The organism is Pseudoalteromonas sp. C2R02 (genome assembly GCF_018860845.1).
Lineage (GTDB): Bacteria > Pseudomonadota > Gammaproteobacteria > Enterobacterales > Alteromonadaceae > Pseudoalteromonas.
Window position 1 is genome coordinate 1 of record NZ_JAHKQC010000033.1, and the last position, 57,671, is coordinate 57,671.

The window sequence follows — 57,671 nt, forward strand, 5'->3', positions numbered from 1 at the left end:
ACTCCGACCCCTTTTTATTTCTTATGATAATGAACTGAAATATATAGTTTTTTTATTTTAAGTATGTCAGGTTAGGTGTTTTTCAAACTGAATTGAGGGTAATTAACTCCGACCCCTTTTTAAGGTTATGATTAATGCGCTGATAAATAATGTAATGAGGGCTATCCAATATGGAGTATTGCCATGCTTTGAATAAAAAGTAGTGCCAGATATCTTGTTAAATTGTGTTTTAAGCACATTAGTTTCGAATTGCTTTGATGACTCTTGTTTATGGCTTAAAGGGTCGTATACAGCTGTTATGCCATTGTTGGTAACACGTAATAGTGGCAAGCCTAATTCTTGTGAGCGCATACGTGCAATTTGCATATGCTGATGAGGGCCGTGAGAATCACCAAACCAAGCATCATTACTCACTGTTAATAATACATCTGTATTATCTTGTTGATTGGCTCTTAGGTAGTTTGAAAATACAATTTCAAAACAGTTTGCTGGCAATACATTTAAACCATTAGCTAATAAGTTTTTTTGAATTGGCTCACCTGGGGTAAAAGATGACATCGCTAAGTTAAATAATGGTGCGAGTGGCCTTAAAAAATCTTCAAATGGAACAAACTCACCGATAGGCAATAGTTTATGTTTGGTATAGCGGTTTTTATGTAAATATTCATACTGGCCAGCTGTGCTATCAGCTTCCTTTTTACCTACAACGATTAGGTTATTAAATACGGTTTTGGTATCTCTTTGATAATCAACAATGCCTGTGATCAAAGCTGCATTATTAAATATTGCTGCATTATCAAGATTAGATAAAAATCGGTAAGCATAAGTTTCTATTTCTGGAATGGCCGCCTCTGGCCAAACAACTAGATCTACATCCCAATTTTTGCGCGTAAGATCTTGATACTTTTGCATCGTAGGCCAAGCTTGATCTGGGTTCCATTTGAGGCTTTGTTGAATATTTCCTTGAACTAGCAGAACTTTTATATCTTCTTCTTGATGTTCGAGTTGGTTGATTAAAGGTGCTGTAAAATATAAACCAGATAAAACACAGCTTGTGGCAGCGAGTGCTTGCCAGTGCTTCTTGTCTATTAATAACAGTAAACTAAATGAAATGATTAAAACAATAATGCTTAAACCAAATTCACCAATAATAGGTGAGAGTGTATTGAGTGGGCTATCAGTTAAAATATATCCTAATGATAACCATGGGAAACCAGTGAGCATAGTTGCTCTGAGTGCTTCCATTATAATGAATAAAGGTAATAAGCAGCCAAACCATAAATAATCATTTTTTACGTTTGTTTGAATATTTTTAATGTTTCTTTGAAGAAGTTTTGCACTCAGCCCAAATGCCAAAGCAGGATAAATCGCTAAGTAAGCACATAAAATCAACATGAGTATTAATGAAACAATTAAAGGCAAACCACCAAAATCAGCTATGGCTACATGAACCCAACTGATCCCTGCACCAAACCAACCTAAACCAAATAAAAAGCCTTGTTTGGCTGAATCTTTAGCTGTTGAGGTTTCAGTTGGTTTTGCATTAAAAAGTAGGGTAGCGATACAAATAAAAGCCAATGGCCATAAATTATAAGGGGCATAACTTAATGTCATAAGCACACCTGATAAAAATGACAGTGTGCTTTTAACCATTTGCTTTTTATTGAAGGTGATCAAGAGGTCGCTTCAACTTCCAATTTTTTTGGTACCGTGATCTGTAACTGACCTATACGTCTATTATCAGAATTTGCTATTTTAAATTGGATACCATTAACATCAATGGTTTCGCCTTTTCCTGGCATATGGCCAAATGCGTGTAATACAATGCCGCCTATGGTATCGGCTTCATCGGTATTAAATTCAACACCAAAGTATTCATTAAACTCATCAAGAGGCGTTAAAGCTTGGACCAAATAAACATGTTTAGCTAGTTGCTTAATATCTTCTATTTCTTCTTCATCGTGCTCATCTTCGATTTCGCCAACGATAATTTCTAAAATATCTTCAATGGTAACTAAGCCAGAAACGCCGCCATATTCATCAACCACAATGGCCATATGATAGCGTTTTTGTCTAAATTCATCTAATAAGGTATCAAGTCTTTTGCTTTCTGGAACTACGATAGCAGGGCGTAAATGATCCGTTAAAGGCGGTAACTCGTCATGATCTTTTAATATTAAAGGCAATAAATCTTTTGCTAATAAAATGCCTTCAATATGGTCTTTATCTTCAGATATAACCGGGAAGCGTGAATGTGATGCTTCAACCATAAGCGGTAATAAATCAGCTAGTGGTTTTTCTACATCTAGAGTGATCATCTGTGAACGCGGTATCATGATGTCACGAACTTTAAGTTCAGAAACACCTAATACACCTTTGATCATTTTTTGAGTGTCAGAATCAATAAGTTCACGATGCTGGGCATCTTCTATTACTTCTACTAATTCTTTTTTACTTTGGGGTTCTCCTTGAAACATTTGGGCAATTGCCCCTAACCATGTTTTGCTTGAAGAACCCTGGTTACTCGGCGAGTTGTCGTCGCTCATACGCTTTTATTTAGCTCCGTAGTATTAAAATTAATCACTTTTTTATAGTGAAAGTGAATTAAACATCATCTCTATAAGGGTCGTCAATAGCTAGACCCGATAAGATTTGTTTTTCTAAGCTTTCCATTTCATTCGCTTCATCTTTATCTATATGGTCAAAACCTAATAAATGCAAGCATCCATGAACAACCATATGGGCAAAATGATTATGAAATGTTTTTTCTTGTTCAATTGATTCTTTTTTTACTATCTCTGGGCAAATGACTAAATCACCTATTAAAGGTAAATCTATGCCAGGAGGCGCTTCAAATTCAAATGATAAAACATTTGTTGGTTTGTCTTTTCCACGATACTCAGAATTTAATTGCTGGCTTTCTTGGGCGTCTGAAATACGTATTGTCATTTCAGCATCAGGCTTTAAGTTTTTAAGTGCTGTATTTGCCCAAAGCGAAAATTGCGCTTCACTTGGTAAATCATCAAATTCGCAAGCAATTTGTAAATCCAGATCAATCATTTTGAACTTCTTGTGTTTGTTTAATTAAATATTGCTCTTTTTTAGCTAAAGCACGTTTACGCTCAACTTCATCATGTGCTTCATAAGCCATAACGATACGGCCAACAACTGGATGACGTACAACATCTTTGGCTTCAAAAAAGTTAAAGCTTATTTCATCAACTTCAGATAGTACTTCAATTGAATGACGTAAACCTGAGCGCGCTCCGCGAGGTAAATCAACTTGCGTAATATCACCTGTAATAACTGCTTTAGAATTAAAACCAATACGTGTTAAGAACATTTTCATTTGTTCAACAGTGGTATTTTGGCTTTCATCTAAAATAATAAACGCATCATTTAAAGTACGACCGCGCATATAAGCAAGCGGTGCTATTTCTATGACCTTCTTTTCGATTAAACGTTCGACTTTTTCAAAGCCTAACATTTCAAAAAGCGCATCATATAATGGACGTAAATATGGGTCTATTTTTTGCGTTAAATCGCCAGGTAAAAAACCTAATTTTTCACCGGCTTCAACAGCCGGGCGCGTTAACAAAATACGACGAATTTCTTGGCGTTCTAATGCATCAACAGCAGCTGCAACAGCTAAATACGTTTTACCAGTACCTGCTGGACCAATACCAAAACAAATATCATGATTAACAATATTAGAAATATATAAGTTTTGATTTGGATTACGCGGTTTAATAACGCCTTTTCTTGTTTTTATATAGGCATCGCTAATGTAATCACTTTTAGCTTGGTCTTGCTCTAAACAGTTCGCTTCTTGTATGCATAAATGTATGAGTTCTGGTTCAATCTCTTTAACAATACCTTGGATTGGCGCAGTTTCAACATAAAGGTTCTTTAATAAATCTAAACCTGCTTGAACATTTTTATGTTTGCCTGTTATGCGAAAATGATTTTCGCGGTGGGCAATTTCAAGGCCTAAACGACGTTCTATTTGCTTTATATTGTCGTCAAAAGGGCCTAAAAGTGAGCTGAGTCTTTGATTGTCGGAAGGTTCTAAATATATTTCGGAAGTTTTTAATTTGTTGCTCAAAATGCAATCCTTTAAGAAAATGCCTGCATTTGCAGACATTTCTAAATTGAGTGGTTAATTATGGTGTAAAAGTAGCTACACCAATTTCATTAACTTCTTCTGTTGCGGGTGCTTTATTTAAAATATCAGCTGGCGCAACATCTTTACGTAAATCCATTTCAGCTTCTGTACGTAATAATTCACCACGTAAAGAATTTGGTAAAGCTTCTGTAATGCGCACATCTACAAATTGACCAATTGTAGAGTGTGGGCCTTCAAAGTTAACTACACGGTTGTTTTCAGTACGACCGCGTAATTCCATTGGATTCTTTTTAGAAGGGCCTTCAACCAAAATACGTTGTTCAGTATCAAACATTTTACGGCTGATATCTTGCGCCATTTGCGTAATACGGTTTTGTAATAAATATAAACGCTCTTTCTTTTCTTTTTCTGTTACGTCATCTGGTAAATCTGCAGCAGGTGTACCTGGGCGGGCACTGTAAATAAAGCTAAAGCTCATATCGTAACCAATATCGCTAATTAGTTTCATAGTTGCTTCAAAGTCAGCTTGTGTTTCACCAGGGAAACCAATAATGAAATCTGAAGACATACATAAATTAGGGCGAACTTTACGTAGTGCTCTAATTGTTGATTTATATTCAATAGCAGTATGGCTTCGCTTCATTAGTGCTAAAATTCTGTCTGACCCACTTTGAACTGGTAAATGTAAGTGATCAACTAATTCTGGTACATCTTTATATGCTTCAATAATATCTGGTGTAAACTCTACCGGATGCGAAGTGGTATAACGAATTCTGTCTATACCATCAATTGCAGCAACGTAACGTAAAAGGTCAGAGAAATAACAAATTTCACCATTGTGCGTATCACCACGGTAAGCATTTACATTTTGACCAAGTAGGTTAACTTCACGCACGCCTTGCTCAGCAAGTTGGGCAACTTCTAATAACACGTCATCTAATGGGCGGCTGACTTCTTCGCCACGCGTATAAGGTACAACACAGAAAGTACAGTATTTAGAACAGCCTTCCATGATAGAAACAAATGCACTAGGGCCTTCGGCGACAGGTTCTGGCAAACGGTCGAATTTTTCAACTTCAGGAAATGAAATATCAATAACAGAACCCGCGTTCGTTTGAACTTGTTTAATCATTTCAGGTAAGCGGTGCAATGTTTGTGGACCAAAAATCACATCAACAAATGGAGCGCGTTTACGAATGGTATCGCCTTCTTGAGAAGCAACACAGCCACCAACACCAATAACAAGATCAGGTTTGTCGTCTTTTAATAATTTCCAACGACCAAGCTGGTGAAATACTTTTTCTTGTGCTTTTTCACGAATAGAACAAGTATTAAGTAGAATTACATCGGCTTCAGTTGCTTCATCAGTCAATGAATAACCGTTTGTTGCATCTAATAATTCAGCCATTTTCTGAGAGTCATATTCATTCATCTGACAACCCCAGGTTTTGATATGTAGCTTCTTACCCATAGTGTTTCACTTGCCTCTTGCTTTGGTGATTATAGTTGCAATTTGTTGCAACTTTTAACGCCCTTATTGGTATGATTTTCAGATCAGGAATAAGAGCAGGGCGCGTATTTTATAATACCAATTCAATATTAGCTAGTTTCGTATTCTAAATATGAAGCGTATAATATAAGTAATTGCATTTTTAATTAAAAAGTTATGAAAAATCAGATTGTTATTGTTGGTGGTGGCATGGTGGGTGCTGCTACAGCTGTAAAACTTGCAAAGCAAGGGCATAAAATTACTTTAATTGAGCATCATGCAGTTTTATTGAATGCTGATAATAGTGATGAAATTCCAGATATTAGGGTGTCGGCATTAAATCGTTTTTCTGAAAAATTATTAGATGAATTAGGTGCAATGCCTACTTTACGTAAAGGCAGAACAGCACCATACTCTCGTTTATCTGTATGTGAATCTTTAGAGTCTAATTTAGAATTTAAAGCCAGTGACATAGGCGAAACCCACTTAGGTCATATTCTTGAAAATAATTTAATACAAGCATCACTTTGGCAACAATTTTCTGGGTTAGATATCAAAGTAATAGATGATGCAGGTAAATTAAAAAATATCATTCAGGGTAAAACAACTGAAGATAAAATAACCATAGCGTTTGAAAATATCACATTAGAAGCAGACTTAATTGTTGCTGCTGATGGGGGTCAGTCACAGTGTCGAAAATTAGCGGGTATCGGTTCTACAGGTTGGCAATACCAACAAAGCTGTATGGGACTGTTAATTAAATTAGATGCACCACAGCAAGATATTACTTGGCAGCAATTTCAACCAACAGGACCTGTCGCTTTTTTGCCTTTACAAGCGCCTTATGCAAGTTTAATTTGGTATAACCATGCACAAACCTTGGCCGAATTTAATAAATTAACTGAGCAGCAACTTAAAGATAAAGTGCTTGCAACCTTCCCTGAGTTACCAGGTGACTTTGAAATAGTAAAACAAGCGGTATTTCCATTAACGCGCTCTCATGCGAATAATTATTATAAAGGTCGCTTAGTATTGGTTGGGGACTCTGCTCATACAATTAACCCATTGGCAGGTCAGGGCGTTAATTTAGGTTTTAAAGATGTTTCCGCTTTGGCTGATGTACTTGATAATGTAGATGATGTCGGCTGTACTAAATTATTAGCTCAATATGAAAACAAGCGTAGAAATGCCAATTTATTAATGATGAGCGTAATGGATGGCTGTTATGGTGTTTTTTCTAATGATATTAAACCATTAAAAATGTTACGCCAATTAGGTTTAAAAGTCGCAAAAAATTCAGGTCCATTAAAAAATCAAATATTGAAATATGCCATAGGTGGCACTTAATATAAATTGCACAGATTATATTGATTAGCTAAACTCAAGCACTTATGTTTTTTAACGACCATTAAAATGGAACAAAAATGAAAAAGATTGAAGCCATAATTAAACCTTTTAAATTAGATGATGTACGTGAAGCACTATCTGAAATTGGTATTTCAGGTATGACGGTATGTGAAGTAAAAGGTTTTGGTCGTCAAAAAGGACATACAGAATTATATCGCGGCGCAGAATATATGGTCGACTTTTTACCAAAAGTTAAATTAGATATCGTATTAGCAGATGAAGATGTAGACCGTGCAATTGATATGATAATCAAAACTGCGCAAACCGGTAAAATAGGTGACGGTAAAATATTTGTCACAGAAATCGAACGTGTCGTAAGAATACGTACAGGCGAAGAAGACGAAGAAGCAATTTAATTTATTTGTATTTTATACAAATTATAAAAAAGCCTAATGTAATTACATTAGGCTTTTTTATGTGCTGAGATTTTTTGTAGGCGGATTTATTCGCGCAGGTGGTCTTACAATTTTTCGGAATTTTTAATACAACCACATATTATGTGGTTGTATTAAAATAACTTAATTATAACGGTTGAATTAAGCGTCTACTGAACGAAGTAATGCATTTATGCCCACTTTATCACGTGTTTGCTTATCTACTTTTTTAACTATGATTGCAGCGTATAGGCTGTGAGTTCCATCTTTTGATGGAATTGAACCTGGCACAACAACTGCGCCAGCTGGTACTCTGCCGTAATGTGTTTCACCTGTTTCACGGTCGTAAATACGTGTACTTTGGCTGATATAAACGCCCATTGAAATGACAGCACCTTGCTCTACTACAACACCTTCTACAATTTCAGAACGTGCGCCGATAAAACAGTCATCTTCGATGATAGTTGGATTCGCTTGTAATGGCTCTAATACGCCGCCTATACCAACACCGCCAGATAAATGTACGTTTTTACCTATTTGTGCACATGAACCAACTGTCGCCCATGTATCAACCATAGTACCTTCATCTACATATGCACCAATGTTTACATATGAAGGCATCAATACAACATTCTTACCAACAAAACTGCCTTTACGTGCTACTGCATTTGGTACTACACGCATACCTTCTTGTTTAAATTGCTCAGGCGTATAATCGGTGAATTTAAGCGGCACTTTATCCCAGTATTGATTTACACCATCGTTTAATGCTTGGTTGTCATTTATTCTAAAAGATAATAAAACCGCTTTTTTAAGCCATTGGTGAACGACCCATTCACCAGAAATCTTCTCTGCAACACGCGCTTTGCCAGAATCTAACTGTGAAAGGGCGTCTAATATAGCGTCTTTAATATCGCTTGCTACTGTATCTGGTGTAATGTTATCGCGGTTATCCCACGCACTTTCAATTATGCTTTTTAAATCTGACATTATCTGTCCTTTATTCAGTTTCTTTATTTAAATTTTCTGATAGTACTTGGCTTACTTTCGCTTGCATATCAGCATCTAATGCTTGGTAATGCTCATCTGAAACCACAAAAAAATCTTCGGCGCGTTCGCCTACGGTTGTGATCCTAGCTGCATGAATATGTAATTTTGTTTTTTGAAATACATTGGCTATTTTTGTCAATAAACCAGGTATATCGACACCTTGTATTTCTATTAATGTTCTATCTTTACGCCCATGAGGTCTAATGATAACTTGAGGTTTAATATTAAACCCTTTAAAACGCTTAGAGCGACTCTTTTTAATTCTAATCTTTTTATGGGGGTCACTGAGAGAATGTTCAATACCTCGTCTAATAGAGTTTAGTCTACTTGCTGATTCAATCGCTTTGCCATCTTGTTCTAAAATAACAAAGCTTTCGATGGCATAACCATCTTTAGTCATCATAACTTGTGCGTAATGAATATGGGTTTTTTTATTACTTAATGCACTGACTATGCGCGCAAATAAATTTATTTGATCTGGGCTGTATACAAATACTTGTGTACCGCCATGCATGGCTTTTTCTGATATTACAACCATAGGTTGCGATAAGTCTTTTGATTTAAGAAAGTTTTCGCCATGCCAAGCAATTTGCTGCGCACTAAAACGACTGAAATAATCTGGTTTAAATCGATTCCATAAAAAATCGATTTGTGCTTCATTATAATCAAGACTAATTAACTTTTGTCTTGTTTGCTGCTTTTTATCCCTTATTTGATCACGTAAATCCATCGGGTTTTCAAGTCCCAAACGTAATGCGCGTTGCGTTGATAAAAATAATTCACGTAAAAGGGTATTCTTCCAACTATTCCAAAGGTTATCGTTTGTTGCACGAATATCTGCAAGGGTTAAGCAATAGAGGTAGTTTAAGCGTTTTTCATTTTTGACGCGTTTTGCAAACTCACTGATCACATCAGGATCTGAAATATCTTTACGTTGTGCAGTGATCGACATTAATAAATGATTTTCAACTAGCCAAGCTATGAATTTACCTTCAAAGTCTGATAACTGATGTAGTTTAGCAAATTCAATGGTATCTAATGCACCAAGTTCGGAGTGATCGCCGCCTCTGCCTTTGGCAATATCATGAAATATACCTGCTAAATACAGCAGCTCTGGTTTTTCCATTCGGATCACAATTTCACGACATAAAGGGAATTCTTGTATACTTTCGCTTTGAAAGTAGCGATAAATATTTTGAATCACTTTATGAGTATGTTCATCAACTGTATAAGCGTGAAATAAATCAAATTGCATTTGACCAAAGATATTGCGCCATTGTGGTAAATAAGCGGCTAAAATACCGTGTTTATGCATTAAGGTAAATGCACGACCCATACCGTTGGGGTGACGGAGCAATCTTAAAAAAGCTGACCGACAGCCTTCATAATCTTGTAAATCACCTAATAGCCTACGACGAACTTGTCGTAAAGTTCTCAAGGTACTTGGATATATATGGGTGATTTCAGGATTATCGGCGACATGCTCAAATAGCTCAAATATTTTTTCTCGATTAAAAAATACTGATGCATCTTTAACTTTTATTTGATGATCTATGCGAATAAAATCATCATTCAGTTGTGTTATTTTATGGGAGTTTCTATCAGGTAAAATATTGTCATCAAAATATCTTAATAACATCTGATTTAACTCTCTAACACGACTCATTATCCTAAATAATCGCTTCATCATTCGCTCAACCGAAGCTTTACCATCGGTACCAAACCCTAACAATTCAGCTGCTAAAGGTTGATGGTCAAATAGCAATCTATTTTCTTGGCGACCAGCAGCTAAATGTAGGGCAAATCGTATATTCCATAAATTTAGTAAACACTCTAATAATTCTTGATGTTCTTCATGCGTTAAATAACCGTCAGTAATCAAATCTCTAAGTAAAGTCGATTTGAAGTGCTTTTTTGCGACCCAAATAATGGTTTGAATATCGCGAAGACCGCCAGGGTTTTCTTTTAGGTTAGGCTCTAGATTATAAGTTGTGCCATGGCATTTTTTATGTCGTAAGTCTTGTTCTTCCACTTTAGCTAAAAAGAAGGCTTCAGAGCTCCAAGTTTGGGTTTTAACCAGTGAATTTTGTAGTATTTTAAATTCATCATCATCGCCAATGACTAATCTGCTTTCTAATAAGCTAGTCGCAAAACACACATCCTTTGCTTTGTATTCAATCGTTTGCGCTAAGGTGCGAACACTATGGCCAATATCGAGGTTTAAATCCCACAACATAGTGACAAACTCACCGATTTTTTCACATTCTTGTTTTGTCGGTTCGTTATGCGCTAATAATAAAAAGTCGATATCTGAGTAAGGGTGCAGCTCTCCACGACCATAACCTCCAACAGCAATCAGGTTAAAGTTATTATTTTCATTAAGGTTAAAGTGTTGGAATAACTGAGATAATAACTGATCAATAAAATCAGCACGTGCATTTATTAGTTTTTCAACAGGTTGGAAAGCAAACTCACCTTTTAGCCAAGTATAAAAATTGGATATAGTGTCTTTATAATCTTCAAGTATTGTGCATTGTGCTAATTGTTTTAGTTGTTCTTTAGGTACAGCCATAAATTTTATATCCGTATCTCTTTAAAATGCAGGATCTACAACGATTTTTAAAGCATTGATTGTACACAATGGATTGGTCTTATCAAATTTAATCTAAGATTTAAGATTGAAATTAACTCAACAGTAAGGGGGATTTTAATGTGGAAGATTTATTGATAAAGGGTGAGAAAAAATGACTTAGAAACTAAGCCATTTTTACAAATTAGAAATTAATGCTCAATCACACGATCAATTTCATCATCATTTCTGAGTGTTAATATCTCAACACCATTGTCAGTCACTAGTAGGGTATGCTCCCACTGAGCAGATAAACTTCTGTCTTTAGTTACCACAGTCCAGTTATCTTTAAGTACTTTACATTGGCGTTTACCTGCATTAACCATAGGTTCAATGGTAAAACACATGCCTGCTTTTAATACTTCGCCAGTGCCTGATTTGCCATAATGCATCACTTGAGGCTCTTCATGGAAACCTGCGCCGATACCGTGACCACAATATTCTCGAACAATTGAATATTTAAAGCTTTCAGCATATTTTTGAATTGCTGCGCCAATATCACCTAAGCGCGCACCCGGTTTTACCATTTTAATTGCCAGATATAAGCTTTCTTGTGCAACTTCAGATAAGCGTTTACCTTGGATGTTAGGCGTACCGATATAAAACATTTTAGAAGTATCGCCGTGGTAACCATCTTTAATAACGGTAATATCAATATTAATGATGTCACCATCTTTTAATGGTTTATCATTTGGAATGCCATGACAAATTACGTGATTTACCGAAGTACATATCGACTTAGGAAAACCATGGTAGTTTAAAGGTGCAGGAATCGCTTCTTGCACATCAACGATATAGTTGTGGCATATTGTATCTAATTCTTGTGTAGTAACACCTTCTTTAACATGCGGTACTATCATTTCTAATACATCAGCAGCCAAACGGCCAGCAATACGCATTTTTTCTATTTCAGCAGGTGTTTTTATGACTGCGCTCATTTATGCTCCGAAGCAAATTATTGTTCAAAAATTGAATAACAAAATCAAGAAAGATTGGAATTATACATCAGTTCATGGTATAAAGCGCGCGTCCTTTTTACAATTAAAATCTAAAATTTAAGTTTTCACTCTGAAAACTACTATAAATTGGTTGGTTTTGTTGTATTTAAGAGACACTAAACCGATATATTTATAATTAATATATTAACTAAAATCACACACACGTCGACACATACACTTGGGTGCACGTTTATTTTTATTAAATAAAAGTGTTAGTGATATGGGATGTGTGGAGGCCTAACCCAAAATTAAATTAAGGAATTAAAAATGGCAAACGTTTCAATGCGCGATATGCTTCAAGCTGGTGTTCACTTTGGTCACCAAGCACGTTACTGGAATCCAAAAATGAAGCCTTTCATTTTCGGCGCTCGTAACAAAGTTCATATCATCAACTTAGAACAAACTGTACCTATGTTCAACGATGCACTTTCTTTCATCGGTAAGACTGCATCAAACAAAGGTAAAATCCTTTTTGTTGGTACTAAGCGCGCAGCAAGCGAAGCGGTTAAAGAAGCTGCACTTCGCTCTGACCAGTTCTACGTAAATCACCGTTGGTTAGGTGGTATGCTTACAAACTGGAAAACAGTTCGTCAGTCTATCAAGCGTTTAAAAGACCTTGAAACAATGAGCCAAGATGGTACTTTTGAAAAGCTTTCTAAGAAAGAAGTATTAATGCTTACTCGTCAAATGGAAAAGCTAGACAAGAGCCTTGGTGGTATCAAAGATATGGGCGGTTTACCGGACGCTATCTTTGTAATCGATGCTGATCACGAGCACATCGCTATTCGCGAAGCAAACAATCTAGGTATCCCAGTAGTATCTATCGTTGATACTAACTCTAACCCAGATGGCGTTGATTTCATCGTTCCTGGTAACGATGATGCAATCCGTGCTATCCAGTTATACACTGGTGCAATGGCTGACGCTGTTGTTGAAGGCCGTGAAAGCAACATTGCTGTTCAAGCTGAAAAAGACGACTTCGTAGAAGTTGAATAAGTATTAAGTAACTACTTTTTACTTCAATAGGGGCCGAATTTATAATGTAAATTATGATTGGCCCCTGTTTATTTAATTTTATTGTTTTAAGGAATTTTCTAATGGCTGTAACTGCTGCCCAAGTTAAAGAATTACGCGAGCGCACTGGCGCTGGCATGATGGATTGTAAAAAAGCGTTAACTGAAACTGCTGGTGACATCGAGTTAGCGATTGAAAACATGCGTAAAAGTGGCGCTGCTAAAGCTGCTAAAAAAGCAGGTAACATCGCTGCTGAAGGTACTATCCTTATCAAGAAAGGCGAAGGTTTCGCTGCACTTCTTGAAGTTAACTGTCAAACTGACTTCGTAGCTAAAGATGAAAGCTTCTTAGCTTTTGCTAACTCAGTATTAGACGTTGCTGCAGCTGGTAAAGTAACAATCGAAGCACTTCAAGCACAGTTTGAAGAAGCACGTGTTGCTCTAGTTGCTAAAATTGGTGAAAACATCAATGTTCGTCGTGTTCAATACATCGACGGTGCAACACTTTCTACTTACCGTCACGGTGAGCGTATTGGTGTTGTTGTTGCTGGTGAAGCTGACGAAGAAACACTTAAGCACGTTGCTATGCACGTTGCTGCATCAAACCCAGAGTTTGTTAACCCTGAAGATGTACCAGCTGACGTAGTTGAGAAAGAAAAAGCAGTTCAAATCGATATCGCTATGAACGAAGGCAAACCAGCTGAAATCGCTGAAAAAATGGTTGTAGGCCGTATGAAGAAATTTACTGGTGAGATCTCTCTTACTGGTCAAGCTTTCATCATGGAACCTAAGAAAACTGTTGGTGCTATTCTTAAAGAAAAAGGCGCAACTGTATCTAACTTCGTACGTTTAGAAGTTGGCGCTGGTATCGAAAAGAAAGAAGAAGATTTTGCTGCTGAAGTTGCTGCTCAAATAGCTGCTGCTAAAGCTTAAATCTCTTAATTTGTCTATGAGCAGGGCGTTTTTGCTTTGCTTCATCAGATAAAATTATTTAGAATAACCGCGTTGTCATTATATTAATGAACGCGGTTATTTTTTGCCCGTTTTTATCCCTATTTCTAGTCAGGTAACTTATGAATACAAATCGAAAACCAATTTTTAGACGAGTTTTATTAAAACTTAGTGGTGAAGCTTTAATGGGCGATGAAGGTTTTGGTATTGATCCAAAAGTTCTCGACCGTATGGCGCAAGAGATTAAAGAATTAGTAGAATTAGGAATAGAAGTTGGCTTAGTGATTGGTGGTGGTAACTTCCTTCGTGGTGGTACATTAGCTGAAACGGGTATGAACCGTGTAGTTGGCGATCATATGGGCATGTTAGCTACCGTAATGAATGGCCTAGCAATGCGTGATGCATTACACCGTGCATTTGTAAATGCGCGTTTAATGTCAGCAATTCCATTAAATGGTGTATGTGAAGCTTATAACTGGTCTGAAGCAATCAGTTTATTAAAAACAGGCCGCGTTGTAATTTTTGCAGCCGGTACCGGAAACCCATTCTTCACTACAGATTCAGCTGCATGTCTACGTGGCATTGAAATTGAAGCTGATACTGTGATTAAAGCGACTAAAGTAGATGGCGTATATAATGATGATCCAGCAAAAAACCCAGATGCTACGTTATTTAGTCACTTAAGCTATGATGAAATCATTGAAAAAGAACTAAAGGTAATGGATTTAGCGGCATTTACTTTGGCGCGAGATCATAAAATGCCAATCAGTGTATTTAACATGAATAAGCCTGGCGCATTAAAAAGTGTGATCATGGGTGAAGATGAAGGTACACTTATTTCATCTCAAAGTTCGGTTGATACCACAGAATAAATAAAGTCCAGAATAGATATTTTGGTTGTTAAAAAAAATATAGGAATAATACTGTGATTAATGAAATTAAAAATGATGCTAAAACACGTATGCAAAAAAGTGTTGATGCACTAGCAAATCAATTAGTTAAAATCCGTACAGGGCGTGCACATCCAAGCCTTTTAGACAGCATTATGGTTCCATACTATGGCGCTAATACGCCGCTTAAACAGCTTGCTAATATCGTTGCTGAAGATGCACGTACACTTGCAATCACTGTTTTTGATAAAGAATTAACTAAAGCTGTTGATAAAGCGATTATGACTTCAGATTTAGGCTTAAACCCTATGTCTGCAGGTACTGTAATTCGTGTACCATTACCGCCATTAACTGAAGAACGTCGTAAAGATTTCATTAAGATGGTACGTGGTGAAGTTGAAAGTGGCCGTGTTGCTATCAGAAATATTCGTCGTGATGCAAACAGTGATTTCAAAGCTTTATTAAAAGATAAAGAAATTTCTGAAGATGAGCAACATCAAGCTGAAGATGAAATCCAAAAGCTAACTAACTTATTCATTAAAGAAATGGATGAGCAATTAGCAGCCAAAGAAAAAGAATTAATGGAATTTTAATTCCTGCTCTGCAGTAAAATGTTAGAGATTAAACGCCGGCTAGGGTATACTAGTCGGCGTTTTTTTATGGAATATAAACAGTTAATGGTTCTAGAATGAGTGAAATAACACAACAAACTTTACCTAAGCATATAGCTATTATCATGGATGGAAATGGTCGATGGGCGCAAGCTCAGGGTAAACCGCGTGTTTTTGGCCATAAAAAAGGGGTAGATGCGGTTAGAAACGCAGTTACTTTTTGTCAGAAATTAGAAATTTCATCTCTTACTTTATTTGCTTTTAGTAGTGAAAATTGGCAACGACCGGAACAAGAGGTTAATACGCTAATGGAGCTATTTATGTTTGTGCTTACCAAGGAAGTTAAAAAACTCCATAAAAATAATGTGAAATTAAGAATTATGGGGGAGTTATCCCGTTTTTCTGACAAGCTTCAAAAGCGTGTAATCGAAGCTGAAGCACTTACAAAAAACAATACAGGTTTATGTCTTAATATTGCTGCTAATTACGGTGGTCGTTGGGATATTACTCAAGCAACACAGAAAGTTGCTACTTTAGTATCTGAAGGGAAAATCAAAAATGAAGATATTAATGAGGACCTGATTTCCCAACATATTATGATGGCAGATCAACCCGATTTAGATTTATTGATCAGAACGGGTGGCGATCTTCGTATTAGTAACTTTTTGCTTTGGCAAGCTGCCTATGCAGAATTATATTTTACTGATATTTTATGGCCTGACTTTAATGATGAAGCATTTGCGGATTCAATTGCGTGTTATGTGTCTCGAGAGCGACGTTTCGGTTGTACCGGCGAACAAATAAAACAATTACTCGCTTAAATTCTCATACACTTTTTTACGCAAAAATTTAAATTTATAAGGTAAAACAGTTTGCTCAAACATAGAATAATGACTTCTCTTGTATTAGCGCCAGCGGCTTTAGCGCTTGTATTTTATACACCATTGATGGTTTTTAGTTATATTGCTGCTTTGATAGTCTTAGTTGGCGCGTGGGAATGGTCTGGTTTTATGGGCCTTAAAAAAATAATACACAGATCCCTGTATGTTGTTTTGATTGGGGTCATCTTGTCTGCATTACATTTACATTGGCCTATTCAAACGTTATGGCAAGATAATAAACTATTATCTGATGCCAATTATTTATTTACAGTTTCTGTTGCTTGGTGGTTAGTCGCTACAGCTTTAGTTTGGCAATATCCTTCAATGTCAAAATCATGGAATAAAGGCATTTTGATGCGTGCAATCGCAGGTTTTTTAACGCTTATTCCTTTGTGGTTAGCGTTAAATGCATTGAGAAGCGCATCTTATAATGAGTCTACTTTACATGGCTCTATTTTAATTATGATTGTACTTGGCATCGTATGGAGTGCAGATGTTGGCGCTTATTTTTCTGGTAAAAACTTTGGCAAACATAAGTTAATGCCCAACGTAAGCCCAAATAAAACCATTGAAGGTTTAGCTGGCGGCGTTATTGCTAGCACGTTATTCATTTTGATTTTTTGTTATTTTGCTGACGTAGCAAAAGAAAAATGGTTTTTATATGCCTGTGTGACAGTCTTTATTGCAATTTTCTCTGCAGTGGGCGATTTATTAGAAAGCATGTTTAAACGTGAAGCGGGATTAAAAGATAGTGGTCGTTGCTTGCCTGGTCATGGTGGTATTTTAGACCGTATTGATAGCTTAACTGCAGCTGCACCTATATTCGTAGCCTTTTATGCATGGACAATCAGTTCATGATTTTGAATGCATCAGATGTAAACGAGACCCCTCAACAGGTTTGTATTTTAGGATCTACCGGTTCTATTGGTCTGAGTACATTAGACGTGATCCGTCAAAATACTCAATTCACTGTTTTTGCATTAACTGCAGGTCAAAATGATGCACAAATGCTAGCCCAGTGTATTGAGTTTAAACCTCAATTTGCAGTGATGCATGATGAACACAGTGCTGTGCGCTTAAAAGCAGCCTTGAGTAGCCACAACGCTAAAACACAAGTCTTATCAGGCACACAAGCTATGTGTGACTTGGTTAAAGCTGATGACGTAGATGTTGTAATGTCTGCCATTGTTGGTGCTGCAGGCTTATTACCTACTTTATCTGCGGTTGAAGCTGGAAAAAAAGTTCTATTAGCAAATAAAGAATCTTTAGTCATGTCAGGCCAATTATTTATTGATAAAGTTAAAAAGCACGGCGCAGCTTTATTACCAATTGATAGTGAACATAACGCTATATTTCAATGTTTACCTACGCAAATGCAGCAAGATGCAAATAATGGCAACTTATTAGAGCAAGGCATTAGTAAGATTTTACTCACCGGCTCAGGTGGCCCTTTCTTAAAACGCGATTTAAATACTTTAGCGCAAGTTACTGTTGATGAAGCGGTTGCACATCCTAATTGGAGTATGGGCAGAAAAATATCTGTTGATTCTGCCACTATGATGAATAAAGGTTTAGAGTTTATTGAGGCTAAATGGCTTTTTAATGCTCAAGTGGATGATATTGAAGTTGTAATTCATCCACAAAGTATTATTCATTCAATGGTGCAATACCGTGATGGCTCAGTATTGGCGCAAATGGGGAACCCTGATATGCGTACACCCATTGCACATGCACTTGCTTATCCAAATCGTATAGATTCCGGTGTAAAACCATTAGATTTCACTGCAATGTCTGATTTTACATTTACTGCACCTGACTTTTCTCGTTACCCTAATTTAAAATTGGCGATGGATGCCTGTCGTTTAGGGCAAGGTGCAACAACAGCAATTAACGCAGCGAATGAAGTGGCTGTAAATGCATTTTTATCAAATAAAGTAGGCTTTACTGATATCTATAAAATTAATGCAGAAGTGTTAAATAAAATGCCAAATGGGCAAACGATTACTTTAGATGATATTTTAAATGTAGATAAAGTGGCACGTGCTTATGCCTGTGAAATAATTAATAAGGCGCTAAATTAATGTTTGATTTTATTTGGAACTTAGCTTCATTTATCTTGGCATTAGGTATTTTAGTAACTGTACATGAGTATGGTCATTTTTGGGTTGCTCGAAAAGCAGGTGTTAAAGTACTAAGGTTCTCAATCGGTTTTGGCAAACCATTAATCACTTGGTATGACAAACTAGGCACTGAATATGTTATCGCAGCCATCCCTTTAGGTGGTTATGTGAAAATGCTTGATGAGCGTGTTGACGAAGTACCTGCGGATGAAAAGCACCTGTCATTTAATAGTAAGTCAGTGCAATCTCGAATTGCTATTGTAGCGGCTGGACCATTAGCTAACTTTGCATTTGCAATCGTGCTTTTATGGGCCATGTATATGCTAGGTGTGCAAACAGTTAAGCCAGTAATCGGTAGCATAGAAACAAGTAGTCGCGCCCAAATTGCAGGCATTAAAGCAGACCAAACGCTTATTTCAATTGGCAATGAAACAGTATTTGACTGGAGAGAAACCACTTTTGCATTGATGCAAAATATGGGGGAATCTAAAGTTAAAGTGGTGGTTCAAGATCCGATTGACGGCCAAGTTGTTAAAAACTTAAACCTTGAAGGTTGGACCTTAGGTAATGATGTTAAATCGCCATTACATTCAGTGGGTATTACACCATTTAGACCACAAATCACCACAGAGTTAGCGCATATAGCCGAAGATTCAGCCGCTAAAAAATATGGCTTACAAGTTGGCGATAAAATTTATTTAGTTGATGGCGAAAAAATCTCGAGTTGGGCTCAGTTAGTCGGTATTATCCAAGCTTCAGCAGATAAATCTTTGTTAATGACTATTAGCCGTGGTGATGAAAAATTAAATATAAATGTCGTACCTGATAATAAGCCAACTAAAGATGGATTTAGCCAAGGCTATTTAGGTGTGGTACCTTTAGCATCAAAGTGGCCAGATGGTTATATAACAACAAGAAAATATGGCCCAATTGATGGTTTTTTTCAAGGTGTTGATAAAACTTGGCAAATGATATCTTTAAGTTTTGAGATGATTGGAAATCTGTTAACAGGGCAGATTTCAGTTAATAATTTAAGTGGACCAATTGGCATAGCACAAGGCGCTGGTGCCAGTGTAAGCTATGGTTTAGTTGCTTTTTTGAGCTTCTTAGCATTAATTAGTGTTAATTTGGGTGTTTTTAACTTATTGCCCTTGCCAATTCTTGATGGCGGGCATTTAATGTATTACATAATTGAACTTATCAGAAAAAAACCAGTCTCTGAAAGGACACAAGAATTTGGTTTTAGAATTGGTGCATTAGTTTTATTATTGTTGACTGGCTTTGCGCTATTCAATGATTTTATGCGGTTGTAAAGGGTAAAAGATAATAAAATGGCTATAAAAAAATATTTGGCTGCAACAAGTTTAATAGGAGCAAGTTTTGCTTCATTAGGCCAAACCGCTTTTATCGTAGAAGATTTAAAAGTTGAAGGGCTGCAAAGGGTTGCGCTTGGTGCTGCATTAACACATATCCCTATCAATGTGGGTGATAACCTAGATGACTATACAATATCAAAAACGATAAAGTCATTATATGGTTCAGGTCACTTTGATAATATTAAAGCTTATAGAGATGGACAAACACTTATTTTTAAAGTGAAAGAGCGTCCTACAATTAGCTTTATCGAATTTGATGGTAATAAAGATATTAAAGATGAGCAGCTTAACGAGTCTCTTGAAGGTCAAGATATTCGTCAAGGTGAACCGCTAGATAAAACGGTTATTGATAATATCGAAAAAGGTTTAGTTGAGTTTTTCCATAGTATTGGTAAATACAATGCGACGGTTGATATCAGCGTTACTAACTTACCGCGTAACCGTGTTAAGTTAAAACTTAAATTTGATGAAGGTGATGCTGCATCGGTTCGTCAAATTAATTTAGTGGGTAATAACCTTTTTTCTGATGAAGAATTATTACAGCAAGTAGAGTCACAACAAGATTTATCTTGGTGGGACTTCATGGGCAGTGATAGATATCAAAAACAAACGATACAAGGCGATTTAGAAAAAGTACGTAGTTACTACTTAGATCGTGGTTATTTACAATTTAATATCGACTCTACTCAAGTATCAGTGAGCCCAGATAAAGAATCAGTTTATGTATCTGTTAACTTAACTGAAGGCGAAAAATTTAAAGTAAGTGGCTTTGACTTTATAGGCGACTTATTAGGCCGTGAAGAACTAATCCGTTCGGTTATCCCGCTTAAAGCCGGTGAGCTTTATAATGGCTCAGTAGTTACTTCATCTGAAGAGTTTATCAAAAGTTATTTAGCACGTTTTGGTTATGCAAATGCTGAAGTAAGAACAATTCCTGAAGTTGACGAAGAGAATAAAGAAGTAAAGTTAACGTTATCAGTTAATCCTGGTAAACGAGTTTACGTTCGTCGTATCAATGTTTCAGGTAATGCAAACACTGCCGACCAAGTTATCCGTCGTGAAATGACACAGCTTGAAGGTGGTTGGTTATCAAACCAATCATTAGAGCGTTCAAAAATTCAAATCCAACGCTTAATGTATATGGAAAGTGTTGAGTTTGATGTTGCACCAGTACCTGGTAAAGATGATCAAGTTGATGTTGACTTTTCAGTAAAAGAGCAATCAGCAGGTAGCTTTAATGCGGGTCTTGCATATGGTTCATACTATGGTCTGCAATTTAATATTGGCATTAGTGAATCAAACTTCTTAGGTTCAGGTAACCAAGTTGCGTTTAACATCAATACATCAACAGGTTCTGAAGCTGTTAGCTTATCCCATACAGACCCTTATTTTACGCCAGACGGTGTGAGTTTAGGTAACCGTATTTTCTACCGTAACTATGATGCAAGTAAATTTAGTCTTGTAGAATATAAGAGCACTTCATACGGTGTTGGTAGTAACTTGGGCTTTCCGATTAATGCGATTAATCGGATTAACTTTGGTGTGACCTTAAGTAAAGAAGAACTTTCTCAGTTATCTGAATACGAACAAACACGTATCATGCGTGAAACTTTCTTAGACCCAGAAGATCCAGATGCAGGTTTTGATTTTACAAAACTTGAATTAAGTGTGGGTTGGTCAAGAATGACGTTAAACCGTGGTTTATTCCCTACAGCGGGTTCTAAACAAACGTTAACGCTTAAAGGTACAACACCGGGATCTGATTTAACTTACTTTAAAGTTAATTATGATTCTAAGTTCTACTGGCCAATCAGTAATGATCACAAGTGGTCATTTATGACTCGTGCAGCATTTGGTTACGGTAATGGTTATGGCACAACCAATGGTTATGACCAAATCTTACCAGTTCAAGAGTTCTTTAGAATTACAGAATCAGAATTACGTGGTTTTGATAGAAATACTATCTTACCAAGAGCGGTTGTTCGTGGACCTAGCCCATTACTAGGTACACCATCTCCAGATGGTAACGTAAGTAATATTGGTGGCGATCCAGAGTTTGACCAAATTAGCATGGCTGGTCGTATTGGTGGTAATGCCAAAGCACTTGCTGGTTTAGAATTAATTGTACCAACACCATTTTTAGATGATGACAACACCAGCTCTGTAAGAACTAGCTTCTTTGTTGATGCTGCCAATGTTTGGGATACGGAGTTTGATGTAGACCGCTTCTCTAATTTATCACCAGATGAAAGGGCTAAACTTGACGATTACTCAGATCCTTCAAGGTTCCGTGTAGCAACAGGTATGTCAGTTCAATGGATATCTCCTATGGGGCCAATGGTTATTAGTTTCGCTTATCCACTTAAAAAAGAAGAAGACGACGATACTAAATCTATTAGCTTTAACATAAGTAATACTTTTTAACAGAATTTTTAAAGGAATTTATTGTGAACAAAATAATTAAATCAAGCATATTCGCAACTATGATGTTAAGCGCTTCATCAGCTGTTATGGCACATAATGTTGCAGTAATCGATATGCAGCAAATTTTCAGTCAGTTACCTCAAATGAGCACGATTGAGCAAACGCTACAAACTGAATTTGCAGAACGTCGTCAAGAAATTGAAAAGTTACAAGGCGATATTCGTTTTGAAGCTGAAAAATTTAAGCGTGAAAGCGCAACGATGAGCAAAGCGCAAAAAGATGCTTTGACTGAAAAGTTACAAAATATGCAAAAAGACTTTGCTGCTAAAGCACGTCCTTTAGAGCAAGAAATTAAATTACGTCAAAATCAAGAATTAGCTAAAGTTCAAGCGCTTGTTTTACAAGCAGTAGAGTCAGAAGCAAAAGCAAGCAAAATCGACGAAGTAAAAAATAAAGCTGCGTTAGTTTATTTTGATGCTAAAAAGATTAAAGACATTTCTTCTAAAATTATTGAAAGAGTAAGCAAACTTAAATAATGCAAGATTTCACACTAGCCTACTTGGCTGAATATTTAGGCGCAGAACTCGTTTGTGCTCATAATGAAAAAGACACTAAAGCTGTGGGTGAGTTAGTAATAACACGCATCGCAACTTTAGAGTCTGCTCAAAGTGGACAGATTAGTTTTTTAGCGAATAAAAAATACCGAAAACAACTTGATATAACTCAAGCAAGTGCAGTTATTTTAACTGATGCTGATACTCAGTACTTTGAAGGTACTAAGCTTGTGTTAGTAAATCCGTATTTAGCATATGCCAAACTTGCACAACTAATGGATACCACGCCACAGTCGGCTAATGGTGTGCATGCTTCAGCGGTGATACATCCAGATGCAGTTGTAAGCTCAAGTGCTTCAGTTGCCGCTAATGCAGTAATCGAAGCGGGTGCTATAATTGGCGATGACTGTCAAATTGGGCCAGGTTGTTTTATTGGTGAAAGAGCTAAAATTGGCGCTAATTGTAAAATTTGGGCTAATGCAACTATTTATCATGAAGTAGAGCTAGGTGATAACTGTATTATTCATTCAAATACGGTTTTAGGTTCTGATGGCTTTGGCTTTGCGAATGAGCAAGGCAAGTGGGTTAAAATCCCTCAGCTAGGTTCTGTCATTATAGGTTCCGATGTAGAAATTGGTTCAAGCACAACAGTTGATCGTGGTGCGTTAGGTAATACTGAAATACATTCTAATGTGATAATCGATAACCAATGTCAAATTGCACACAATGTTGTGATTGGACAAGGTACCGCTATGGCGGCATGTTCGGTTATTGCAGGGAGTACTAAGGTCGGCCAGTATTGTCAAATTGCAGGTTTATGTGGCATCAATGGTCATATTGAAATTTGTGATAGTGTGATACTAACAGGCATGGCTATGGTAACTTCGTCAATCACTGAACCAGGGGTTTACTCTTCGGGTATACCACATGGTAAAAATAGAGATTGGCGTAAACAAATGACGCATTTACGTCATATTGGTGATATGAATAAAAAAATTAAAGAGCTAGAAAAAATCACAGCTACTTTAGTTAAAGTTGAATAAAAGGAATCGTATTTTGGCTAATGAATTAAATGGCTTTGATATTCAAGAAATAATGGCTTTATTGCCACATCGTTACCCAATGTTATTGGTTGATAAAGTGGTAGATTATGAAGCTGGTAAATACTTACATGCAATCAAAAATGTAACTGCTAACGAGCCTATTTTTACTGGTCACTTCCCAGGTCAGCCTATTTTCCCAGGCGTGATGATTTTAGAAGCGATGGCTCAAGCAACTGGTTTATTAGGTTTTAAAACGACTGAAGGTCGTGCTGATAATGAACTATACTTATTTGCTGCAATTGATAATGCAAGATTTAAGCAACCAGTTTACCCTGGTGATACGATGCATTTGCATGTGGATTTTATAAAAGAACGTCGTAATTTATGGAAGTTTTATGGTGAAGCAAAAGTAGACGGCAAGGTTGTTTGTACTGCTGAATTAATGTGTGCTAGAAGAGAGTTATAAGCGTGATCCATTCCTCTGCGATTATTGAGCCTGGTGCTCAAATTGGTAAAAATGTAAAAGTAGGTCCTTGGAGCTACATAGGTAATGATGTTGTGATTGGTGATGATTGTATCATTGAGTCACATGTTGTTATTAAGGGCCCATCTGTAATTGGTTCTGGCAATCATATATTTCAATTTGCGTCAGTAGGTGAAGCCTGCCAAGACAAAAAATATGATAATGAACCAACAAAGCTAATTATTGGCGATAATAATATTATTCGTGAATGTGCAACGATTCATCGTGGTACAATACAAGATGAAGGTATAACAAAAATAGGTAGTAATAACTTATTTATGGCTTATACCCATGTAGCTCATGATTGTGTTATTGGTGATAATTGTATATTTGCTAATAATGCAAGTGCAGCGGGTCATGTGCATATTGGTGACTGGGTGATCCTAGCGGGTAATTCAGGTATACATCAGTTTTGTCATGTTGGTTCACATGCTTTTGTTGGCATGTATTCAGGCATCAATAAAGATGTACCACCATTTGTTACAACGATTGGCACACCAGCTAAAACTGTTTCAATTAATTCTGAAGGCATGAAACGCAGAGGTTTTGAGTCAGATGAAATCATGGCAACACGCCGTGCCTATAAAACAGTTTATAGAAAAGGCTTAATGGTTGATGAAGCGATTGAGCAAATGGCTGATGATATTGCAAAATACCCTGCTGTGAAAATGTTTGCTGACTTTATTAAAAATTCAGGCAGAGGCATTACACGATAGTATCTTTTTACTATCCACATAAAGCCCACTTCGTGGCAATTTTCTAGCTTGATGTTGTGAGGGCCATCCTCACAACAAGCCACGAAATGATTCATTTCAGACCATTATATAAGAACTCAAAACAGTGACAAAACCATTACGTATCGGCATTATTGCCGGAGAACATTCAGGCGATATTTTAGGCGCAGGTTTAATTAAAGCCATTAAAGCAATAAACCCCAATGTACAGTTCGAAGGTATTGCTGGTCCAAGAATGAAAGCCCTTGGATGCCATTCTCATTTTGCGATGGAAGAGTTAGCTGTAATGGGGATTTTTGAAGTCCTACCAAAACTAAAGCGCTTACTTAAAATAAAAAAAGAAATTGTTCAGCATTTTACTGATAATCCACCGGATGTATTTATTGGCATAGATGCACCTGACTTTAATTTAAGAGTTGAAAAACCTTTAAAAGAAGCGGGTATCAAAACAGTTCAGTATGTGAGTCCTTCAGTTTGGGCATGGCGTAAAAAACGTATATTTAAAATTGCAGATGCAACAAACTTAGTATTAGCTTTATTACCATTCGAAAAATCATTTTATGATGAACACCAAGTACCTTGCCAATTTGTAGGTCATACACTGGCTGATGAGTTGCCACTAGAAGTTGATCAAAGCAGAGCGAGAGACAAACTCGGTTTATCTCATACAGACAAAGTATTGGCTTTATTACCTGGTAGCCGAGGATCTGAAGTCAAAGTACTTAGCGAGCCGTACATTGAAGCTGTACAATTATTAAAGCAAAAAATACCAGAGCTAAAAGTTGTAGTGCCATTTGTAAATGATAAAAGAAAAGCCGAATTCTCTGAATTTGCTAATAATCTGGCGCCAGAGCTTGATTTTATTATGCTAGATGGACAATCTCGTGAAGCAATGCAATCTGCTGATGCCATATTATTAGCTTCCGGCACAGCGACTTTAGAGGCGATGTTCTTTAAAAAGCCTATGGTCGTAGGTTATAGACTCAAACCACTGACATATCATTTATTAAATACCTTTTTTACATTTGATATTAAGCATTTTTCATTACCTAATTTATTAGCTAATAAAGCGTTGGTTCCTGAATTATTTCAAAAAGATTTAACTGCACAGAACCTAGTTGAAAAATTAACGCCTTATTTAATGGAAGATCAGAGCGAGTTAAAAGAAACATTCATGACCATGCATAAAGCGTTACGACTAGATGCAAGTAATGAGGCAGCAAAAGCAGTGCTAAATTTAATTAATAACGGTGATCTCTAATGGAAATAATACGTCCTAATACACAATTAATTGCAGGCGTAGATGAAGTCGGTAGAGGACCTTTAGTAGGTGACGTTGTTACTGCCGCTGTTATTTTAGATCCCAATAAACCGATTGCAGGCTTAGCTGATTCAAAAAAACTAACTGATAAAAAGCGCCAAGCATTAGCGATTGAAATTAAAGAAAAAGCATTATGTTATTGCATTGAACGTGCAAATATTCAAGAGATTGATGAGCTTAATATCTTACATGCTACTATGCTAGCAATGAAACGCGCAGTTGAGGGTTTAGCGATACCAGCTGAATTTGTATTTATTGATGGTAATCGCTTGCCTGATATTAGTATTCCAGCACAAGCGATTGTTAAAGGTGATAGCTTAGTTGCAGAGATAAGTGCGGCATCTATTTTAGCTAAAGTGGCCCGTGATAATGAAATGATTGAGCTTGATAAAGAATTTCCACAATATGGCTTTGCAGGCCATAAAGGCTACCCAACGAAAGCGCACTTAGCTGCACTTGAAGAATACGGTATTACTGAGCATCATAGAAAAAGCTTTAAACCCGTTAAAAAAATAATAGAAATGCAGGCTAAATAGGATCATTATTCGATTATGACTCAACCCAATTTTGTTCATTTACGTGTCCATAGTGATTTTTCATTAGTTGATGGGTTAGGTAAAACAAAACCTATTGTAGCTAAAGCTGCTGAAATGAATATGCCGGCTTTGGCTATTACAGATCAAATGAACTTATGTGGTTTAGTTCGTTTTTATGGTGCAGCACATGGTGCTGGCATAAAACCCCTTGTAGGTGCTGATTTCTGGTTACAATCACCGGAATTTGATGATGAAGTTTGTAGAATAACCGTTTTAGCGAAAAATAATGTTGGTTATAAAAATTTAACGGTTCTGATTTCTGAGGCTTTTTTACGAGGTCATGTTCAAAATCGTGCCATGATCGACAGAGAATGGTTGGTTGAACATAAAGAAGGCTTAATTTTATTATCAGGGGCTAAAGATGGTGACTTAGGTAAAGCGCTACTTAAAAATCAAGTTGAGAGTATTGAGTCTATCACTGATTTTTATCAAACCCATTTCCCAGATCATTATTATATAGAGCTAGTTAGAACCTCAAGAGCACAAGAAGAAGAGTATTTACATAAAGCTGTTCATCATGCTAATCAAACAGGCTTGCCAGTTGTAGCGACAAATGAAGTTGTATTTATTGAACCATCAAAATTTGATGCTCATGAAGTGCGCGTTGCTATTCACGATGGTTTTACCATAGATGATAAACGTAGGCCAAAACGATTCTCCCAACAGCAATACTTCAAAACAGCTGAAGAAATGGCTGAACTATTTTCTGATATTCCAGAAGCACTCGAAAATACAGTAGAAATTGCAAAGCGCTGTAATGTAACAATTCAGTTAGGCACGTACTTTTTACCGGATTATCCAACGGGAAGTCTTTCAATTGAAGACTTTTTAGTTCGTGTATCAATAGATGGTTTAGAAGAACGTTTAGCGACGCTTTTTCCTGATGAAGAAGATAGAAAAGAAAAACGCGGTATATATGACGATAGACTAAAAGTTGAGCTTGATGTTGTAAATAAAATGGGATTCCCAGGTTACTTCCTGATCGTAATGGAGTTCATCCAGTGGAGTAAGGATAATAATATTCCTGTAGGTCCTGGTCGTGGTTCAGGTGCCGGTTCATTAGTGGCCTATGCACTAAAAATTACCGATCTAGACCCATTAGAGTTTGACTTACTTTTCGAGCGATTCCTGAACCCTGAACGTGTTTCTATGCCGGATTTTGATATCGATTTCTGTATGGATAGACGTGATGAAGTAATTGATCATGTTGCTGCGCTTTATGGTAGAGATGCTGTATCTCAGATCATCACCTTTGGTACTATGGCGGCAAAAGCGGTAATACGAGATGTAGGTCGCGTATTAGGTCACCCTTATGGTTTTGTTGACCGGATCTCAAAATTAGTACCAGGCGACCCTGGTATGACTTTAACAAAAGCATTTGAAGTAGAGCCAAGATTACCAGAAGCATACGATGGCGATGATGAAGTAAAAGAGCTTATCGACATGTGTCGTATTCTTGAAGGGTGTAACAGAAATGCCGGTAAACATGCCGGTGGTGTTGTTATATCGCCTACAACAATTACAGACTTTGCAGCACTGTATTGTGATGACGAAGGTAAGTTCCCAGTTACACAATTTGATAAAAATGATGTAGAAACAGCTGGTTTGGTAAAATTCGATTTCTTAGGCCTAAGAACACTGACAATTCTGCAGTGGGCCCTGGATATGACCAATGAAAGATTAGCTCGAGAAAATAAAGAGTTAGTTGATATTGCAACGATCCCATTGGATGATCAAAAAAGCATAGATTTATTACTAAGGGCTGAAACAACCGCGGTATTCCAATTGGAATCTCGTGGTATGAAAGACTTAGTACGTAGGCTTCAGCCAGATTGTTTTGAAGATATGATCGCCTTGGTAGCACTATTTAGGCCAGGACCATTGCAATCAGGCATGGTAGATAACTTCATTGAGCGTAAGCATGGCCGTGAAGCGGTTTCTTACCCTGATGAAACTTGGCAACATGAGTCATTACAGCCAATTCTTGAGCCTACTTACGGTATCATCTTATATCAAGAACAAGTAATGCAAATTGCACAGGTATTATCTGGATATTCTCTAGGTGGCGCCGATATGTTACGTCGTGCTATGGGTAAGAAAAAACCTGAAGAGATGGCAAAGCAGCGTGCAACGTTTGAAGAAGGCGCGGTTAATAATGGTGTAGATGGCGAACTGGCCATGAAGATATTCGATTTGGTAGAAAAGTTTGCCGGATACGGATTTAACAAATCTCACTCAGCTGCATATGCACTTGTTTCTTATCAAACACTTTGGATGAAAACCCATCATCCTGCAGAATTTATGGCCGCAGTAATGTCGGCCGATATGGATAATACAGATAAAATAGTCACACTGGTAGATGAGTGTGAAAATATGGACATGCCTTTATTACCACCTGATGTAAATTGTGGTTTATATAAATTCACTGTTAATTTACAAGGTCAAATTGTATATGGTTTAGGTGCCATAAAAGGCGTAGGTGAAGGCCCTGTAGATACAATTTTAGAAGCCAGATCCAGAATCGGTCAATTCAAAGATTTATTTGATTTTTGTGCTAATATCGACCAAAAACGACTGAATAAACGTGTTATTGAAAAATTAATCATGGCAGGTGCTTTAGATAGCTTAGGTCCTAAATTACCTAAATCTAAAGATAAAAGTGCAATACAAGGTGCACGTGCAACTTTAATTGCCAGTTTACCTGATGCAATAAAGTCTGCGACGCAACACAATAAAGCTCAGGCTTTAGGACAAGATGACTTATTTGGTTTATTAGCAACTGAACCTGAAGATGTTGCGCAAGCATTTGTACATGTCCCACGCTTTTCTGATAATGAATGGTTAGAAGGTGAAAAAGAAACTTTAGGCCTTTATTTAACAGGCCACCCAATTAATCAATATAGAAAAGAGTTAAAACACTATATTAGCGGTAGATTAGTTGATTTGCAGCCAACTGAACGTGATGTGATGACAACTACGGCTGGTTTAGTGATAAGCACTCGAGTTTTGATTAATAAAAAAGGAAAACGTTGGGGCTTAATCACATTAGATGATAAAAGTGCGCGTATGGATGTACGTTTTTTTCCCGAACAGTTTGAAACTTACGAAGAATTGTTACAAAATAACAATATCTTGGTGATATCTGGACAGGTCAGCTTTGATAACTTCTCCGGAGGCCTTACAATGACGGCTCGGGAAGTGTGCAAGATAGAACAGGTGCGTGAAAAGCGCATTAGAAATATAAAAATGAAAGTTAAAATGCAGGATATTGATGGTAAGTTCTTCGATAAATTGCAAAATGTACTTGAACCTTATAAATATGGCACCTGTCCTATCATTATAGAATATGAACGGCCGGATATAATTTCGGAGCTTTCATTAGGAACGCAATGGTGTGTGACGCCAAGTGACGACTTATTACATAGGTTAGGTCAATTGGCGGCGCAAGATATAGATTTAGAATTTAACTAGTTAGGTCTTTTAGAGCATGAGTCTCAATTATCTGGATTTCGAACTTCCAATTGCAGAATTGGAAGCAAAAATTGAAGAATTACGTAGTATTGGTAACGTTGGTGAGTTAGATCTAAGTCTTGAAGACGAAGTAGGTCGCTTAAAAGACAAAAGTACAGAGCTAACTCAAAAAATATTTTCTGAGTTAGGCGCGTGGCAAGTGCAGCAATTAGCACGTCACCCGTTACGTCCTTATACACGTGATTATATTAATCATATATTTACTGAGTTTGATGAATTGTGTGGTGATCGTGCTTTTGCAAATGATCCTGCAATTATCGGTGGTATTGCACGTTTAGATGGCGAACCAGTTATGGTTATTGGTCATCAAAAAGGTCGTGATACAGCTGAAAAAATTAAACGCAACTTTGGTATGCCAAAGCCTGAAGGTTACCGTAAAGCATTACGCTTAATGGAAATGGCTGAACGTTTTAATATGCCAATTATCACTTTTATTGATACGCCAGGTGCATACCCAGGTGTTGGCGCTGAAGAGCGCGGTCAAAGTGAAGCAATTGCGAAAAACCTTAAAGTAATGGCTGGCCTTAAAGTGCCAACTATTTGTACTGTTATTGGTGAAGGTGGTTCTGGTGGTGCATTAGCAATTGGTGTGGGTGATCGTGTAAACATGCTGCAATATAGCACTTACTCGGTAATTTCTCCTGAAGGTTGTGCGTCAATTCTTTGGAAAAGCGCTGAAAAAGCATCTTTAGCTGCAGAAGCTATGGGTGTAACGGCAGATCGTGTTAAAGAATTAGACCTAATCAACAATATTATTGATGAACCTATGGGTGGCGCACATCGCAACCATGAAGGCATGGCTAAAAACTTAAAGGCACAATTAAAACGTGATTTATCTGATCTTAAAGCGCTTTCTACTGATGAAATGCTTGAGCAAAGATATGATCGTTTAATGTCATTCGGTTATTGCTAATGAATAGACTGCTTAGGGCAGTCTTTTTATGAAAGCTTCTAAAATATATAAAATATTCAGCAATGTTGTTTTTAAAAAGCTGAAAACTATAAAGCCACATTCAAACTCTTTGACTGTGGCTTTGTCTGGTGGAGTAGACTCAGTTGTTTTGCTTCATTTAGCCAATACCTTTCAAAAAGACAATCCCGATATATCCGTAAGTGCGATTCATGTTGATCATGGCCTAAGTAATAATGCTAAAGATTGGCAGCTATTTTGCGCTCAAGTGTGTGAAAAACTAAATATACCACTGAAAATTGCCCAAGTTGAAGTTAAAAAAAAGACCAGGCAAAGTTTAGAAGCCGTTGCCAGAGAACAAAGATATCTCGCTTTATTTGAGCTATCAGACGCCAGCAGTGTTATTTTATTAGGACAACATCAAGACGATCAGGTTGAGACTTTTTTATTGCAATTAAAAAGAGGTTCGGGTTTAGCGGGTTTAAGTGCCATGGCAAGCTTAAGCACACAACAAGGGCGTTATTTATTAAGACCATTATTGAATATTTCCCGAGCCCAGATAGAAAGCTTTGCAACCGATTTTGCTATTAAACATATTAATGATGAATCAAATGATGATAAAAGCTTTGACCGTAATTACTTACGTCATGATATTGTGCCTCAATTAAATGAGCGATTTAGAGGTTTTAATTCGTGTGTATCGCGCAGTGTCGAGTTATTACAGCAGCAGCAAAGTTTAATAGATGAAATATCACAATCAGATTTAGAACAAGCTTATTACGCATCTCAAGCAAAAGGTGATAATGCATTACCTGTATGCTTTTTATCTTCGCTGTCTTTTGCAAGGCAAGCAAATTTAGTGAGGTTTTGGCTTGGTAAACATAATTTATTAATGCCATCAAAAGTCATTTTAGAGCAAATTTTAAATCAAGCCGTCAATGCTAAAATTGATGCCAAAATTAATATCGTACTAGGTAATCACTCAATACAAAGGTTTCGTAATGAGCTTTATATTGTTGCTGAATGTGAACCCACTTTAGATGTGTACGACTGTGATTCAGATACCATTTTACTAGGTAATGGTAATTCATTGGCTAAATACCAAGGGAAAGGCATTAGAGATATTAAACCTGATGAAAAATTGAGTGTGCGTTTTTCTAACTTGAAAGTACGAATTAAACCGAGCAATAAACCGGGTAGCAATACCGTTAAGCATTGGTTAAAAGATGCAAAAGTACCGCCTTGGCAGCGTGCTGTTGTGCCGCAGATTTATTATAATGATGTGTTAGTACAAGTCGTTGGCTATTTTATTAATGATGACTATGCACAAGAACAAGGTGTATTCTGGCAATTAAAAGAAGATATTTTAAATGAGAACAAGTGATCAAGTCGGAAAGTCAATCATTTCAAAAGCTTATATAGGATTAATAATATCGTTAATTATTATTTGTATTTTATGTTTTTCAAGTGAAGTATTTTTATTTGCCATTATAAATGGTGTGATTGCAGGCAAACTGACATCTCTATTTTTATTATTTTATTGGCGAGGTAAGGGTGGCAGCTTTTTTGTCATGGCTTTGTTGAGCCCACTAGTTGCTATAATAATGACAAGTCTGCCTAATTTTATTTCTTTATTTCAATTAGTCAGCGCTTATTTTATCGGTGCTTCAGCATTGTTAATGCTTTATGGTTTAACTGAGAAAAAATAAAATCTTATATGAAATAAAGGACAAGCTCCTTTATTTCATAATTTCAAAGCAATCTCGACCATTATTTTTAGCCTTATATAACGCTTTATCAGCACGTTCAAACACAGACACTTGGTCATCACTGACCTTAGCTAAAGTGAAACCTATGCTAGTTGTTACTTGATGTTTTGCTAAAAGCGCATCTTGATGAACTAGTATCTGCATTCTATTTGCAATAATATTGCACGCATTTTCTTGGTTATCATCGACTAAAATAGCAAATTCATCACCTCCAAATCGAAATACGGTATCAATGCCACGAATACTTTGAAGTAACAGCTTTGAAAATTGTACTAAAACGCGATCGCCAAATAAATGCCCATGGGTATCATTTACTTGTTTGAAGTTATCTAAATCTAATAGCATTAAACCAAAATGTCTATGATGTCGGCGACAGCGGTCTAATTTTTTACTTAAGTAGTCATTAAAATGACTGCGATTGCTTAAGCCTGTTAATATGTCTTTTGTTGCTAACTTTTTAACACGGTAAAACATAAGCGCATTTCTAAGAGGGTAAACAAGTACACAATGCAGCCTATGGAGTTTCTCTTTAAGGAAAATACTAATCGGCTTTTTAGTAAAATAAACTAATTGCCCCAATCTCTCATTTTCAATTTCTAAATCAAAAGAAACAGTTTGGCCTAAATTTTTACTCCCTGTCATTTCGACAACGCCATCAATACTATGAAACTGTAGGCCCGCTATCTGTAATAACTTTGCCGCTTCGAATGAAAAAATATTGATAAGTTTATCCAGCTCTAAGGTTTTTTGAAGTTGAGCGACTAAACTATGAACATTCTCATCATTTGTAGAGCGGTAAGAATTAGCCGTAGGAGGCAAATACTGTCCTCTAGTTGAAGAAGCGTGTGTTAAAACATGTACATTTTCCACTTGTATTCTCCGTTAATGGAATTGCGATAAGGGTTTAATTAATACAAAATTATGAAGCAGGTATTGTGCCAAAAATCACAATAATTAAATATTTTGATAGAAATAATATGATAACTAGAATTAAAACAATTACTTGCTATATTTGATAAATAAAACCGATATTTAGATTAATAAAAATATAAGGGATTTAATAATTGCAGAGTGTTTTTACTGAAATTTTTAGTTTATTAGTTATTGCGGCATTGCTCGTATGGGTATTCAAACGAATTAATTTACCACCTATCTTAGCCTATCTAGCGACGGGTATTTTTGCAGGCCCCCATGCTTTGGGTTGGATCACAGATTATCAAGAAATTCATTTAGTTGCAGAGTTTGGTATCGTATTTTTATTGTTTTCGTTAGGCTTAGAGTTTTCAATCCCTAAGCTTGTTGCTATGCGGCATATTGTATTTGGCTTAGGCTCGGCACAAGTCGGGATCTCTACTTTTTTAATTATGTTAGTTGCGATAATTTTTGGCACTAATTGGCTCAGTGCATTCAGTATCGCCAGTTTATTGGCACTTTCATCAACAGCGATAGTTGTTAAGCAATTAAGTGAGTCTGGCGAATTACATACTCGCAGAGGGCAATTAGCAATTGGCATATTGTTATTTCAAGATATCGCTGTAGTGCCTTTATTAATCGCATTACCTTTATTAGCAGGTGAAGGAGAGCAATTATTAGTTGTTGCACTTTTAATTGCGCTTGCTAAAGGCGCATTAGTGTGTGGACTGTTGTGGGCAATTGGTAAATGGATTTTACCGCGGGTATTTAATGCGGTTGCTCAAGTGAGAACTGATGAGTTATTTGTTTTAACGACTTTATTAGTGACATTATTTGCCAGCGCATTGACACACTTCTTTGGCTTATCTATGGCATTAGGTGCATTTTTAGCCGGCATTATGCTTGGAGAAAGTCAATATCGGCATCAGTTAGAAGCGGATATCAGACCGTTTCGTGATATTTTAATGGGATTATTTTTTGTAACTGTAGGTATGCAACTTGATATGGCATTCGTATTTATGAATGCTAATTGGGTGATTTTAGGTTTAGTAGGGCTCATTTTAATTAAGTGTTTAGTGATTAAAGTGCTTGCTCGCATGATGGGCGAAAGTCAAAAGGATGCGTGGTCGACTGGGCTAATGTTATGCCAAATGGGTGAGTTTGGTTTTGTTTTAATTGCACTGGCTTTACAGAATCAAATAATAGCCTCGTCATATGCGTCTTTATTAATTGCTGTAGGTGTATTATCAATGGCAATTACCCCTAATTTAATTGATAACAATCAAAAAATAGCTAAGGTTTTGTCGAGTAAAGAAAAGGACAAAAATAAACATGATGAAAAGCCGACCTTTAAATCTGAATTAGAACAGCATGTTGTAATTTGTGGTTTTGGTCGAGTAGGGCAAACAGTTGCGCGTTTTTTAAAAACAGAAGCAATCCCCTATATTGCATTAGATTTAGATCCTGTTCGTATAAGGGAAGCGCAAGCAGCCGGAGAAAACGTACATTTTGGTCATGTTAAACATAAAGAAGTGTTAAATGCCGCAGGGGTAAAAAATAGCCGGTTAGTTATCATCACCTTTGCTGATTATGATAAGTCGACTGCAATTGTAAGTGTACTAAAAAGTATAAGTGAGACTGTTAAAATATTAGTAAGGATGAAAGATGATAGTCGTTTAGCCGAATTAAAAGATGCCGGTGTTACTGAGGTAGTACCTGAGTCTTTAGAGGGCAGCTTAATGCTGGTTTCTCATGTATTGTTTATGTCAGGAGTTCCCGTTAAACGTATTCTACGTAGGGTGCAACAAGAGCGTAAAAATAGGTACGGCATACTACATGGCTATTTTCCAGGAGAAAATTCAGATTTACCACCTAGCTCAATAGAAAGGTTAGAACATTTACATGCAGTCGCACTCTCAGATGATGCTTTTGCTATTAATAAAAGTCTAGAAGAGTTAGCGCTAGATAAAAAACGCGTTGATATAATGGGTTTACGCCGAGAAGGTAAAGAAATTTCAAAGCCAGCACTTGATATGGTTTTACAAAGCCAAGATATTTTAGTGATAAGGGGCAAACCAAGAAAAGTAGAAAGAGTCGAAAGATATTTACTTGAAGGGGATTAACATTGCTAGCCTAATCACACTTTATATCTAAAAACTCTAAAATTTCATCAATTTGATTTAATCCATCTTCATATCCGATCTCAATTAAATGTCGAGTATAAGATTTTTCAAATAATAAATAACTGGTTAAGCTTGATTCAGAATGCGCTTTCACCCCAATTAATCTCAAAATCATTTTGATAGCAAAAGGCATTCTATCGTAATGTTCACACGCAATTGCATTAAAGTTTTTAGAGGGATTAATTACAAAAGTTTCTACTCGCTTTAGTTCTTGATGTTTATCTCTTGCGGGCAATAATGAAACAGTACGATTAACGCGTTCAAGTCTTTCGATATCTGAATGTAAAGTATCAGAAAATATCGTATCTAATAAGTGACCTGCAATACTAGAAATACCCGGGTAGTGGGGTTGAAATCCTAAGTATTTATTATCTGTAGGTTGATCGACACCTATGATAAATATTTTATTGGCACCCAAATGAATGGGTGGACTTAATGGTGAAAGTTGATGAATAGAGCCATCACCAAAGTAAGCTTGATTTATTTTAATACTTGGAAAAACCATCGGAATAGCACTTGATGCCATTAAGTGTTCAATATTAATTTGAGATTGCTCTCCACAACGTTTAGCTCTTTTCCACGGTACTGTATCTTTAGCTTGGTAAAAGGCTACAGATTCACCACTGGTATAACTTGAGGCCGTGACAGAAAGCGCTCTTAAATAACCATTAGCAATATTTTTATCTATTCTTTTTAGCTCCATTACACTTTTTAAATATGCTCTTAAAGGTTGGTTATCAAGCAGACTTGCTGGTGAATGATTTAAATGATCAGACTGAAAACTACCTAGGATATTTGAAAATAAATGGCCAAAAACATGGCGTAAGTCACTATGATAAACTTGATTTGTGCTAAAGTTTTTCCATACCCACTCTAGTTTTTTTACGCCTAGGTGAAAACAAGAAGCATAACTTGCAACAGCCGTTGCATTGATTGCACCTGCTGATGTTCCGTTTATAATACCAAAAGGGGATGGGCAGTTACGTGGTAACTTTGTTGCTATAGCTTTGAGCACGCCAACTTGATAAGCTGCTCGTGCGCCACCTCCGGTCAATAACAAGGCCGTTTTATTTGCTGGCACAATATTATGCTTAGTTGCTTTTTTTATCATATAGGCATAATCAGCTTTTGTTAGGGGATTTTCTTTAATTTAGAAGATATTGAATTAAAAAGAAATTGTTTATTTGTATATGAGTGAAATATGACAGAAAAAAATGTAGAACAAGGCTCTAACGTAACCAAAAAACGAATTTACATGTTTGCATTATTAATCATGTTAATCGTAATTATTGGTGCGAGCTTTAAATTATTTACATCGTTAAATTCAAAAGACGTTACAGAACCTGTAGCCGTTGCGCTGCCAGCTGCGGAAGTTGAAGAAAGAAAAATAGTTGAACATGTAGAAGAGCAGCAGCAAGAGCAAAGTAATCAAGGTTTGACTGAACAAATTGAGCCTGAATTAACACAAACACCAGACTTGCATTTAGTTGAAGTTGAACCTGTAAAAACATTGCCGCAATTAAATGATAGTGACTTGAGTGTTAAAACTCAGTTATCTCAATACTTTGCTAAACAAACTCTAAAACTGGTTGTACAAGATGACATGATCAGACGTTTTGTAGTTTATGTTGATAATATTGGTAAAGGTAAAATTGCTAAAAAACACAGCCCTATTATTGAGCCACAAGCGAGTTTTACTGTTGTAGAAGGTGATATTTTAACTATCGCGCCACAAAGTTATGACCGTTATACGCCTTTTGTTGAGCTATTTACCAGTATGACACCACAACAAGCAGTGAACTTTTATAGAGAATATAAACCATTATTTGATGAAGCATATGAAGAGATAGGTTATCAAGAACGAGATTTTGACGATGCGGTTTTTGATGCGATAGATATGGTATTAACAACACCGATAGTAACAGGTAATGTACCATTATTAAGTGAAAGCGTAGTATATAAATATGCTTATTCAGAGTGGGAGCAACTTCCTGAGGCGCAAAAGCAATTATTAAGAATGGGCGCTAAAAATGTTAAAAAAGTAAAAAGTGCTTTAAAAGGCATTAAAACGTTTTTAGAAACTTCAGAATAATAATTCTCCAATAGTTCAAATTCAGCTGAGTTTTATACTCAGCTGACTCATTTTTGTATGTTTACCATGCAAACAAACATATTTTTAAAGTTTTAACTTGATATACCCGCTATAAATAGTGATAATCACTCCGCGTCTAACAAGACCCTCTATGGTAGTCTTATTGGTCCTCTCGCAACAATAGTTCGTGAACCTGGTCAGGCCCGGAAGGGAGCAGCCACAGCGGATGATTTGTGTGCCGGGATGTGGCTGGTAAGACTGCCACCCAATATTCCCCTTCTATGTAGTTTTCACCATGATTTTTCACAAAACATAAATGTAATTTCATTTTTTACTTTGTTTTAAATGCTTTTTTCCTACATTGCTAGCATTAACCCCATAACACTTTGGGCTGTCTTGAACGTTCTAAATAAGTAGAATAGTCTTCATTTTGACAGGCTACTATGCCGCCATAGCTGACATCAACTCTAAGTAGTTTACAATGAATTTTGAGAATTTAAGTTTTATCTAAATTTTTATTTAGTCGTGTTTGTGGGTTAATAATTTGAAATTTAAATTTTTTAATGAAACTCAATAGTGGCGACTTTTTAATGTTGGTACGTGGTGAATATTGACGAAAGTTGCAAGTACTTTGTTCTCTGCCAGATAGCCACTTTCTAAATTTAAGGAGAGTAACTACAAATACTATCATTTATGATCTTTATCAGGTAAATTTCTTAAAACAATCGATTAATAATTAATATATGTTCTTTTTCCTACTAATTTCATTTCAAAGTGCATTATAAATAATGGTTCTGTGGCTGAAGGATGATTTAGCGTCCAGAAAAATAATGGTCCAGCGGGCGGTACTCTTTTCCAGTGTTACCTTATTCGTTTTATTTGTATTTCAACCTTTTGGTACCAATAACCATACAATTCCCTTCAAGTTTCTTCGACTCTCGGGTTATGCATTGGTAACATTTTGCGCTCTGTTGTTATCTGGGGCATTAGAGATAGGCTCAACTCGTCTAAAAATCAACAATCGATTCCGCTTGATGATTATTCCTTGTATTTATATCGGCATAACTTCGGTGTTTAATCATAGCTATTTTGTCGTTGCTATCTATGGGGGGTGGTATTGGGAAAATCAATTGTTATTTTTTTTCTATACTTTGGCTATAGGTTTGTTTCCGATCATTTTTATTTTTCTTGTTAATCTTCATGCAAAAAATACGACTTTGCGACCACAAGTCACTGAAGCTGAAAACACAACAAATATTAAAAATGAAACTTTAGCTAATAGTGAACTCGTATCACCTCAATTATTAACCTTAACGGGAGATAATAAAGGCGATAACTTGCAAATAGCTTTATCTCAGCTCTTATTTATAAAGTCTGCTGATAATTACTGTGAGTTTACCATTATGAAAGACAACAACATCAGCCACACATTATTACGCAGTTCACTCACAAGTATAATAAAACAACTACCAGAAAAATCATTGGTACACCGTTGTCATCGCTCTTATGCGGTAAACCTTGCATTAGTTGAACTTAGTACGGGCAATGCTGGTGGTTTGAAATTAACCATGAAATCCCTGGGTGTTACCGTACCTGTCTCTCGAGCTTATGTAGAAACTATAAAAGAAGCCTTGTCATTAGCCCCTGAAGCTTGTTAATCACCCCAAATTATTGTTATCAATACCTTTTTAAGTCGAACCTCCCTAATTTATAGATCTTAAATTCAACATTAGTCAGGCTTAACTCGAAATTTAAAAGTTTAGTTAAGAAGGTACATATGAATAATAAATTTAATACACTGATAATGATAACCACCTTTATATTCTGTCACTATGTTATGAAGTACTTTTGGGGAGATGGATGGAGTGAATATTTATCAGTATTGGATCAGAAGTCTCACCTTTTATTAACGCCAGCCAGCTATTTATTTAAATACAGTCCCTTGGTGTTGGTAGCAAGTTTATTATTTAAAGAGGTTACTTTTAAAGAAATTTTGGGGCTAAAAACAGAAGGGTTTAAGCATTATTTTTTGGCGGCTGTAGTTTGTTGCTTACCAATGACATTAGGTTACGCCTACTTAAGTAGTGGATTAAATTTTTCTCTTTCGGGAATAATTGTTGGCTCGGTATACGCGGGCGTATTTGAAGAAATTCTTTTCAGGGCGGTCTTATTTGGGGTTTTATTTCGATACTGCCGCTTAGGATTTATACCATCAGCATTAATTAGTTCAATTATCTTTGGCTTGGGACATATATATCAAGGGCATGATCCGCTTTCCGCCTTTGCAGCTTTCGCTATAACCTCAGTAGCAGGTACTTGGTTTGCATGGCTGTTTTGTGAAGCAGGTTATCGTATTTGGTTTCCTGTGTGGATGCATATTTTTATGAATGCAGCTTACGGAATATTCGGTATGTCTGGCGGTGCGGCGGGAGACTTAGAGGGGAATATATTCAAAGCCAGCTCAATTATCTTAAGTTTAGTTTACATACACCTGCTTGTTCGCCGTGGGAAAAAACGAGAAATAACACTTATTTCATTATGGAAAAATAAATCTTCTGTAAGTCCACAGTCTTCACCGACAACGCAAAATGCCTAAGGATATTAGCTATGTTTGAATTGTTTTTAGTTATGATGGCACTTACATCGCCAATCTTAGTTGCTATATTTGTTCGCAATTACTTTAATTATAAATCAGAGGTCAATCAAAAATTGTTGGCTTTGCAAAAAGAAAACGATACTAATACTACGATAGTGATGCAAAAGAAATTAGATATACTGACTGATAGAGTGATTGTGCTTGAAAAAATTGTTACCAACAGCAATATTGACTTAAGCCAAGAAATAAGTCGTTTATAATTGCTCTGAATCGCTCTAAAGTTGAAATTCAGTGTGCCTGATAACGTATCAAATCATCCTAAAATTTGGATGATTTGATTCACAAAACCCGACCAATAAATATTAGCACTTTATGTAAACTTATAGTGCAAACAACTAAAATTCGTATTTAAACCATAATAATACTTTTTTAACTGTTCATATAAACCTAATTTATATCCAGATTGTTACTCATTTATACACTCAAGTTGTCAGCTTAACGCTATTCCTAGCGGTTTAAAATATGCCAATAATGCCTCATAAATTCTATATCTGTGATCTAAGTCTGGGTACAGATGCAATGTATCATTTTTAAGTGTGCCTGATACTAAATATGGGTTGTTGATCTCAGCGCAATACTCAATAACCGACTCAAAAGCCCGCGCCATCATTTCAGTCGGCTGAGCATAATAGCTTTGCGATAAAGCAAGATCTGCCTCAACACTTTTAATCACATAATCACTTTTATCAAGTCCATTTTCACTGAGTAGTACGCTATCAAATATTGCCATTAATCGTTCATTAAGTGGATGCGGTTTTATGGTTTTATTTTTTAGCCAGCAATCGCTCGCAAATAATGGAAGACTTGATGAATTGAATGGAGTGTCAATTTCAAAAGCTTTATCAGATATATAGTGATCAAATGCATGCCAAAATTCATGAGCTAATGCACCGGCTCCAGCATTTTTAGCAAGTGCTAACTCTCGTCGATAAGGCGCATAATGTGCCTGAACTCCCATTTGACCGCCAGTACCAAAAGCTAAATTTAAAGTACCACGAAGGCCAATTACTTCAGGGGGAAGCGCCAGTATAAAAGCTAAGTCTGCTAAGGAGTCAAAAATCACGTTTGCCGCAAGCTCTTTTTCTTCTCGGGTGACCCATTTACCGATGCGGATATTGCCAAGATTAAAAGTCTTTTTAATATCAATAAACGTCATTTTCTCACCATGACGATAATCAGGGCCTTTGCGGGTTTTGTATTTAAAGCTAGTTAACTTCAAGAACTTCCTTAGAGGTACATGTCAGTAATAATCGACAGTTTATGTTATGCGGTAACAGATTTTTTACGACGCAATTTTACTAAATTCACTGGTATTTAGCGAACTTCTTTATTAATAGAGCAGTTTATTTGATAACAGTATCACTGATTATGGGAAACCTTTTTTGAATTATTAAACTTCAATCTCTTTATGTAATTAAGTGTTGTTTGTTTTGTACAGTTAAGATCTGTGTAATTACAAAAGGTAACAGATTTTTGTTCCTATAAAGTCAAAATACAGTGAGTTGTAATCATTGGGTTGTATTGTGAAATTAAATGTAATTGTTTTTGTTTGTTTTGGGTTGTTGCTCTTGGGTTGCCAAGATCAAAGTGAAAGAAATTTACCTCCAGTCATAGAACATCAGATATTCAGTGTTTCTTACGAGCAAAAAACGGAGTTTTCAATTCAAGCAAAAGATCCTGAAAATGAAAGTTTATCTTTTAGCTTAAAAACATTAAATACTGAGGGCAGTTTACTTCATTTAGGCGGTAATAAATTCAGTTTTGAATCAAGCTCAGGCCAGTTTGATACTGTTTATTTAGAAGTGATAGTTTCAGACGGTGAGCTATCTACTACTGCTCAGATTGAACTCATAATAGAAGATAACAGGCCTTTTGAACTATTAAATTCTGAAAATTCATTAAAAGATAAACCAATAGCCATAGATCAGTTTATTGCGTTTGAATTTAATAGCGTGATTTCAAACACAATCAACTTGAATCAAAATTTACAGTGTAATTCAGATATCAGTTTATCTATTGATAATTTCAAAACATGCATAGATTTTGATGCTGAATTTTCTCAAAATAGACATCAAATACAGATAAAACCATTAGCGCCTTTAAACTTTAGTACGCGTTATAAAATAAGGTTTTCTCAAAACTTAAAATCACAATTTGGCAACGCTTTAGCTAATGATTTAGAACTTGATTTGATAACTGAGTATGAAAATATCTCTTTAAATGAGGTGAAACTAAGTGAGTTTGATTCTGACCTTAGATGGATTGAATTAATCAATAATACAAGTGAACTGGTTAATTTACAGGATATTAAAATACAAACAAAAGCGATATCGTTATTAGATTATGAGCTTATAGATTTCAGTTTTTCATTACCTAAGCAAATATTAAAACCAAACGAGATAATTGTAATCGAAAATGACCACTTTGAAGGCGATTGGCAAAACGGTAAAGAAGCTAACGGTCAAAGGATTTTAATAACTGGCGAGCACCGAATGCATTGGGCTAATACAGGTGTGATTAAATTGTTTGATGATAAAAGGCAATTGGTTATTGATACTCTTGAGTTTAACCAAAATGCTTCAATAGCCCCTAATAATAAAGAAAACTTCAAAGTGTCAGCTCAAGGAGGGAGTTATCTTGTAGCAAAAAATAAATGGGATAATCAACTCGTTTGGCAGCAAAGTGCTTTTCCAACTCAGGCTGCGAAAAATGATGTGCTTTGTGAAATTGATAATGATAAAGATGGTATCCCAGATTGTAATGAGGCTGAAGGTACAACTTTTTCCGGCTTGCCTCTATATGAATGGGGAGCAAGGCCAGAGCAAACAGATGTTTTTGTTGAATTAGATTATATGGCAAGTGACGATGAAGCGTTAAAACCTCATTTAGCTGCATTATTTATGGTTGAAAATGCTTTTGCTAATAATAATGTGAAAATCCATTTTGATAGTGGTTCATTGCATGGTAATGAATATAACTTAAATGGAGGAGCAGAAGTTCCTTTTAATAAAACAACACATTTTAATAAAATAAATGGCTCTCCTAGTGTATTAACGTATAAAAGTCGTTATTTTGATTTAGCTAGGAATAATATTTTTCATTATTTATTATTTGCAAACTCACAGTTAGATGATGGTACCGCGGGCTCATCTGGTTATGCTGAAATTAATGGCGATGATGTCATTATTACTTTAGGTGGCTGGGGGTTAAATTCAACTAATTCAGAAAGCCTAAATTACTTGGTTAATATTCAAGCCAGTACAATTATGCATGAATTAGGACACAATTTTGGCTTAAATCATGGTGGTGCTGATTACACAAATAATAAACCTAACCATTTAAGCGTGATGAATTATCTCTATCAATTATCAGGGCTACCAGAAATAGGAAATAATGAAGGCGATCGATTTTTATCTTCGGCTTATATGCCAGATGCACAATGTAATGAATTTATATCTTTAACAAATGGCCCTTGGCAAGATTATTTAATGTTTAAAATTGATTATTCACATGGGTTAAGTCAACCAATGTTTGAATCTGCAATAGAAGAGTATGTTGGTTTTGGACAGCTAGGTTCAGGTGCAATTGATTTTAATTGTAATGGTCAGATTGATAATACAGCAGTTTCATTAGACTTAGATCAAAACTCGTGGTTTGATGATATTCTTTATGACTATAATGAATGGTCACTGCTTAAATTTGACTATCTACAAATAAGTTCTCCACCTTGGCCATTTAAAGCCAAAAAAGCAAATATAACACGTGATTTTAATGAGCCAGAATTAGCGCCAAGTAAGCACTTGCTACAATTAATACAAGCAGCAAAACATTGATATAAAGCTTCTATGTTTCAGTAATCAGCATAGAAGCTTTTTATTTTAAGTATTATTTAACTCATATGTCGCGTTTGTCTTTGCACGAAATTAATTTGGCTCTTTGATTCTTTCTTTTGACCGGCATAAAGGTTCAGGGTATCAAAGCGGCTCTTTAATTTAGACGCAGTGTAATCTAATTCAATTTTTGAAATGACAACTTGATGCTTTTCTGGAAATAAAGCTTCTACTGCCTGTGATAACAGCTCATAGAGTCTTTTAAGGTTTATTTGATGAGTTTGACCCGTAGCTTCAAATAGCCAGTTTGTCAGAGACATAAAGTGCTCAAATGGGTTACCTTCTAATATTGCAGGCAGTACATGTTTAAAGCGACCTGAGTTGCCTATCATATCCCAATATCTTGCAAATCGATTGATAAGCTGCATAGTTGCAAAGTCAACACGATCAGTACTTAATATATTAAAGGGTGGTAATGGGTTAAAGCGTAAATCAAAGGCCTCAGTGTGCCTAATAATGGGGCTGCCTTTAAGACGTTTTAAAATGCCTAATTGAATTTCATGTGGCTTACAGTCATAAAGTTGATTGAAGCTATCACCAAATGATTCAAATGTTTCACCTGGTAAACCAAATATTAAGTCAGCATGAATATGGGCGTGGGTATTTTCTTTTAGCCAAATTAAATTTTCTTTCGATTTAGCATTATTTTGTTTACGGCTAATATTGGTTTGAACTTGCTGATCAAATGTTTGGATCCCAATTTCAAATTGTAAGCTACCTTCAGGGAATTGCGTTAAAACTTCCTTTAACTTGCGCGGTAAATGATCGGGGACTACTTCAAAATGCAGATAAAGTTCATCATTTTTCTTATCTAAGAAAAACTGCATAATTTGCATTGTCGTTTTAATGTTTAAATTAAAAGTTCTGTCGATAAATTTAAAGTTTCGAGCGCCACGTTGATATAGAATTTCCATTTCTTCTAAAAATAACTCTAGTTCGAATGGGTTCGATGCGGTGTCTAATGATGATAAACAAAATTCACACTTAAATGGGCAACCACGAGATGCTTCAACATAAAGTAAGCGGTTTTTTAAATCTTCATCACTATAATATTCATAAGGTAACGCGAGATCTGTTAAGGCTACAGGCTTAGAAGTAAGCACTTTTTGCTCAGGCGCATTGTTGTTTAAAATGTCTTTACATAAATTGTAAAAACTCACTTCTGCTGCACCGGTTAATACATAATCAGCTGATTCAACTATGGTTTGTCCTTGGGCTTCATAACTTACTTCAGGACCTCCTAAAACAACTTTAATTTCAGGTGCGATAACCTTCAAAAGGCTTACCACATTTGTTGTTTCTATGATGTTCCAGATATAAACGCCAAAACCCACAATCGTTGGTTTGGATTCTAATATTTTCTCAACAATATCAATAGGGCGAGTTTGAATAACAAACTCTTTAACTTCACAGCTACTTTGTAAATCTTTTAAATTAGCGTAAAGATAACGTAAGCCTAAACTCGCATGAATATACTTAGCGTTAATTGTAGCAAGCACGATTTTAGATGAGTTTTCATCTGATTCTAAATTAATAGTTGGATTGTGCTTTAATGCAGCTGGAGCGCTTTCCTTAGTCGCATCTACTTGCTTTATGATCAGTTCAGGATTGAATTGTTGGGTTGCCATTATGGTTCTTAAATGTCTTGAATAGTCTAAGCGTAATAATACAGCAATAACCTATTTTTTTCAGTATATGATTTATGTTTAAGATTTTACTACTTAAACATAAAAGGTCTATTTTACTTATTTTATGCTCTATATCTAAGTAGTAGTTTTGTATATCTTTGTTTTTAATTTATAAATAAAGATATTTGATTATGTTATTGGTAATTTCAATATAATAGTCGTGCCTTGTCCTATTTTACTATCACATTCAATTTCACCATTTAATTGTTGTGATACTAAGTTATAAACAATATGCATGCCTAGCCCCGTAGCACCTTTATGTCGAGTTGTTGTGAAAAAGGGATCAAAAATACATTTAAGCGTTTCATCATTCATACCTTTACCATTATCTGACACACTTAAAATGATATGGTAAGTCTCTTTTGTTGCTGTTACGGTTATTTCTCCAGAATCAAGTTTGTTAAATCCATGGTTCAACGCATTTTCTATTATATTTGCGATAACTTGTGAAATAGCACCGGGATTTGAAAATATTTCAAAATCATCGCCATCAAATATTAATTTTAAATCTATATTTTGTTGCGTGAGCTTAGGTTGTAAAGAACGCATTATTTTAGAAAGGTAATCACAGAGTTTGAAATGCCTAAATTCATTTGCAGATTGATCTACTGCCACTTCTTTAAAACTAGTGACTAAATTTGAGGCACGTTTTAAATTATTACTTAAGAGATCTGCGCTTTCGTTAAGCTCAAGGTAACAGATTTTAAAGTAATTTTTGCTGAGTTTTCCTGATTCAAACTTCTCGTTTAAGCAATTTAATTTAGAAACCATAAATGAGGCTGACATAATACAAACACCTAAGGGGGTATTGATTTCATGAGCAACTCCCGCGACTAACCTTCCTAAAGAAGCATTTTTTTCTTGTTCGACTAGTTGTTTCTGCGTATTTTTTAGCTGCTCTAGTGATGTTAAAACTTCTTGAGTTTTATCTGCAAGTTGCTTAGTCCTTAGCGCTACTTTATCTTCTAAATCCTCATTTAATTTATCGATTACGTATTTAGATTGTCTTAAATTATCATTGTTTTTTGAGATCTCTTGCATGTAGCTAGATACTTGTTCATAAACTTTATTTAGCTCTTTTATTATGGGGGTGAATTCGTTTTTATTTGAGTAATCAATCTGCTCAACTTCAATAATACCGTTATTCTTTTCTTTATGAGAAATTGAATTTTTGATTAAATTTAGAACTTTATCAAATGGTCTAAAGAGTATTTGCATTAAAATATAGACAAGTATTATAAATATAACGCCTATTGCACTGCCTATTAAAAAAGTGATGTCAGTTATATGAGTTGCTTCTTTTTCTAAATCAATTAAAGGGCTAATAGAGCCAAAAATAAAACCACTTTGAGTCTGATAAAAGTAGATATTGTATTTATTATGATTAATTACAATATTTTCAAGGCTATTTAAAATATTAGGTTTAGACGTGTTTAATAAATCTTGCCCCCAAGGTAAAGTTTCAACCTGCTGCATTATTAATTGTGGATTTTTTGGGTAGCTTAAAATTTTACCTGTTGCTTGGTGTATTAAAAAAGGCAAAGAGTTTTCAGTAATGCTAACAGACTCTAAAAACTGCGTTAGGGTTGTTAATTCCCAATCCACAGTTGTAATGCCAATAGGGTTTTTGTTGTTATCAAACATCACAGCGTCAACTGTCATCATTAAAGAAAAAGAACCTGCATCATCTCTATATGGAGGCGTCCAATAAATAGGTTTAGCCGATGATTGGTTTTCCCCCCAGTTGTTAGATGCTATACGATACCAATCTTGAGTATGATAATCATATTCTGGGGTGTTTAAATCCCAACTAAACTTAGCTTTGCCTTCATACCTAAAAACATAAGGTCCAAAATACTTAACTGTTTCATCTAAAACAAACGGTTCAAACCAAATACCACCGCCAATGGCTTGAGGAAAGCTAGAAAAGTTAGCGCGAAGTAATTTTTCGGCTGAAGTCTCTAGCGCCTTAACATCTAAAAAACCATCTTGTTTTAAAGCATATAAATGCTCTCCAGTGATAGCCAAATCGATTACATTACGCTCCATAATTTGGCTTAAATTATTAATTTTTTCAGTACTGGCAATAAAAGTTTGTTGTATTTCTTTATGTTTTAACGCAATAAGTTCTTTTTTATATATATATTTGTTAAAAAATTGAATACCGCTGTATGCAAATATTTCAAAAAGTATTACAAAAACTAAAATACGCGTTTTAATACTGAGTTTTATCATAAGTTATTAATAAAAAATGTAACGTAAAAAAAGTTATTGTGAAGCAGTATAGCAAATTGATATTTTATTATTTTGATCTAAGCAATAGTAAGTTGATTTTAGCGTTTTTTTTTATTAGTCTGCGTATCCTTATTTTTAGACCTTAGGCGCTTATGAAATTGCATATTGAAAGCTCTGCTATTTGGTATCCAGATTGTGAAAATGGCACTCCCTTAAATGCAATCTTATCAGATGAAGCGCTTCCTGAATCTGTTTGGCCAAAATTAGCTTTTGTACCAGCTATGCAAAGGCGCCGTTTAAGTCCATTTGCTAAGATTGCGCTTTATGTTGCACATCAAGTTAATCAAAATAATGATGAAGATATGCCAATGGTTTTTTCGAGTCGGCATGGTGATTTACATAAAACATCAGACCTTTTAGGTGAGTTAGCTCTAGATAATGAATTATCACCTACTGCTTTTAGTTTATCGGTTCATAATGCGGTAGCAGGTTTATATAGTATTTTAACTAACAATAAATCAGCGATTAATGCGATGGCGGCAGGTCAAGATAGCGTGTTTATGGCGTTAGTTGATGCCTATGCACGGTTAAAGTCAGGTATTTGCAATAAGGTATTATTAGTTCATGTCGATCAGGCCTTGCCGGCTCCTTATGATGAGTTTAAAGATGAAAAACAAATAGATCATGCTGTCGCTTTTGTTTTAAGTTTAGATGAAAGTATCAAATCGAGTTTCAACCTTAAATTTGATGCTTATGAAAACACTAATCGTGATAATAAAGCGCCACGCGCTCTAACTTTATATGCTTGGTTAAATTCAGATGAATCAAAGTTAGATATTAGCTCTAACAAATATCGTTGGCATTGCAGTAAGCATGTTTAAAAAATTAAATTATATTTGGCGAGTATTGGCAACTGGCTTTTGTTTTTTATGCTTTGGTATTGGTGGGTTACTTTTATCCGCTTTGGTGTTTCCGGTACAAGGTCTGGTTATAAAAGATCTCAAAATCCGAAAAATTAAAGCGCGTAAAACTGTTCACTATAGTTTTAAATTTTTTGTATCTTTAATGCAGTTTTTAGGCGTAATAGATTTTAATACAAAAAACATCAATGACATTAAAAAAGTTCAAGGCCAATTAATATTAGCGAACCATCCATCATTAATAGATGTTGTTGTGCTTATTTCTGTGATCCCAAATGCCGATTGTGTTGTTAAAGCGCATTTGTTTAAAAACCCCTTTATACGAGGTGTGGTAAAAAATACGGGATATATAAGCAATGCCGATCCGGAAGGTTTATTGATTGATTGTAAAAATTCACTTGAAGCGGGTAATAACTTAATTATATTCCCGGAGGGGACCCGCTCTAAACCAGGTGAAAAAATCGCATTTCAGCGCGGAGCTGCAAATATAGCTCTGCGGTGCATGGCAAATATTACTGGAGTAATAATAAAAGTTGTTCCTTCAACATTAACTAAATCGGCTCCATGGTATAGAATACCCAGCGAAAAAGCGCAATTTACAGCAAAGCTTGTTTATAACATACCCGATTTACCTGAATATGATAAGTCACAGACAAGTAAATATGTTAGGCAGTACAGTCGCGACTTAGAAAATTATTTTAAAGAGGAATTAATCATAAATGAGTGATTTAAAAGGTGAACTAAAACAACTCATAATCGATACTTTAGATCTTGAAGATATTGAAATATCAGATATTCAAGATGACGAAGCTTTATTTGTAGATGGCTTAGGGTTAGATAGCATAGATGCTTTAGAGCTAGGTTTAGCAATAAAAAAAACATATGAAGTAAAAATTGATGCTAATTCAGAGCAAACAAAACAACATTTTTCATCAATTAATGCCTTGAGTGACTTTATCTCTCAAGCAAAAGCGTAATTCTGGGGTTATTATGAAATCAAGAAACGAAATTTATAATACTTTAGTTGAAATATTGGTGGATGACTTTGAAGTTGAATCTGACGATATCAGCTTAGAAGCAAATTTATATCAAGACTTAGATTTAGATAGCATAGATGCAGTTGATTTAGTGGTTAAATTACGCGAAATTACAGGTAAAAAGATTGATCCTGAAGCATTTAAATTAGTAAGAACCGTTGAACATGTGGTTATTGAAGTTGAGAAGTTGATTTTAGCTAAGTGAAATTAATAACTTCAATAGTAGTGGGTATACTTTTAGCATTATACCCATTCGCTGTTTACTTTGGGTTAAATTATTTTAGCCCTCAATGGCTGTCTATTATTATCTTGAGCATTTTAATGTTAAGAGTATTTTTAATGAAAAATGCTTTAAATAAAATGCCTTGGATTTTACCTGCATCGCTACTTGGCGGCGCTGGCATTTTAGTAAGCACTTTTACTAACTCTTTCATCGGCTTTAAAATTTATCCAATTTTAATTAGTTTCGCGATGCTGAGCGTATTTTTATATTCATATTTTAAACCTCCTACATTAATTGAAACCTTTGCGCGTTTAAAAGAACCTGATTTAAATGAAAAGGGCGTTAAATATACTGCTAATGTGACACTAGTTTGGTGTGTTTTTTTTGTTATAAATAGTGCAATTGCAACTTATACCGCATTTTTCACTAGTCTTGAAATCTGGATGATTTATAACGGGTTTATCTCTTATATTATAATGGGCTGCATTATGGGGATTGAATTTTTAGTGCGTATCCAAGTAAAAAAGCAGCATAAAAAAGAGGCTATGTAATAATATGTCTCACATTTGTTTTTTACAGGGTGAAAAAGAAATCTCTTGGTCATTTTTTTGCACTCAAGTAGAAAGTATAAGGCAAACTATTCGTCAAACTCAGTTTGAAAATGTATTGCTTTATCATAGTGATAGTTATCAGTTTTCAATTTATTTTTTTGCTTTAATGCTAGAGCAAAAACATATTTTATTACCGCCTAATTCACAACAAGAAACCCTGAATCAGATATCTAAAAGTGCAGATGTTTATATGGGGGAAATATCATTATTAAATATCCCTAAAATTGAATGCAGTTTTAATAATATACAACTAAAAAACTCACCTAAATTAGCTTCTGAGTTATTTGATAATTTTAATAGTAAAATTACTTTTTATACTTCTGGATCAACAGGCAAACCAAAAGCAATAGTTAAACATAGCCATTATTTGTTAAAAGAAATCGAAATTTTAAAAAGTACTTTTGAAACCCCTTTATTACAAACCGATATTGTTTTGAGTACAGTATCTCATCAGCATATTTATGGTTTGTTGTTTAAGATTTTATTACCTCTGAGATTTGGAATTAAAATACTAAATCAAGTATTTGAATACCCAGAGCATATTCAGGCTTATCTAAAAGCAAATAAAAGCAAACAAGTGACACTATTGGCAAGCCCCGCACATTTAAAGCGCTTAGTTGAAGATAATGTTCTACAGCAAGTTAAAGCGCAGTTTGAGTGCATATTTAGCTCTGGCGGCCCTTTAGCATTTAATGTGTCATCACTGATTAATAAGCAATTGAATATTGCACCTACTGAGGTTTTTGGTAGCACAGAAACAGGCGGTATCTCTTGGCGTCGTTGTGATAAGTCAACACCTAGTAATTGGATGTTATTTAAAGGAATAAAATATAATAGCGTTGCTTTTGAAGACTTAGGTGAACGGTTACAGATATCATCACCTTTTATGGCTGAAACATCTTATTTAACTGATGATTTAATACAAAAAGTAGATGATACCCACTTTGTATTAAAAGGGCGCTCAGATCGCACTATTAAGTTAGAAGAAAAGCGCATTAATTTAGAGCATATGGAACAAGCTTTAATACGCCATGCAGGCATAAAAGAGGCTAAGGTTTTCATTTTAAATAACAGTAAAAGGCCGAGTTTAGTTGCTGTCATCGCAATTAATGATATCGCAAAAACAATAATATGTGATAACAATAAGCGTGCATTAAACGAATGTTTTAAAGTGCATTTATTAAAAGAATTTGAGCGTATTAGTTTACCCAAAAAATGGCGTTACTTAGATGAGTTACCATTTAACGCTCAAGGTAAATTAGTACAAAAAGAGTTAGAGGTGTTGTTTGACTGATTTAATTAATATCAGCCCAGAAATAATTAGCAAAAAAATACAAGATACAGAATCAACAGTTGAACTATTTATTCCTGACGATTTAGATTACTTTAAAGGTCATTTCCCCCAAAACCCTATACTGCCAGGCGTAGTACAGCTTGATTGGGCTGTAATGTATGCCAAACACATGTTTAATATTGATTGTGATGTTAAAGATCTTGAAGTGTTAAAGTTTCAAGTTGTAATAGAGCCAGGACAAAATTTAACTTTACAGCTGACTCAAAAGTCTGAGCAAAAAGTTACTTTTTCTTATTCGTCGAATAAAGGAAAACATGCCTCTGGTCGCATTGTTTTTGATACGCTTTCATGAGTTATTGTTTTGTGATCCCAAACTTTAATCATGTTTTAGTGATTGAAGATTTATTGCTTGAATTAAGAGGCTTTAATTTACCTGTGATAATGGTGAATGATGGCAGTGATCATGATGTTAAACAGCAATTTGAAAAACTGGATAGCAAATATGACTTTTTAACTTTGGTAAACCATCAAATAAACCAAGGTAAAGGCGGTGCTATGCAAACTGCTTTAGCTTTAGCTCATGACTTAGGATTTAGTCATGCAATACAAGTTGATGCTGATGGGCAGCATGATTTAACCGATATAAAAAAAATAATAAAACTATCCCAAAATTCACCAAGTGCTTTGATCTCAGGTATGCCTATTTATGATGAATCAGTGCCTAAACATCGATTTTATAGTCGTTATATCACACATGTTTGGGTTTGGATTGAAACTTTATCATTGTCATTAAAAGATTCTATGTGTGGTTTTCGTGTTTATCCGCTTAAAGATACATCTGTTTTAATGAATAAAGTTGCTTTAGGTAAACGTATGGATTTTGATACCGAAGTCATGGTGCGTTTATATTGGGCTAATGTGCCAGTTGAGTTTTTTAAAACTAAAGTGAACTACCCAGAAAATGGCATTTCGCATTTTCAGCCTTTCAAAGATAACGTATTAATTTCATGGATGCATACACGCTTATTTTTTGGCATGTTGTTACGCAGCCCTAAATTAATATTTAGAAAGTTTAAAAATTAGTTATGTCTGAAAAATCTGAAAATAAACACTGGTCAAAAGCCCAAGAGCGCGGTACTTATTTTGGCATGAAGACCTTATTTGTGATTTATCGTTTACTTGGTAGAAAAGTACTATCGATTATCTTATATCCTGTGGTTGTTTATTTGTATTTTACAGGGAAAGAAGGTCGATTAGCATCTAACCAATATTTAAATAAAGTAGCAAAGATCCAAAGTTGGCCAAAAAAAATAGGTCATAAGCAAGGAATTAAACACTTTTATACATTTGCGCTTGGCGCATTTGATAAGATAGATGCATGGACTGGTAAAATTACCACAAAAAATATTATTTATGGTAAAGAGCATGCTTTTGATGATTTAAAAGAAAAGCAGCATGGTGCTATTTTTATCGGTTCTCATTTAGGTAATTTGGAAGTGTGTAGGGCGCTTAGCCAAGGTCGTTATCAAACGCGCATTAATGTTTTGGTATTTACCCATCATGCTGTTGAATTTAATAAAGTAATGCAGCAGATTAATCCTGATATTAATGTGGATTTAATTCAATTATCAGATGTAGGCGCAGACTTAGCTATTTTATTAAAAGAAAGAATAGATAATGGTGAAGTGGTCGTCATAGTAGGTGATCGTACGAGTGTTAGTACACCTGGGCGGGTTGTATATGCAGACTTTTTAGGTGAGCAAGCGGCTTTTTCTCAAGGACCTTTTATTTTGGCTGCTTTGTTAGACTGCCCTGTTTATTATCTTTTTTGTTTAAAAGAGGGGTCAAAGTATCATGTTATTTTTGAACATGTCGCAGATACTTTGAAAATGCCAAGAAAAGAGCGCCAGCAAAAACTAGAAAAAGTAGTGACAGATTATGCCAAGCGACTTGAGTTTTATTGTTTGAAATATCCCTTTCAATGGTTTAATTTTTTTGATTTTTGGTCTGACGATCAAAAAGTAGAACGCAAAAAATAAATGGAGTAGTAGTAGTGCTAGAAAGTTCAGGTACAGTCAATTTTGGTGAGTCACGTTTAGTTATCGAAGATATCGTCGCTATCGCGTCACAAAAGAAACAAGCATGTTTAAGTAACTCGCCAGGATTTAGCCATAAAATAGATTCAGCTATTAAATTTTTAGATACCTTACTTGAAGAAGATGGTGTTATTTATGGTGTGACTACTGGTTATGGTGACTCTGTTACAGTTAACGTACCTTTAGATTTAGTGAATGAACTACCACTTCATTTAACACGTTTTCATGGTTGTGGTTTAGGCCAAATGTTTAGTCCATATGAAGGGCGTGCAATTTTAGCAACACGATTAGCCTCTTTATCTCAAGGGTATTCAGGTGTTAGTTGGGACTTATTAAACTTACTTAAAGCGTTTTTAACTCACGATATCGTGCCTGTGATCCCACAAGAGGGCTCTGTTGGTGCCAGTGGCGATTTAACACCATTATCTTATGTGGCAGGTGCCTTAGTAGGTGAGCGCGATGTGTATTATAAAGGCCAAGTTAAAAATAGCTTAGAGGTTATGCAAAGTTTAGGTTTAACACCACTTACTTTAAGACCAAAAGAAGGTTTAGCTATCATGAATGGTACGGCTGTGATGACTGCAATCGCCTGTACTGCATATAGCCGCGCTGAATACTTAGCTAAATTGGCAACTCGTATTACTGCGTTATCAAGCTTAGCACTTAAAGGTAACAGTCATCATTTTGATGATATTTTATTCTCTGTAAAACCACATCCGGGGCAACAACAAGTTGCAACTTGGATCCGTAATGATTTAAATCATGTTGATCACCCAAGAAATGCAGATAGGTTACAAGATAGATATTCTATTCGTTGTGCACCACATGTAATTGGTGTTTTACAAGACTCATTGCCTTGGTTCCGTCAAATGATTGAAAATGAACTTAATTCTGCAAATGATAACCCAATAATAGATGGCCCCGGTGAGCATGTTTTACATGGCGGGCATTTTTATGGTGGTCATATTGCGATGGTGATGGACTCATTAAAAACTGCCGTTGCTAATTTGGCAGATTTAGCCGATAGACAAATAGCCTCTTTAGTTGATACCCGATATAACAATGGTTTACCTTCTAATTTATCTATGAGTAGTGATGAACGTCGTTATATCAATCACGGTTTTAAAGCTGTGCAAATTGGTGCGTCAGCTTATACCGCTGAAGCATTAAAAAATACTATGCCGGCAAGTGTGTTTTCTCGCTCTACAGAATGTCATAACCAAGATAAGGTGAGCATGGGCACAATTGCAGCACGCGATGCAATGCGAGTGTTACAACTAACAGAGCAAGTACTTGCTAGCACCTTATTAGCTGCTATTCAAGGCGTTAGAATAAGAATTGAAAATGGTGAACTTGATCATGATACTTTACCTGTTCAAGTTATGCAGATGTACGATGATGTATGTGGCTTTTTTGAACCTTTAGTGGAAGATAGACCATTAGATAAACTTTTACGCTTTACCATAAATGCGATCCAAACGCAGCGATGGAGTTTATACCCGTAACCATTCATAATGTAAGATATCAGCAATTCAAATCTAAGGTCGGTTCTAGATGTGAAAATGAGGTGTAATATGTACTCTTTTAGCACTCACAACAACGAAGATGATTTAGATTTTATTTGCCCAAAGGGAGTCTGAGGGGAAATCCAGTTCTACGTTATCGCTATTGCTAAGGGAATAACCATTGGCTGCTAGTGATGCCTTGACCTGGTTTCCCCCTCAAACTCTGAAACCCGAATTATAAAAGGCTACGGGTATATATGACTAAAAATGCAATTTTATCGGGATCGGTAGATATTGAAGTTCCTTTTCATGATTGCGATCCGATGCAAGTGGTTTGGCATGGCAATTATGCGCGCTATTTAGAGGTAGCGCGTTGTGCTTTATTACGCAAAATTGATTACGATTATTTAGATATGCAAGAGTCTGGATATGTTTGGCCAATAGTTGATATGCGAACTAAGTTTGTTGGTTCTGCATTATTTGCACAAATGATCACAGTTGATGCACATTTAGTTGAATATGAATCAAGACTTAAAATAGCGTATTTGATCAGTTGTAAATCAACAGGTAAAAAATTGACTAAAGCACATACAGTACAAGTTGCAGTTGATTTACAGACAAAAGAAATGCAGTTTGTTTCCCCTGATATTTTAACTACAAAACTAAGAGCAAAAAACTATGTTGCTTAAACGTTTAAGTTACTTATTTTTATTGATAATAGTGCCGTTGAGTTTCACTTCAACAGCCGCTTCAAATGAATCATCTGAAAAGAGTTTAATTGCAGGTACGTTTGAGCAAAATAAGTTTTTTAAAATATTAAAGCGACCAATAAAATCATCAGGTGATTTTTATTTAGATCAAAAACTAGGGTTTTATTGGCAAACCGTTAAACCTGTTAATTCAGCGATATTTTTAAAGTCGGGTGAGCTAATGGAAAAAGACCATCATGGCAATGTTAAAAGCATTGCTGGTGGCGGTACTTTGGCTTTGGTTTTAATCAAGGCCATAT

52 protein-coding genes and 1 other RNA gene (1 of these 53 running past the window's edge) are annotated in these 57,671 nt (G+C 35.7%); 40 read left to right on the forward strand and 13 right to left on the reverse strand.

Annotated features, from left to right (window positions below):
• Positions 1–102 precede the first annotated feature (102 nt).
• From lnt to miaB, 5 genes are read right to left on the reverse strand one after another with little or no spacing between them, the layout of a single operon-like run.
• Entirely contained in the window at positions 103–1,614 is a 1,512-nt protein-coding gene (lnt, locus tag KO527_RS12800; protein WP_252733695.1) for an apolipoprotein N-acyltransferase, read from the reverse strand.
• Positions 1,615–1,673: 59 nt separating this feature from the next.
• Positions 1,674–2,546: a CNNM family magnesium/cobalt transport protein CorC gene (gene corC, locus KO527_RS12805; RefSeq protein WP_216040689.1), complete on the reverse strand. Its 873-nt coding sequence runs from the start codon at positions 2,544–2,546 to the stop codon at positions 1,674–1,676.
• A 58-nt stretch (positions 2,547–2,604) separates the two neighbouring features.
• Positions 2,605–3,060: an rRNA maturation RNase YbeY gene (gene ybeY / locus KO527_RS12810; protein WP_216040690.1), complete on the reverse strand. Its 456-nt coding sequence runs from the start codon at positions 3,058–3,060 to the stop codon at positions 2,605–2,607.
• Positions 3,053–4,105, reverse strand: a complete 1,053-nt coding sequence (locus KO527_RS12815; RefSeq protein WP_216040691.1) for a PhoH family protein — start codon at positions 4,103–4,105, stop codon at positions 3,053–3,055. Before KO527_RS12815 ends, ybeY begins: the two co-directional genes overlap by 8 nt.
• 58 nt (positions 4,106–4,163) lie before the next feature.
• Positions 4,164–5,597 carry a tRNA (N6-isopentenyl adenosine(37)-C2)-methylthiotransferase MiaB gene (miaB, locus tag KO527_RS12820; protein WP_216040692.1) on the reverse strand — a complete coding sequence of 478 codons (1,434 nt, stop codon included), beginning with the start codon at positions 5,595–5,597 and terminating at the stop codon, positions 4,164–4,166.
• Between the two features lie 195 nt (positions 5,598–5,792).
• Here miaB and KO527_RS12825 point away from each other — a divergent pair, with 195 nt between their 5' ends.
• Both KO527_RS12825 and glnB read left to right on the forward strand, forming a co-directional pair.
• Positions 5,793–6,962, forward strand: coding sequence for an FAD-dependent oxidoreductase (locus tag KO527_RS12825; RefSeq protein WP_216040693.1), 1,170 nt, complete (start codon positions 5,793–5,795; stop codon positions 6,960–6,962).
• A gap of 77 nt (positions 6,963–7,039) precedes the next feature.
• Positions 7,040–7,378 (forward strand): nitrogen regulatory protein P-II, encoded by a 339-nt coding sequence (gene glnB, locus KO527_RS12830; RefSeq protein WP_042146007.1) that lies wholly within the window; start codon positions 7,040–7,042, stop codon positions 7,376–7,378.
• 180 nt (positions 7,379–7,558) lie between these two features.
• Here glnB and dapD read toward each other — a convergent pair whose 3' ends face one another.
• The 3 genes from dapD to map all read right to left on the reverse strand — a co-directional run bounded on the left by dapD (position 7,559) and on the right by map (position 12,013).
• A complete protein-coding gene (gene dapD / locus KO527_RS12835) occupies positions 7,559–8,386 on the reverse strand; it encodes a 2,3,4,5-tetrahydropyridine-2,6-dicarboxylate N-succinyltransferase (RefSeq protein WP_042146005.1) in 828 nt (275 codons plus the stop codon).
• Between the two features lie 10 nt (positions 8,387–8,396).
• Positions 8,397–11,018: a [protein-PII] uridylyltransferase gene (glnD, locus tag KO527_RS12840; RefSeq protein ID WP_216040694.1), complete on the reverse strand. Its 2,622-nt coding sequence runs from the start codon at positions 11,016–11,018 to the stop codon at positions 8,397–8,399.
• Between the two features lie 209 nt (positions 11,019–11,227).
• Entirely contained in the window at positions 11,228–12,013 is a 786-nt protein-coding gene (gene map, locus KO527_RS12845) for a type I methionyl aminopeptidase (RefSeq protein WP_216040695.1), read from the reverse strand.
• A gap of 327 nt (positions 12,014–12,340) precedes the next feature.
• Between map and rpsB the strand changes: the two genes are divergently transcribed.
• The 19 genes from rpsB (at position 12,341) to KO527_RS12940 (ending at position 33,260) form a co-directional block, all read left to right on the forward strand.
• Positions 12,341–13,069: a 30S ribosomal protein S2 gene (gene rpsB / locus KO527_RS12850; RefSeq protein WP_216040696.1), complete on the forward strand. Its 729-nt coding sequence runs from the start codon at positions 12,341–12,343 to the stop codon at positions 13,067–13,069.
• A 101-nt stretch (positions 13,070–13,170) separates the two neighbouring features.
• The gene (gene tsf / locus KO527_RS12855) at positions 13,171–14,019 is read left to right on the forward strand and encodes a translation elongation factor Ts (RefSeq protein WP_042145997.1); all 849 of its coding nucleotides are present in this window, start codon (positions 13,171–13,173) and stop codon (positions 14,017–14,019) included.
• A 140-nt stretch (positions 14,020–14,159) separates the two neighbouring features.
• Positions 14,160–14,909: a UMP kinase gene (gene pyrH / locus KO527_RS12860; protein ID WP_042145995.1), complete on the forward strand. Its 750-nt coding sequence runs from the start codon at positions 14,160–14,162 to the stop codon at positions 14,907–14,909.
• Between the two features lie 53 nt (positions 14,910–14,962).
• Positions 14,963–15,520, forward strand: a complete 558-nt coding sequence (gene frr / locus KO527_RS12865; protein ID WP_042145993.1) for a ribosome recycling factor — start codon at positions 14,963–14,965, stop codon at positions 15,518–15,520.
• Between the two features lie 95 nt (positions 15,521–15,615).
• A complete protein-coding gene (locus KO527_RS12870) occupies positions 15,616–16,359 on the forward strand; it encodes an isoprenyl transferase (protein WP_216040697.1) in 744 nt (247 codons plus the stop codon).
• A gap of 51 nt (positions 16,360–16,410) precedes the next feature.
• Positions 16,411–17,277, forward strand: coding sequence for a phosphatidate cytidylyltransferase (locus KO527_RS12875; RefSeq protein WP_216040698.1), 867 nt, complete (start codon positions 16,411–16,413; stop codon positions 17,275–17,277).
• Positions 17,274–18,500: a 1-deoxy-D-xylulose-5-phosphate reductoisomerase gene (gene ispC / locus KO527_RS12880; RefSeq protein ID WP_216040699.1), complete on the forward strand. Its 1,227-nt coding sequence runs from the start codon at positions 17,274–17,276 to the stop codon at positions 18,498–18,500. Before KO527_RS12875 ends, ispC begins: the two co-directional genes overlap by 4 nt.
• Positions 18,500–19,852, forward strand: a complete 1,353-nt coding sequence (gene rseP, locus KO527_RS12885; protein WP_216040700.1) for a sigma E protease regulator RseP — start codon at positions 18,500–18,502, stop codon at positions 19,850–19,852. Before ispC ends, rseP begins: the two co-directional genes overlap by 1 nt.
• 18 nt (positions 19,853–19,870) lie before the next feature.
• Positions 19,871–22,339, forward strand: coding sequence for an outer membrane protein assembly factor BamA (bamA, locus tag KO527_RS12890; RefSeq protein ID WP_216040701.1), 2,469 nt, complete (start codon positions 19,871–19,873; stop codon positions 22,337–22,339).
• Positions 22,340–22,362: 23 nt separating this feature from the next.
• Positions 22,363–22,875, forward strand: a complete 513-nt coding sequence (locus tag KO527_RS12895) for an OmpH family outer membrane protein (RefSeq protein ID WP_216040702.1) — start codon at positions 22,363–22,365, stop codon at positions 22,873–22,875.
• Positions 22,875–23,936: a UDP-3-O-(3-hydroxymyristoyl)glucosamine N-acyltransferase gene (gene lpxD / locus KO527_RS12900; RefSeq protein ID WP_216040703.1), complete on the forward strand. Its 1,062-nt coding sequence runs from the start codon at positions 22,875–22,877 to the stop codon at positions 23,934–23,936. Before KO527_RS12895 ends, lpxD begins: the two co-directional genes overlap by 1 nt.
• A 13-nt stretch (positions 23,937–23,949) precedes the next feature.
• Positions 23,950–24,402 (forward strand): 3-hydroxyacyl-ACP dehydratase FabZ, encoded by a 453-nt coding sequence (gene fabZ, locus KO527_RS12905; protein WP_216040704.1) that lies wholly within the window; start codon positions 23,950–23,952, stop codon positions 24,400–24,402.
• Between the two features lie 2 nt (positions 24,403–24,404).
• On the forward strand, positions 24,405–25,175 hold the full coding sequence (gene lpxA / locus KO527_RS12910; RefSeq protein ID WP_216040705.1) for an acyl-ACP--UDP-N-acetylglucosamine O-acyltransferase: 771 nt from the start codon (positions 24,405–24,407) through the stop codon (positions 25,173–25,175).
• 124 nt (positions 25,176–25,299) lie between these two features.
• The gene (gene lpxB, locus KO527_RS12915; protein WP_216040706.1) at positions 25,300–26,454 is read left to right on the forward strand and encodes a lipid-A-disaccharide synthase; all 1,155 of its coding nucleotides are present in this window, start codon (positions 25,300–25,302) and stop codon (positions 26,452–26,454) included.
• Positions 26,454–27,050: a ribonuclease HII gene (gene rnhB, locus KO527_RS12920; RefSeq protein ID WP_216040707.1), complete on the forward strand. Its 597-nt coding sequence runs from the start codon at positions 26,454–26,456 to the stop codon at positions 27,048–27,050. Before lpxB ends, rnhB begins: the two co-directional genes overlap by 1 nt.
• A gap of 15 nt (positions 27,051–27,065) precedes the next feature.
• Positions 27,066–30,581, forward strand: coding sequence for a DNA polymerase III subunit alpha (dnaE, locus tag KO527_RS12925; protein ID WP_216040708.1), 3,516 nt, complete (start codon positions 27,066–27,068; stop codon positions 30,579–30,581).
• 16 nt (positions 30,582–30,597) lie between these two features.
• Positions 30,598–31,554, forward strand: coding sequence for an acetyl-CoA carboxylase carboxyl transferase subunit alpha (accA, locus tag KO527_RS12930; protein WP_216040709.1), 957 nt, complete (start codon positions 30,598–30,600; stop codon positions 31,552–31,554).
• 28 nt (positions 31,555–31,582) lie between these two features.
• A complete protein-coding gene (gene tilS / locus KO527_RS12935; protein WP_252733697.1) occupies positions 31,583–32,935 on the forward strand; it encodes a tRNA lysidine(34) synthetase TilS in 1,353 nt (450 codons plus the stop codon).
• Positions 32,922–33,260: a hypothetical protein gene (locus tag KO527_RS12940; RefSeq protein ID WP_216040710.1), complete on the forward strand. Its 339-nt coding sequence runs from the start codon at positions 32,922–32,924 to the stop codon at positions 33,258–33,260. Before tilS ends, KO527_RS12940 begins: the two co-directional genes overlap by 14 nt.
• A gap of 30 nt (positions 33,261–33,290) precedes the next feature.
• Here the strand turns inward: KO527_RS12940 and KO527_RS12945 are convergent, their stop codons facing one another.
• Entirely contained in the window at positions 33,291–34,190 is a 900-nt protein-coding gene (locus KO527_RS12945) for a GGDEF domain-containing protein (RefSeq protein ID WP_216040711.1), read from the reverse strand.
• A 194-nt stretch (positions 34,191–34,384) separates the two neighbouring features.
• Here KO527_RS12945 and KO527_RS12950 point away from each other — a divergent pair, with 194 nt between their 5' ends.
• Positions 34,385–36,355 carry a monovalent cation:proton antiporter family protein gene (locus KO527_RS12950; protein WP_216040712.1) on the forward strand — a complete coding sequence of 657 codons (1,971 nt, stop codon included), beginning with the start codon at positions 34,385–34,387 and terminating at the stop codon, positions 36,353–36,355.
• Positions 36,356–36,365: 10 nt separating this feature from the next.
• Here the strand turns inward: KO527_RS12950 and KO527_RS12955 are convergent, their stop codons facing one another.
• A complete protein-coding gene (locus tag KO527_RS12955; protein ID WP_216040713.1) occupies positions 36,366–37,526 on the reverse strand; it encodes a patatin-like phospholipase family protein in 1,161 nt (386 codons plus the stop codon).
• Between the two features lie 90 nt (positions 37,527–37,616).
• On the opposite strand from KO527_RS12955, the gene KO527_RS12960 reads away from it, so the two are divergent.
• From KO527_RS12960 to KO527_RS12980, 5 genes are all read left to right on the forward strand, one after another.
• Complete coding sequence (locus KO527_RS12960) at positions 37,617–38,507, forward strand: DUF3014 domain-containing protein (protein WP_216040714.1); 891 nt, start codon at positions 37,617–37,619, stop codon at positions 38,505–38,507.
• A 161-nt stretch (positions 38,508–38,668) separates the two neighbouring features.
• Positions 38,669–38,765: signal recognition particle sRNA small type (ffs, locus tag KO527_RS12965), an RNA gene on the forward strand.
• Between the two features lie 692 nt (positions 38,766–39,457).
• Positions 39,458–40,165 carry a LytTR family DNA-binding domain-containing protein gene (locus KO527_RS12970; RefSeq protein ID WP_252733699.1) on the forward strand — a complete coding sequence of 236 codons (708 nt, stop codon included), beginning with the start codon at positions 39,458–39,460 and terminating at the stop codon, positions 40,163–40,165.
• 119 nt (positions 40,166–40,284) lie between these two features.
• Complete coding sequence (locus KO527_RS12975; RefSeq protein ID WP_216040716.1) at positions 40,285–41,103, forward strand: CPBP family intramembrane glutamic endopeptidase; 819 nt, start codon at positions 40,285–40,287, stop codon at positions 41,101–41,103.
• An 11-nt stretch (positions 41,104–41,114) separates the two neighbouring features.
• Positions 41,115–41,363, forward strand: a complete 249-nt coding sequence (locus KO527_RS12980; RefSeq protein ID WP_216040717.1) for a hypothetical protein — start codon at positions 41,115–41,117, stop codon at positions 41,361–41,363.
• A gap of 230 nt (positions 41,364–41,593) precedes the next feature.
• Here the strand turns inward: KO527_RS12980 and KO527_RS12985 are convergent, their stop codons facing one another.
• Positions 41,594–42,382, reverse strand: a complete 789-nt coding sequence (locus tag KO527_RS12985; RefSeq protein ID WP_252733700.1) for a CLCA_X family protein — start codon at positions 42,380–42,382, stop codon at positions 41,594–41,596.
• Between the two features lie 304 nt (positions 42,383–42,686).
• Here KO527_RS12985 and KO527_RS26405 point away from each other — a divergent pair, with 304 nt between their 5' ends.
• Positions 42,687–44,996 carry a zinc-dependent metalloprotease family protein gene (locus KO527_RS26405; protein ID WP_216040718.1) on the forward strand — a complete coding sequence of 770 codons (2,310 nt, stop codon included), beginning with the start codon at positions 42,687–42,689 and terminating at the stop codon, positions 44,994–44,996.
• Positions 44,997–45,052: 56 nt separating this feature from the next.
• Here KO527_RS26405 and KO527_RS12995 read toward each other — a convergent pair whose 3' ends face one another.
• Positions 45,053–46,681, reverse strand: a complete 1,629-nt coding sequence (locus KO527_RS12995) for a DUF4080 domain-containing protein (protein WP_216040719.1) — start codon at positions 46,679–46,681, stop codon at positions 45,053–45,055.
• A gap of 189 nt (positions 46,682–46,870) precedes the next feature.
• Entirely contained in the window at positions 46,871–48,976 is a 2,106-nt protein-coding gene (locus tag KO527_RS13000) for an ATP-binding protein (protein ID WP_216040720.1), read from the reverse strand.
• Positions 48,977–49,128: 152 nt separating this feature from the next.
• On the opposite strand from KO527_RS13000, the gene KO527_RS13005 reads away from it, so the two are divergent.
• The 12 genes from KO527_RS13005 to KO527_RS13060 all read left to right on the forward strand — a co-directional run.
• Entirely contained in the window at positions 49,129–49,857 is a 729-nt protein-coding gene (locus KO527_RS13005; RefSeq protein ID WP_216040721.1) for a beta-ketoacyl synthase chain length factor, read from the forward strand.
• Positions 49,850–50,623, forward strand: a complete 774-nt coding sequence (locus KO527_RS13010; protein ID WP_216040722.1) for a lysophospholipid acyltransferase family protein — start codon at positions 49,850–49,852, stop codon at positions 50,621–50,623. Before KO527_RS13005 ends, KO527_RS13010 begins: the two co-directional genes overlap by 8 nt.
• The gene (locus tag KO527_RS13015; RefSeq protein ID WP_216040723.1) at positions 50,616–50,873 is read left to right on the forward strand and encodes a phosphopantetheine-binding protein; all 258 of its coding nucleotides are present in this window, start codon (positions 50,616–50,618) and stop codon (positions 50,871–50,873) included. The genes KO527_RS13010 and KO527_RS13015 overlap by 8 nt, the downstream gene beginning before the upstream one ends.
• A gap of 13 nt (positions 50,874–50,886) precedes the next feature.
• Positions 50,887–51,138, forward strand: coding sequence for an acyl carrier protein (locus KO527_RS13020; RefSeq protein ID WP_216040724.1), 252 nt, complete (start codon positions 50,887–50,889; stop codon positions 51,136–51,138).
• A gap of 134 nt (positions 51,139–51,272) precedes the next feature.
• Complete coding sequence (locus KO527_RS13025) at positions 51,273–51,707, forward strand: hypothetical protein (RefSeq protein WP_252733702.1); 435 nt, start codon at positions 51,273–51,275, stop codon at positions 51,705–51,707.
• A gap of 4 nt (positions 51,708–51,711) precedes the next feature.
• Positions 51,712–53,061, forward strand: a complete 1,350-nt coding sequence (locus tag KO527_RS13030) for an AMP-binding protein (RefSeq protein ID WP_216040726.1) — start codon at positions 51,712–51,714, stop codon at positions 53,059–53,061.
• Complete coding sequence (locus tag KO527_RS13035) at positions 53,054–53,413, forward strand: thioester dehydrase (protein ID WP_216040727.1); 360 nt, start codon at positions 53,054–53,056, stop codon at positions 53,411–53,413. Before KO527_RS13030 ends, KO527_RS13035 begins: the two co-directional genes overlap by 8 nt.
• Entirely contained in the window at positions 53,410–54,144 is a 735-nt protein-coding gene (locus KO527_RS13040) for a glycosyltransferase family 2 protein (protein ID WP_216040728.1), read from the forward strand. The genes KO527_RS13035 and KO527_RS13040 overlap by 4 nt, the downstream gene beginning before the upstream one ends.
• Before the next feature lie 2 nt (positions 54,145–54,146).
• Positions 54,147–55,100 carry an acyltransferase gene (locus KO527_RS13045; RefSeq protein ID WP_216040729.1) on the forward strand — a complete coding sequence of 318 codons (954 nt, stop codon included), beginning with the start codon at positions 54,147–54,149 and terminating at the stop codon, positions 55,098–55,100.
• Between the two features lie 14 nt (positions 55,101–55,114).
• The gene (locus KO527_RS13050; RefSeq protein WP_216040730.1) at positions 55,115–56,662 is read left to right on the forward strand and encodes an aromatic amino acid ammonia-lyase; all 1,548 of its coding nucleotides are present in this window, start codon (positions 55,115–55,117) and stop codon (positions 56,660–56,662) included.
• A gap of 257 nt (positions 56,663–56,919) precedes the next feature.
• Positions 56,920–57,351: a thioesterase family protein gene (locus KO527_RS13055; RefSeq protein ID WP_216040731.1), complete on the forward strand. Its 432-nt coding sequence runs from the start codon at positions 56,920–56,922 to the stop codon at positions 57,349–57,351.
• A protein-coding gene (locus KO527_RS13060; RefSeq protein ID WP_216040732.1) for an outer membrane lipoprotein carrier protein LolA crosses the window boundary here: on the forward strand, positions 57,341–57,671 show its 5' portion. It continues 242 nt past the right edge of the window; only the first 331 of its 573 coding nucleotides appear in the window; the start codon lies at positions 57,341–57,343; its stop codon lies beyond the right edge, outside the window. The genes KO527_RS13055 and KO527_RS13060 overlap by 11 nt, the downstream gene beginning before the upstream one ends.

Bases quoted from the DNA above. Each gene is read 5' to 3' on its own strand.
- lnt (WP_252733695.1), bottom strand. From the start codon at position 1,614: ATGACATTAAGTTATGCCCCTTATAATTTATGGCCATTGGCTTTTATT.
- corC (WP_216040689.1), bottom strand. From the start codon at position 2,546: ATGAGCGACGACAACTCGCCGAGTAACCAGGGTTCTTCAAGCAAAACA.
- ybeY (WP_216040690.1), bottom strand. From the start codon at position 3,060: ATGATTGATCTGGATTTACAAATTGCTTGCGAATTTGATGATTTACCA.
- miaB (WP_216040692.1), bottom strand. From the start codon at position 5,597: ATGGGTAAGAAGCTACATATCAAAACCTGGGGTTGTCAGATGAATGAA.
- KO527_RS12825 (WP_216040693.1), top strand. From the start codon at position 5,793: ATGAAAAATCAGATTGTTATTGTTGGTGGTGGCATGGTGGGTGCTGCT.
- glnB (WP_042146007.1), top strand. From the start codon at position 7,040: ATGAAAAAGATTGAAGCCATAATTAAACCTTTTAAATTAGATGATGTA.
- dapD (WP_042146005.1), bottom strand. From the start codon at position 8,386: ATGTCAGATTTAAAAAGCATAATTGAAAGTGCGTGGGATAACCGCGAT.
- glnD (WP_216040694.1), bottom strand. From the start codon at position 11,018: ATGGCTGTACCTAAAGAACAACTAAAACAATTAGCACAATGCACAATA.
- map (WP_216040695.1), bottom strand. From the start codon at position 12,013: ATGAGCGCAGTCATAAAAACACCTGCTGAAATAGAAAAAATGCGTATT.
- rpsB (WP_216040696.1), top strand. From the start codon at position 12,341: ATGGCAAACGTTTCAATGCGCGATATGCTTCAAGCTGGTGTTCACTTT.
- tsf (WP_042145997.1), top strand. From the start codon at position 13,171: ATGGCTGTAACTGCTGCCCAAGTTAAAGAATTACGCGAGCGCACTGGC.
- pyrH (WP_042145995.1), top strand. From the start codon at position 14,160: ATGAATACAAATCGAAAACCAATTTTTAGACGAGTTTTATTAAAACTT.
- KO527_RS12870 (WP_216040697.1), top strand. From the start codon at position 15,616: ATGAGTGAAATAACACAACAAACTTTACCTAAGCATATAGCTATTATC.
- ispC (WP_216040699.1), top strand. From the start codon at position 17,274: ATGATTTTGAATGCATCAGATGTAAACGAGACCCCTCAACAGGTTTGT.
- rseP (WP_216040700.1), top strand. From the start codon at position 18,500: ATGTTTGATTTTATTTGGAACTTAGCTTCATTTATCTTGGCATTAGGT.
- bamA (WP_216040701.1), top strand. From the start codon at position 19,871: ATGGCTATAAAAAAATATTTGGCTGCAACAAGTTTAATAGGAGCAAGT.
- lpxD (WP_216040703.1), top strand. From the start codon at position 22,875: ATGCAAGATTTCACACTAGCCTACTTGGCTGAATATTTAGGCGCAGAA.
- rnhB (WP_216040707.1), top strand. From the start codon at position 26,454: ATGGAAATAATACGTCCTAATACACAATTAATTGCAGGCGTAGATGAA.
- dnaE (WP_216040708.1), top strand. From the start codon at position 27,066: ATGACTCAACCCAATTTTGTTCATTTACGTGTCCATAGTGATTTTTCA.
- accA (WP_216040709.1), top strand. From the start codon at position 30,598: ATGAGTCTCAATTATCTGGATTTCGAACTTCCAATTGCAGAATTGGAA.
- tilS (WP_252733697.1), top strand. From the start codon at position 31,583: ATGAAAGCTTCTAAAATATATAAAATATTCAGCAATGTTGTTTTTAAA.
- KO527_RS12940 (WP_216040710.1), top strand. From the start codon at position 32,922: ATGAGAACAAGTGATCAAGTCGGAAAGTCAATCATTTCAAAAGCTTAT.
- KO527_RS12955 (WP_216040713.1), bottom strand. From the start codon at position 37,526: ATGATAAAAAAAGCAACTAAGCATAATATTGTGCCAGCAAATAAAACG.
- KO527_RS12960 (WP_216040714.1), top strand. From the start codon at position 37,617: ATGACAGAAAAAAATGTAGAACAAGGCTCTAACGTAACCAAAAAACGA.
- KO527_RS12975 (WP_216040716.1), top strand. From the start codon at position 40,285: ATGAATAATAAATTTAATACACTGATAATGATAACCACCTTTATATTC.
- KO527_RS12980 (WP_216040717.1), top strand. From the start codon at position 41,115: ATGTTTGAATTGTTTTTAGTTATGATGGCACTTACATCGCCAATCTTA.
- KO527_RS12995 (WP_216040719.1), bottom strand. From the start codon at position 46,681: ATGGCAACCCAACAATTCAATCCTGAACTGATCATAAAGCAAGTAGAT.
- KO527_RS13000 (WP_216040720.1), bottom strand. From the start codon at position 48,976: ATGATAAAACTCAGTATTAAAACGCGTATTTTAGTTTTTGTAATACTT.
- KO527_RS13005 (WP_216040721.1), top strand. From the start codon at position 49,129: ATGAAATTGCATATTGAAAGCTCTGCTATTTGGTATCCAGATTGTGAA.
- KO527_RS13010 (WP_216040722.1), top strand. From the start codon at position 49,850: ATGTTTAAAAAATTAAATTATATTTGGCGAGTATTGGCAACTGGCTTT.
- KO527_RS13015 (WP_216040723.1), top strand. From the start codon at position 50,616: ATGAGTGATTTAAAAGGTGAACTAAAACAACTCATAATCGATACTTTA.
- KO527_RS13020 (WP_216040724.1), top strand. From the start codon at position 50,887: ATGAAATCAAGAAACGAAATTTATAATACTTTAGTTGAAATATTGGTG.
- KO527_RS13025 (WP_252733702.1), top strand. From the start codon at position 51,273: ATGAAAAATGCTTTAAATAAAATGCCTTGGATTTTACCTGCATCGCTA.
- KO527_RS13030 (WP_216040726.1), top strand. From the start codon at position 51,712: ATGTCTCACATTTGTTTTTTACAGGGTGAAAAAGAAATCTCTTGGTCA.
- KO527_RS13040 (WP_216040728.1), top strand. From the start codon at position 53,410: ATGAGTTATTGTTTTGTGATCCCAAACTTTAATCATGTTTTAGTGATT.
- KO527_RS13045 (WP_216040729.1), top strand. From the start codon at position 54,147: ATGTCTGAAAAATCTGAAAATAAACACTGGTCAAAAGCCCAAGAGCGC.
- KO527_RS13055 (WP_216040731.1), top strand. From the start codon at position 56,920: ATGACTAAAAATGCAATTTTATCGGGATCGGTAGATATTGAAGTTCCT.